The sequence below is a fragment of the [Bacillus] caldolyticus genome (assembly GCF_003595605.1).
Lineage (GTDB): Bacteria > Bacillota > Bacilli > Bacillales > Anoxybacillaceae > Geobacillus > Geobacillus thermoleovorans.
The window spans coordinates 3,251,840-3,308,870 of sequence record NZ_CP025074.1 but is presented as its reverse complement, the minus strand read 5'-3'; the positions used below and the strand labels follow the sequence as shown (position 1 = coordinate 3,308,870).

The window sequence follows — 57,031 nt, the reverse complement described above, 5'->3', positions numbered from 1 at the left end:
GGTTTGACAATGTCTGCCCGATCAAGGAAAGACGCTGCCAAAACAGCGGTTCCGCCTCATGATAGCGCCAGCCGTTCAGATGGCGGGGGAAAAGCGCTGCTTGCTCGGCAAGCCATTCTTCCCCTGCCGCGGTCAACGTGTATGTCCGCTGTTTCGCGGATAAAGCGAGTCGCTGTTCGACAAGCGCCATTGCCGCTTCCTCGAGCGCCGCCATCGTCACATTCTTCCATGTGCCAAACAGCGGCTCAAGCTGAAACCATTTGCTGTCTTGGAGCGTCTGCGCCGATTTTTTTCCCGAAAATAAATGATACACCGCCGCCAGCGTCCGTTCGCCGTTGAAGCGGCGCAAGCAATGGGCGAGCAAAAATAAGGCATAGCCATGCCGCATCCTGCGTTCCTCCCTCGCCTCTATTGTAGCAAAAATCGCCCAACCGGTCGGCAGAAAAAATCGATCGGTTGACAGTTCCGCCATATGATAACAAAACTAAATAAGATGCATATGTGTAAAAATACAAGAGAGCGATGTGTGAGTAAAATATTTGTGGGTGACATTCCGAAATGATCCCCGACGAGGGTTGCGAACTTTTGTTCGCGACGCTCGTCGGGGCCACCAAGCGAAGCGCGGTAGAAAAAGCAAATGTCGTGAAAAAAGGACTCTCTCCCTGCTATGATGGTGATTGTCAACATCAACCGAAAACAGGAGGGAGAGAGTCCATGAAACATCTTACCACAGAATGGCCTTTATTAAAAGAGCTGGAGGAACAATTAGTCAGAACTCTTCAAAAGGTGTTCGCTGTCTTGTTGGCGGCCCTTTTGGAGGAGATTGATCAACAACTGGCGGAAGCGCGGGACAAGCGCCGGTATCAGCTGAAAGACAAACGGCCGACCACGATCCAAACGCTGTTTGGAGAAGTGACGTTTCGACGGAACTACTACTATGATCGGCAGGCGGGGGCGTATACCTTCTTGCTGGATGCCGAACTGGGCTTTGATGGAGCGCAGTCGATCAGCCCTTGCCTCGAGGAAACGGCGGTCGAGTTGGCCGTAGAGTGCTCTTCCTACCGCAAAGCAGCCCGTACGTTGGAGTCGATCGTGGGGTATGCGGTCCTAAGCCACGAGGCGATTCGCCAACTGGTGCTGGAGGCCCCTGTCTCGCTGCACCACCCTGTTTCCCAACGGCACGGCCGAGTGCTATTTGTGGAGGCGGATGGGCTGTTTATTTCCCGCCAGGGGAAAGGGAAACGGGCGAAAGAAGAGAAAATCCTGGCGGTTCACGAGGGATGGAAACGAAACGGTTCGCAGCTCGAGCTCGTGAACCGGCGCCACTACCTCCATGAAGGGGAGGGAGACGTGTGGGAACGGTTTGAAGAGTGGCTGATGAACGAATATGCCTATGACCCGTGCCGGGACCTTTTGATCATCAACGGCGACGCGGCGTCGTGGATCACAGCCTGCCGGGAGTATTTTGGAAAGCGGGCCTGCTTTCAGCTGGATCGATTTCATGTGGCGCGGGAGCTGCGTCAGTGTCTGTCCGGCCATCCGCGTTGGCGGGAGGTGCGGAAGAAGCTGGCGAAACAAGACGAAGAAGGACTTTTGGTCGAGCTGAACAGCGCGGTCGGCACGTTGGAGGACGAAGCGAAAGAGAAGCAGATGGCTGCCATGATCCGCCGGATCGAGTCGATGCCGGGATGCATCCGGGACTATCGGGAGTGGCTGTCGGAGCAAGGGGTGGAGACGACCGGCATGCGTCCGATGGGCCACGCCGAGAGCGTGATGAGCCGGTTTGCGCATCGGGTGAAATCCCGCCGCAGCTGGAAAGACCAAGGGCTTCGGGCGTTTCTGAGGGCGATGGCAGCCCGAATCGACGGGATCGGGTGGAGAAAGGGACGGTGGGAGGAGCAAGAGCCCCAGTCGGCCGTCTCGGCCTCAACAAAGTCCAAGCGGATCGAACAGGCCAAACGGAAGGCCGGACGGTTATGGGCAGATGTGGTGCGTCAGAATCTACCGTGTCTGCAGCGGTCATCCGGGACGCCGATCCATCAAGCGTTGTCGGCGCTCCGGGATGGTGGTTGGGTGTAAAAAAATGGAATACAATATCATCACCTCAAGATGAGGGATGAGAGTCCGAAAGCGCTTACGATATTAATTCCTGAAAATGGTTCGCTAACTAGTGATTGACAACGCCCGTAGTGAACCGAAAAAATGTTCTCCACAAAGTCTTGACTGACTCGAGAGCGATTTTTTTGTTGAAAAGCCGGCCGTACGGTCTTATTATTAAAAGTGAAAAGTTCATTTCCGAGCAGGCAACACGGAGATGGCCCGTCCGTTTCCAATAAACTTGGGGAGGTTCGATTTTTATGCCAAAGTATACGATTGTGGATAAAGAGACTTGCATCGCCTGCGGAGCTTGCGGCGCCGCCGCTCCCGACATTTACGACTACGACGAGGACGGCATTGCCTACGTCACCCTTGATGACAACCAAGGCATCGTCGAAGTGCCGGAGATTTTGATTGACGATATGATGGACGCCTTCGAAGGCTGTCCGACTGAATCGATCAAAGTTGCTGACGAGCCGTTTGACGGCGATCCGAATAAATTCGACTGACATTCCCCCTCTTGCCTTGCCGGCAAGAGGGTTTTTTGATGCAAGCGTGAAAGTGTGAGTAAAATATTTGTGGGTGACATTCCGAAATGATCCCCGACGAGGGTTGCGAACTTTTGTTCGCGACGCTCGTCGGGGCCACCAAGCGAAGCGCGGTAGAAAAAGCAAATGTCGTGAAAAAAGGACTCTCTCCCTGCTATGATGGTGATTGTCAACATCAACCGAAAACAGGAGGGAGAGAGTCCATGAAACATCTTACCACAGAATGGCCTTTATTAAAAGAGCTGGAGGAACAATTAGTCAGAACTCTTCAAAAGGTGTTCGCTGTCTTGTTGGCGGCCCTTTTGGAGGAGATTGATCAACAACTGGCGGAAGCGCGGGACAAGCGCCGGTATCAGCTGAAAGACAAACGGCCGACCACGATCCAAACGCTGTTTGGAGAAGTGACGTTTCGACGGAACTACTACTATGATCGGCAGGCGGGGGCGTATACCTTCTTGCTGGATGCCGAACTGGGCTTTGATGGAGCGCAGTCGATCAGCCCTTGCCTCGAGGAAACGGCGGTCGAGTTGGCCGTAGAGTGCTCTTCCTACCGCAAAGCAGCCCGTACGTTGGAGTCGATCGTGGGGTATGCGGTCCTAAGCCACGAGGCGATTCGCCAACTGGTGCTGGAGGCCCCTGTCTCGCTGCACCACCCTGTTTCCCAACGGCACGGCCGAGTGCTATTTGTGGAGGCGGATGGGCTGTTTATTTCCCGCCAGGGGAAAGGGAAACGGGCGAAAGAAGAGAAAATCCTGGCGGTTCACGAGGGATGGAAACGAAACGGTTCGCAGCTCGAGCTCGTGAACCGGCGCCACTACCTCCATGAAGGGGAGGGAGACGTGTGGGAACGGTTTGAAGAGTGGCTGATGAACGAATATGCCTATGACCCGTGCCGGGACCTTTTGATCATCAACGGCGACGCGGCGTCGTGGATCACAGCCTGCCGGGAGTATTTTGGAAAGCGGGCCTGCTTTCAGCTGGATCGATTTCATGTGGCGCGGGAGCTGCGTCAGTGTCTGTCCGGCCATCCGCGTTGGCGGGAGGTGCGGAAGAAGCTGGCGAAACAAGACGAAGAAGGACTTTTGGTCGAGCTGAACAGCGCGGTCGGCACGTTGGAGGACGAAGCGAAAGAGAAGCAGATGGCTGCCATGATCCGCCGGATCGAGTCGATGCCGGGATGCATCCGGGACTATCGGGAGTGGCTGTCGGAGCAAGGGGTGGAGACGACCGGCATGCGTCCGATGGGCCACGCCGAGAGCGTGATGAGCCGGTTTGCGCATCGGGTGAAATCCCGCCGCAGCTGGAAAGACCAAGGGCTTCGGGCGTTTCTGAGGGCGATGGCAGCCCGAATCGACGGGATCGGGTGGAGAAAGGGACGGTGGGAGGAGCAAGAGCCCCAGTCGGCCGTCTCGGCCTCAACAAAGTCCAAGCGGATCGAACAGGCCAAACGGAAGGCCGGACGGTTATGGGCAGATGTGGTGCGTCAGAATCTACCGTGTCTGCAGCGGTCATCCGGGACGCCGATCCATCAAGCGTTGTCGGCGCTCCGGGATGGTGGTTGGGTGTAAAAAAATGGAATACAATATCATCACCTCAAGATGAGGGATGAGAGTCCGAAAGCGCTTACGATATTAATTCCTGAAAATGGTTCGCTAACTAGTGATTGACAACGCCCGTAGTGAACCGAAAAAATGTTCTCCACAAAGTCTTGACTGACTCAGCGTGAAATCACAAGTGGCGCATCTTGAACGAACGTGCTACAATAAGATTGGCTTGTCCGCCGCGCCTGCTGGGTGGACAAGTTTTCATGTATACATAACCAACAAAGGAGGAACGGGTTATGGCATTCGAAAATAAAATTGTCGAAGCGTTTATCGAAATTCCAACCGGGAGCCAAAACAAATACGAATTCGACAAAGAACGGGGCATTTTCAAGCTCGACCGCGTCCTATATTCACCGATGTTTTATCCGGCTGAATACGGCTATTTGCAAAATACGTTGGCGCTGGATGGCGACCCGCTCGACATTTTGGTCATCACGACAAACCCGACGTTCCCGGGCTGCGTCATCGACACGCGCGTCATCGGCTATTTGAACATGGTCGACAGCGGCGAAGAAGATGCGAAATTGATCGGCGTTCCGGTCGAAGATCCGCGCTTTGACGAAGTGAGATCGATTGAAGACCTCCCGCAGCACAAACTGAAAGAAATCGCCCACTTCTTTGAACGCTACAAAGACTTGCAAGGGAAACGGACGGAAATCGGCACATGGGAGGGGCCGGAAGCAGCCGCCAAATTGATCGACGAATGCATCGCCCGCTACAACGAACAGAAAAACAAGTAATCCGTCCAACATCTCATTTCACCAGACGCCGTTTTTCTATTTCCGAACAATTTTGCCCATGTCGTTTGATATGGGCGCTTTTCTTTTTCAAACCCCGAACATTCCTTCTCAAAAAAACGTTTTCATTGGTATGACTTCTTTTTCCCCCATTGACAGAAACCGCTTTCGCATGTTAAATTATCAGAAATTTAACATCCTTGAAACAGAAAGGGGCACCCACTGTGTTTCGCGTACTCGTTTCCGACGCCATCAGTGAAGAAGGGTTGGCGCCGCTCTGCGCATCGGCGCAGATCGACATCGTGCAAAAGAAAACAACCGAAGCGGAAGAGGAATTGCACACCTTTGACGCTTTGCTCGTGCGCAGCGCCACCAAAGTGACGGAAGAACTATTGGAAAAAATGCCGAACTTAAAAATTATCGGCCGCGCCGGGGTGGGCGTCGACAACATTGATGTCGATGCAGCGACGAAACGCGGCATCGTCGTCATTAACGCGCCAAACGGCAATACGATTTCGGCCGCTGAGCATACCTTTGCCATGATGGCCGCCCTCGTCCGACGCATCCCGCAGGCGCACATTTCCGTCAAATCGAGGGAGTGGAACCGCTCGGCGTTTGTCGGCAACGAGCTGTTTGGCAAAAAATTGGGCATCATCGGCTTCGGCCGCATCGGCTCGGAAGTCGCCAAACGGGCGCGCGCCTTTGGCATGAGCGTGCACGTGTACGACCCATTTTTAACGAAAGAACGCGCTGAAAAACTCGGCGTCTCGATTCACTCGCTTGACGAAGTGCTGGCCGTGGCTGACATCATCACCGTTCATACGCCGCTCACGAAAGAAACGCGCGGGTTGCTTGGCACGGAAAACTTGGCGAAAACGAAAAAGGGCGTCTATTTGATCAACTGCGCCCGCGGCGGCATCATCGACGAACAGGCGCTCATCCCGTTCTTGGAAAGCGGGCATGTCGCCGGCGTCGCCCTCGACGTCTTTGAACAAGAGCCGCCAGGGGATCATCCGCTTTTAGCGTTTGACAATGTGATCGTTACGCCGCATTTAGGGGCGTCGACCGTCGAAGCGCAGCTGAACGTCGCCACCCAAGTCGCGGAAGAGCTGCTCCACTTTTTTGAAGGGCGGCCCGTCACCTCATCGATCAACTTGCCGGCGTTGTCGAAAGACGTCTATGAAAAAATTCAAGCATTCTATCATTTAGGCCGGAAGCTCGGCTTGATTGCATCGCAGTTTATGAACATCCCGGTGCAAGAGCTGTCGGTCACCTACGCCGGCACGGTCGCTGATCTGGAGACGACGTACATCACCCGCAGCCTGCTCGCCGGCTTCCTGCGGCCGCGCGTCGCCTCAACCGTCAACGAGGTGAACGCCGCCATGGTCGCCAAAGAGCGCGGCATCACATACGGCGAAAAATTTTCCGATGAAACGCACGGCTATGCGAACTGCATTTCGCTCACCGTCCATGGCGAAAACAAAACGTTCACCATCAAAGGGACGCACGTGCCGAACTACGGCGACCGCATCGTCCATTTTGACGGCGTCGCCATCGACTTTGCCCCGGAAGGCCATCTCCTGTATATCCAGCACCAAGACCGGCCGGGGATGATCGGCAAAGTCGGGAACGTGCTTGGGGCGCACGATGTCAACATCGCCACCATGCAAGTCGGCCGCCAAGAAGCGGGGGGCAAGGCGATGATGATCTTATCGCTTGACAAACCGGTTGATGATGAGGTATTGCAGGCGTTGGCGCAAATTGATGACATCGAAACGGTGAAGCGGCTCGAAGCGTAACCACCCGCTTCTGCGGGCAGATCATACAAAAAACGCAGGCCTTCCCAGAAAGGAGCCTGCGTTTTTCGTTCGAGCAAGCCCCACAGCAGCCATTCGCATCGTATAGTTCCCTCTTGCGAAAAGGCGATGATCATGACCCAAAAGGTTGTTTTTCCTTAAACCAAACACAATGCATCGTTTCTTCATGATTGTTTTACGCCTACATACTAAGAAAGGGTGTCCCGATCCTTTTGGGACACCCTCGTGTTTTGTCAGTTCCGTTCAGCCGAGCGGCACCGCCTTCCGCTCCCCTTTCGAGAACGTCATCAGCTCGGTGTAGCCGACACTGCGGGCGAGTTCCACCGCCTTGTCAAAATCGGCGCCGACATGCTCAGGCACGTGCGCGTCGGACGACAACACAATCGGAATGCCTTTGTCATAGCACATTTGGAGCAGGCGCGGATCCGGATACAGTTCGCCAACCGGCTTGCGCAGCCCGGCGGTGCTGATTTCGACGCACGTTTTCGAATTGGCGAGCGCTGTTGTCGCCCGATCGTATTGTTCAAGCAAAAATTCCTCATCTTCCGGGACGTATTTAAAAATTTTCACCAAATCGAGGTGGCCGATAATGTCAAACAAATTCGACTCGGCGAGCGTCACGACTTGATCGAAATATTTGCGGTATGTATCGTACAAATCGCGCCGTTCCCACTCGTGGCGATATTCGGCTAAGTCGATGCCGAAATCGTCGACCCAATGGATCGAACCGATGACATAGTCAAACTCGTATGAGCGGATAAAGGCGGCCATTTCCTCGTGTTTGCCCGGCGTATAATCCATTTCGATCGACATTTTCACATCGAGGCCCGCATCCCACGCTTCGTGGAACAGCCGGACATAATCGTCCATATCGTAGCAGCGGCGCGCGTCGACCCACGGGTTGGACAAAATGTTTTTCGTTTGGTAAAAATGGTACGCGTGCTCGGAAATGCCGAAATGCTGGATGCCTTTTTTGACCGCTGCATCCGTGAACTGGCGCAAATAATCAAGCGTCAACGCCCCTCGTTCCAAATGGTTATGATAATCGGTCAACATCGGTGTTTCTCCTCTCCTGCTGTTTTTCTCATTATAACGCATTACCGCAAGAAAGGACAACCGTTTTGCGAATATTCATCCAATCATCCGTTGGCGCCGACAAGAAACAACAGTCCGACGCATACCGCCACACCAGCCACCGCCAAAAGGCGTCTCATCACATCGCCCATTTCCATCCCTCCTTGCCTATGTCGCACCATATATGTCTTATGTCAAAACGAACGCCGATAGAACGGCCTCGCGTCGACATTACCAAAAATGTAACAAAATGATACCGTCTAAAAACCGCTAAGAGCTCACGCTGGCGGCTACGGGCCGGTTGCCAGCAACGCGGCGTTCGGTCCGGCCGGCACGTTGATCGGCTTCCCAAGCGGATACGGGCCAAGAGTCGATAACCCGCTCGATTCGAATGTGACGTCAAGCAACCCAAACTCTTTCGCCGTCAGCAGCACGGCCTCCGCCATGCTCGCCGCTTCTTCCGCGCTTGGTCGAGCGGACAAATGAAGCCGGACCGTAGCATGGCGCGCATCGACATCGACCGAATCAACTTCCACCCCTGGTGGAATGGCCGGCTCAAGCCCGTGGATCGTCGATTTTTTCATCTGCTGCAGCGCCTCAGGAAACGAGCGGGCGCTGCCTAGCGCCGGGATGAGCACCGGATAGCCGAAGGAGGAGGAGCGGTTTTGATAATACATTCGCTTCTGCTCATTGATTTTTGTCGTTTTTAGACGACCCAACACTGGCAAATCGAGCCCCTCCTCCTCCCCAGTGAAAAAGCGGATGCTTCGCCCGCCCATCTGCCGCACTGTTTCCATGACCGCGTCGAAAAAGAGGCGCTGTTCCTCATGGCTGGCGGCAAACACGCGATGGCTCGCTGGAACGCGAACAACCCATACGCGCCCATCGCCTGCCGCCGGGGCCATCTTCACACCGTCGAGCCACGCGGACGCCTCACGCAACGGGGAACGGGCAAGCTCACCGAGCGCCGCGGACAGCCGTTCTTTCGGCGCAAAACGGCCAGGAAGGGGAACAACCACTGGCACCACTTGGCCGATTCGCTCATCGGGCAAGGCAATCACCACTGCATTCGCCGGTTCGCTGGCGGCCATCATCGCTTTTGGGTGAGAGGAAGCGCCATCCGCCTCTAGCGTCTGAACAGGGGATGAGGAAGCCTCGTTTTTGTCCGAACGTGTTGGAACGATAAAATGCGGACCGGCATAAACCGCCAATGCAAGCACGGCCGCCGATGCAACCGCTGGGAGCCAACGCCGCTTCCAGCGCGCCATCCGCTGAGCGCGCACCAGCCGGACATACACTTCTTCTTTCGTGCGCCGGTCTTTGATGACGGGCAACTGTTCAAGGCCATGTTCAATGCATCGCTCATTCCAATTGAGCTTTTTCACACCGCCACCCCTCCTGTTTTGCCTCTTCCTCCATATATTGCTTGAGCGCCTTTAGTGCGCGGTGCTGCGTCGTTTTCACTTTACTTTCCGTCCAGCCGAGCGCTTCCGCCGTTTCCGCGATCGACAGCGACTGGATGAATCGAAGGACGAGCACAAGCCGCTGATCAACCGTGCAGCGCGCCAAACCACGGTACATAAGCTGAATTTCCTCTTTTTGAATCGCCATTTCCTCAGGAATCGGCTCGTCGGCGCCGATTTGTTCCTCGCTCCATTCCGCCGAACCAGCCCATTGGCGTCGGCGTTTTTGCTTGCGAAAAAAATCAATGGCCACATGGCGCGCAATGGACAGCAGCCACGTTTTTTCGCTGCACTGCCCTTTAAATCGTTTGTATGAGCGCAGCACTCTGACGTACACTTCCTGAACCAAATCTTCGGCCTGCTCTCGATTCCGCACCATGTAGAATAAAAAATTAAACAAATCATGATGGTACTTTTCATACAACTGTTCAAAGACGGGGTCCATCGCTTCTCTCCCCCTATCTCCTCCATGGACCACGACAAAAAAATCCCATTATCTTCATGATAACGGGTCCGAGCGAAAAAGGGAATGATTTTTTCACCAAAAGCAGCCGGCTTTTACCACTCGACGTGCAGTGGAAAAAAGAGAGAGCCGGCTTGCTTTTTGATTTCACGTTCGCCATCTGGATCATAACTGACAAGCACCGACGTCGCCGGGCCGCCGGAGGAAAAGAGCGGAAGCGGGCATGCGCAGGCCCGCCCTTGGCGGCCGTTAGCGGCTAACAGCTGTGTCCATTCGTAATAAATACCTTTCGAGCCGATGGGAATCAATTCGTAAATGTATGGTGTGCGGAGAAGCGCGGCAAACAGCGGAAGCGGCGCAACCCATTCCGGATGTGAAAGCACGGCCGAGCCGACGAGAGGACGGCCGATGACGGCAAACTTCGCCTCTTCGGGCGTGATGCCGATTCGTTTCCGTTCGTTGGCCACCGTCCCGATGGCCGTCACTCCAAGCGCCGACTGCACGGTGGGAAAATTCGATTCCGTGCTGCCGGTGATCGGGAGATCGATCCCCAGCTCGCGGCACGTTCTCCTGATACCGCAGCAAAGAGCTTCCCACCGGTCATCAGCGATGAAGTTTTGCAGCACGACGACCCTCGCTTCCGCTCCGACGCTCAACAGCTCCATCAAGGCAACGCGGGCGGAAAAATACGCAACAACATCCACCGAGACGGACACCACATCACCCGGCTTGTCCCCGACCGCCGCCGAACCGTCGGCCGCAACGGCGAGCTCCATGCCGTCGGCAAACGGAAGGAAAAGCACATCACGCATGCGGCGCCTCCACCCCCGCTTTCGCCGCCAACCGGACGACAACCGGCATGACGGCCAAAGCGATCAACACGTTGACCGCCGCGGCTGCCGAAAGCGGCGGAATGACGGCAAAAACAAACGGCCAGCCGAACGAAACGGCAAGCGGCAACGGCGCCAAAAACGCATTGCCGATGAAAAAGACGACAGCGCTGCCGATTTTCCATCCCCGCCGATGCAGCACGGCGAACAGGGCGCCAAGCCCCGCCATTTCAAGAGCGACAAACCAATGAACTGGGCCGAGCGGAAAACCGCCGATCAACGCCGAAACCAAATGCCCAAGCCCAGCGACCGCCGCTCCGGCGCGCGGGCCAAGAACCCCGGCGGCGACAAGCGCCGGTGCGCTGTCCAAAGCGATGCTGCCGACAAACGTCGGCAGCTTGATGAACGATCCGATCGCCGAAAGCGCCAAACAAACGGCCGTCCAAGCCAAGCGGCGGTTCATTGTTTCTCCTCCTTGTCGCGGAACACAATCGCGCTCCGTTCATACTCGATGTCCTTCACCCCTAAACGCGCGTTCACGACCCGGGCAGCGGCGAACAAATAATCGGACAGGCGGTTCATATATTTGAGCACAACATCGTTGATCGGCTCCGCTTTTTGCAAGGAAACGATGCACCGCTCCGCCCGTCTTGCCACCGTACGCGCCATATGGAGCGCCGCAGCCGCCTTGGAGCCGCCCGGCAAAATGAATTTTTGCAATGGCGGCGCTTCTTGCACGTGCGCATCAATGCGCTCTTCTAAAAATGTGACCATCGCCTCGGTCACCTTATACGGAAGCTTGCCGTTGACGATGGCCAGGTCGCCGCCGCAGTCAAACAGCTCGTGCTGGATTTTTTGCAGCTCAGCGCAAAGGTCGCGAAACCGTTCATCGCCGGCCAATAACGCAAGCGCCCATCCGATGAACGAATTCGCCTCGTCAATCGTTCCGTACGCCTCGACGCGCAAATGGTCTTTGTCCACGCGCCCGCCGACTAAACTCGTTTTCCCTTGGTCTCCTGTTCGCGTATACAATTTCACTGTTCCTCTCCCCCTTATTTCAATTGTTCCGCCAGTCCGCACCAAAGCCGGTCGACGCGGCAGCACAAGGAAGCTAGTCGCTGGTAGCACATTCCCACGGCGTCGCGCCAGCGCCGCTCTTGCGGATCAACCGGAACAACGCCTTGCGTCACATCGGTGCCGATCCAAACGACCGTGCGGTTAGGCGCTGCCGCTTCCCACCGCTGCCAAGCGCGGAAATAGGATTCCCACTCGTCTGGGTCCGGACGGGGGCGGATGGCGGCTTCCAACCCGTCAAAGACGACCGTTTTTGCCGTTTCGATGCCATCCGGCGGCCTATACGGCTCCACATAACCGTTATGCCATACAATATGAACTCCATCATTTATTCCATACCGTTCCCTCACCCATTTTCGTTTTCCTTGAAACGCACCACCGATAACGAAATGCACCGCTCTCCCCCTTTCCAACGCTCGATCGTCGATTCCAATGTATATCCGCCGGCAAATGGCACCTCCCATTCCCAAAACGAACGAGCATCGGGCGCATACTGCTCGAGCAGGAGGCGAATCGGGCCGCCATGGGTGATGACAGCCACATGACGGGCGCCCGCCCGCTCAGCGAAAGCAATCGTCTCCGCAAGCGCCTGTTTGATGCGCGCTTGAAAGTCGGCATAACGCTCCCCGCCGGGCGGCGCCGCAGAAAAGGGCGACGCAAGCCATTGGCGGTAGGCGGGCTCCGCTTCCAGCTCAGCAAACGTTTTTCCTTCCCAAGCGCCAAAGTGAAGCTCGCGCCAACGGCTGGTGCACCAATCTGCCCCGCGTCCGCCAAACAGCAAGGCGGCCGTTTCTCGACAGCGGTGAAGGTCGCTTGTAACCATGCAGTCGACCGGATACGGCCGCTCAAGCTGCAAGCGGCACAACCGATTGCGCTCCGCGGCCGCAAGCGGCGCGTCCGTCCAGCCGATATACGCCCGACGTCGGTTTTGTTCCGTCATCCCATGACGGATGAGTGTAAGAGCCAAATGACGCCCCATAGCACCGTCTCTCCTCCTTCGATCAGCGCGCCGAGCACATCACCGGTGATGCCGCCAAACTGTTTTTCCGCCCACGGCTTTGCCGCCGCCGCCAAAACGACAGCCGCTGCAGCCAGCGCCGCCCCTGTTTGCACCGAAATGGCGGTGGATGCACAAAGAAGCGAAAGCAATACAAAAGCGAGTCCAAGCGCCCAAATGGCATCACGCCATGAACTATATTCGCGAAGCGATGCAGCCATTCCTGTCGGCTTTGCCAGCTTGCCGACGGAAAGAAGCCAGGCAGCCCCGGCCCGCGACAACAGCGGAACGGCGGCGAACAGCGCCGGCGGAATGCCTGTCTGGAGCGATTCGTACAGAAACAGCCAACGAAATGACAACAAACAAATAAGCGACAACACCGCAAACGCGCCGACGCGCGGATCGGACATGATCTCTTGCCGCCGCTTGACGTCGCGGTACGAAAAAAACGCGTCGCTCACATCCATAAAGCCGTCAGCGTGCATCCCCCCGGCCATCCAAATGCCGAGCCAAAGAAGAAGAAGCGCCCAAACAAGCGGCGAGCTGAATGAAAACGTGGAAAAGAGTGCATACACTCCGGCCGAAAGCGCCCCGATCAGCGCCCCCGCAAGCGGCATACAGCGCACGAGCCAGCGGACATGGGCGGCGTTCCATGCGATCGAGCGCCGAATCGGGATCGTGGTAAACAGCTGCAGCGCCAACAACCATCCGTTCCATGCTTGCTTCATCCCGGCCACCGCCCTTTTTTCACGCGGAGAAGGCCGCATTCAACGACCGCGGCGGCCGCCGCTTCCGCGACCAACTGTTGGTGAAGCAAGCCAAGCGTTTTCATGTAGCGAAATGTGCCAGGATCATCCGGAACACCCCCGGCAAACAGCTCGTTCGATACAATCACGACCGCACGGCAGGCATCCGCCCACGCCCGCACTTCATCGAGCATGCGACAAGCAACAGCTTGAGCGGTTGCGTCTGTTTTCCAATTTTCACCAAAGAACAGCTCGTGGGCGAGCCATGTGGTCAAGCAATCAAGCAGAACAACATCATCAGGGTGCAAGGAAGCGGCAATCTCCTGAGAAGAGAACGGGGCTTCCCACACTGTCCAATGCGCGGCCTGCGCCGCACGCCGCTCTTGATGACGGCGGATGCGCTCCGTCATTTCTTCATCCATTGCCTGCGCGGTGGCGATATAGTGAAGCCGACCGCCGCGAGAAAGCCGGATGGCGCATATTTCCGCCGCTTCACTTTTTCCGCTGCGCGCGGCGCCGCTGACAAACACCATCATCCGCTCCACCTCGCAAGCGCTTCAAGAAGCCGATCGTTTTCCACCTGCGTTTTGACCGCAAGCCGCACGTAACGTCCGTCCAGTCCAGGAAAATTCATTGTATGCCGCGGGACGATTCCTTGCTGCAATAAATAGAAAAACAAATCCTCTGTCCGTCCGGAGAGCGGACGCAGCAAGTAAAAATTGACGACCGACGGCGAGACGGCATACCGGCCGGCCGGCAGCGACCGAAACACGCGCTCCCGCTCGGCGGCGATCCGTTCTTTCGTCCACTTGACAAACGATTCCATCGCCATGAAACGAAGCGCCAATTGTTGGGCGATGCAGTTTGTGCTCCATGGCGGCTGATGCGTTTTCAGCGAAGCGATCACCGCCTCGTCGGCAGCGACATAACCAAGGCGCACGCCGGCCAGATGATGAATTTTCGTCAACGATCGAAGCACAATGAGGCGCGGATAGCGATCCAGCCAACGCATGGCTGTAAATCCGCCGCGCCAAAACGGATAGAACGCCTCATCCACCACGATATACGTCCCCGCTTGGTCCGCTGCAGCGACGAGCGAGCGGAGATCACGCTCCGGCATCACGGTTCCGGTCGGATTGTTCGGATGACAGAAAAAAACCGCGTCGCATTCCGCCGCCCATGCCGCCGCTTGGTCAATGTCGTACGAAAAACCGCGGCTTTCCTCTGCCAGCAAAGACTTGACTTCGCATCCGTAAGCAAGGCAGGCGCGCCGATACTCGGAAAACGTCGGCTCCAAGATGCCGACGCGCCGGCCGGCAAGCAGCGCGGCCAACAAATAAATCGCCTCCGCTGCCCCGTTCGTCACCAGCACTTGTCCGGGTCGAATCTGCTCCTGCTTGGCAACGAGCTCCCTGAGCGCCTTCGCTTCCGAATCCGGATACTCACCGGCCCAGCGAATCCATTCCTCGCCGTTCGGCCAAGCCGACGGCGGCAGGCGATATGGGTTCGTATTGACGCTGAAATCAATGTATTCGTCTGGAGGGGCCAATCCGCATTGCTCATACAACGCGAGCGGATTCGCCCCATGCGCCGGCCAACGCAACGATCATCCCCCCGATCCATAGCAGCAATAACGTAAAGGCGAGCACCGTTCTGATCATGATGCCGACCGCCTGGCGAATATGAACCGAGCGCAGCAGAACATCGGGATCGCCGAGTGTCGGCCGCTCAGAGACGACGCCGCCATATGTATTCGTCCCGCCCAGCTGCACCCCAAGCAATCCAGCCATCGCCGCCTCGAGCCAGCCGCTGTTCGGGCTTGGGTGGCGGCGGGCATCGCGAAACAAGATCGACAGCGCCAAACGAAGGCGGCGGCCGCCGCAAACCAACACCATCACGAGCGCCGTCAGCCGCGCCGGAATGTAGTTGAGCGCATCGTCCAGCCGGGCGGCCGCCCAGCCAAATTCGCGATACGTTTCATTTTTATAGCCGAGCATCGAATCGCACGTGTTCACTGCCCGGTACAGCATGGCAAGCGGCGCGCCGCCCAAGGCCGCGTAAAAGAGCGGAGCCGTGATGCCGTCGCTCGTATTTTCCGCCACCGTTTCGACGCAGGCGCGGGTGATGCCGGCCTCATCGAGCCGCTCGGTGTCGCGGCCAACGATCATCGACAGCGCCCGCCGCGCCTCGGGAAGATCGCCCGCTTCAAGCGGCCGGCGCACATCCTCAGCCGCTTCAGCGAGGCTTTTGGTCGCAATGGTGGTGAAAATGAGCGCCGCCTCGATCGCCACCCCCACGTATACGGACAGCGCGTAGCCCACATAAACGACCAACGCCGATACCCCGTAAACAGCGGCCAACACGACCGCCACGGCCGCCGCCCCTTTCGCCCGCCGCTTTGTTCCTTGATTCCAGCGGCGGTCAAGCCACGCAATCAGCGTTCCCATCCCGCGCACAGGGTGCGGCAGCCAGCGCGGGTCGCCAAGCAGCGCATCCAACAGCAAAGCCAACGTCATTGCCAGCAAATGCGTCATCGCCGCCCCCTCCGCCGCTTGTAGCGGTCAAGCGCCTCGATCGTCGCTTCATACACGAGCCGACCGATCGCGCGCCCGAGTTCCGTCGCCGTTCCGGCATAGGCAAACGTCCGCCCGGTTTGCGTCGCCGCCACGGCGAGCGAATCGGTCGACGTGCCGGTGGCAAGCGTCCCTGTTTCCAGGTCGCAAACCGAACAGTCGGCGAGCGCTTTTACCTTCGCTTCCGTCGCTGTCATCATCGCCTGGACAAACGCCGCTTCCGTCAGCACTCCGTCAATGACAATCACCATATTGATCGTTCCCGGCCTTGCCGCAAGCGGCTTATGCTGCCACGCCCGAGCGGCATCAACCGCATTGCCGACGCCAGCGGTCGTCATGATTGCAACCGAAAACGCTTCCCCTTCTTTCTGAAGCCAAACGGCATCATGGACGTCAACCGCCGTCATCATGCCGATCGTTCGTTCCGGCGAAAACCCGTGCTGCTCCAAATAGCGGCGCATGTCTCCTTCCGCATCGCCGCAATCGTAATCCAACCCGACTTGGCGGTTGACAAAATGGGTCGCCCATTGAAACCCAGCGCCGATCAATGCCGAGGACAGGACGCGAAGCGGCTGGCAGGAGGCCAGAACAGCGGCGTCATCAAGAAAGGACAAACGCAGCCCGCCGGCCGACGATTCTTCTTGTTTCCCTTTCGGCACAAACGAAAACATCGGCTTTGCCGCCGCCGGATGAGCCAGACGCACAATCGGCGCGGCAAACACTTCCTCAAGCAGCGCCGGCGTCATCACATCTGTCGGCGTTCCAAGCGCCGCTGTTTTTCCTTCTTTTAACACAAGCACCCGGTCGCAATATAAGCTAGCGACGTTCATATCGTGAAAGACGGCGACGACCGTCAAATCGCGGGAGCGGGCAGCTTCCGCGAGCCGGTCCAAAAGCCGGACTTGGCCGCTCACATCCATATGGTTCGTCGGCTCATCCAGCAAGAGCAGCTGCGGCTTTTGGGCAAGCGCCCGCGCCAAATAGGCGCGCTGCCGCTCGCCGCCGCTTAGCCGCTCAAGCGGCTCATCGATTTTGTCAGCCAAGCCGACCGCACGAAGCGCTTCTTGAACCGCCGCTTCATCCTCTTTCGTCCACGTCGGAAACAAGCCGCGCTGATGGGCGTAGCGGCCGAGCGCCACCGTTTCTCTCACCGTATAGCCGGGCGCCGCCTCCGCCGTCTGCGGCAGGACAGCGGCAAACCGCGCCCATTGCTTCGCAGACAGCGCCAAAAGCGGCTGGCCATGAATCTTGATCTCACCGCTGGCAAGCGGAAGCTCTTTGCAAATGAGTTTCAGCAGCGTCGTTTTTCCGCTGCCGTTCGGCCCGACGATGCCAAACAGCTCCCCTTTTTCCACGGAAAACGTCACACGATCAAGCACTTGCTTTGGTCCATACCGATGCGATACGGCCCGCACCTCAAGCATCATCATCCCATCTTTCGCTTCATTTTTCGGAAAAACAAGACGGCAAATAGCGGGGCGCCGATCAGCGCGGTGATGACGCCGATCGGCAGTTCGCGCGGTTCAATGATCGTCCGCGCCGCCACATCGGCAAGCACAAGAAACGCACCGCCATACAAGAGAGACAGCGGCAGCAGCACCCGATAGTTTGGCCCGCACACAAGCCGAACCATATGCGGAACAACGAGCCCAACAAAACCGATCGTCCCGGACACCGACACCGCCGCGCCGGTGAGCAGCGCCGCCGCCGTCAAAATGATGACTTTTCGGCGCGTAACATCAACGCCGACATGAAGCGCCGCCGCCTCGCCAAAAGCAAACGCGTTCAACTCGCGGCCGTTGGCGAGAAGCACCGCCGCGCCGATGAGAAAAAACGGCAACAAAAGCCCGCTGTATTTCCAGCCGCGCATCGCGACGCTTCCCATCAGCCATGAGATGATTTGCCGCAATTCTTCCCCGGTCAAAGCGATCATCAGTGAAATGAAGGCGCTGAAAAACGCGCCGAAGATAATGCCGGCTAAAATGATCGTCTCAACCGACAGCTGCGGCTCAACCGCGCGAGTGAACGCCAAAACGGCGACAAGCGTCGCCATGCCGCATAAAATGCTCACGATCGGCAGCGTGAACGTGCCAAAGAGCGGCCATTGCCAGCCGAGAAAGATGACGAGCACCGCCCCGACCGAGGCGCCGGACGAGACGCCGAGCGTGTACGGATCGGCGAGCGCATTTTTCAGCAACCCTTGGAACGCCGCGCCAGCCAGCGCCAATGACGCCCCGACCAAAAAAGCGAGCACGACGCGCGGCAAGCGGATCGCCATCACGATCGGCACCCAATCGGCCGGAATGTCAGACGGAAGCGGCATACCAAACCATTCGGACGCAAGAATGCGAACAATAGAAGAAAAGGGAATCGACAGCGATCCTGTCGATATCCCTACGAGCAACGATAACATGGCCGCCGTGACGGCCAATATATACATCCACGTTTTACTTGAACACATCCGGGTAAACGGCTTTGGCAAGTTCCTCGACCCCTTCGACAAGACGCGGACCCGGGCGGCTTACTAAGTCGGTGTTGACGTCATACACCCGCTTGTTTTTCACCGCCGGCACGTCTTTCCAAGCAGCGCGCGCAAACACTTGCTTCGCTCCGCCGTATGTCGTGATGATCACATCCGGCTTATAGGCCACTGCTTTTTCTTCCGTCACCATCGGCCAGCCTTCCAAGCTGCCGGCGACGTTTTTCGCTGAAATCACTTGAAGCATCTCATCCATAAACGTCCCTTTGCCGGCCGTATACAGCTGCGGCGGCGGCGACACTTCAATCCAGACGTTCGCTTGTTTGTCCGCCGGGATTTGTTTCGCTTTTTCTTGAATTTGCGCAAGCTTCTCTTTCATCTCATCAATCACTTGCTTCGCTTTGTCCGACGCCCCGGTCGCTTTGCCGATCAATTCGATGGACGCATACACATCGTCGAACGACTTCGCGTCATTCACGACAAGCACGGTGATGCCGGCGTCTTTCAATTGCTTGAGGCCATCGCGCGAGTTATGGGCGCTTGACGCGTGGGCCAAGACAAGATCCGGTTTGAGCGAAATGATTTTCTCGACGTTGAATTCCATGCCGCCGATTTTCGTTTTCGTTTTGACGTCTTCCGGGTAATTGTCAAAATCGCTGACGCCGACGATCTTATCGCCCAACCCCAACGCATAGGCGATTTCCGTATTGCTTGGGATGAGCGAGACGATCTTTTTCGGTTCCGCTTTGATCGTGACATCCTCGCCAAGCCCGTCTTTCACCGTCACCAGAAACGCCGCTTGTTCCGTTTTCGGTTCTTCTTTTTTCGCTGGCTGGGCGTTGCTATTGGCTCCACCGCTGCAGCCGACCAGCACGGCGGCCAGAAGGAAGAACACCGCCACCACCGCCGGCCATGTCCAACGTTTCATCCGTCATTCCCCCTTCAGTGATGTATGTACAATAAAAAACGCCCATTCCGCCTAAATCTGGGAATGAGCGCGAAACAGACCGCCAATGGGCACAACAATGCCCTATGCGACTGTTTCCGCGTCTCACCCCCCGAAGATTCGGAAACTGCGGCAAGCAAGGCAGGTCTACTGGCTCATGCTTCATCCTACTCTGAAGCCTTCCCGTACGGAAAACAGCGCAAGCCATCCGTCCGTACAGTGGCGATTTCATTTCGTCCGCATTGACAGTTGCGGGGACAGCTCCGGATTCCCACCGGATTCCCTATTAAGCCTTTTCGGCGCCTTGCTGCGAGTTGATTTAGTTATCGGATATGGACATTTTTATATTAAAGCAAGGCCTGGCATTTGACAACTGTGAATTTACAGTGGGCTGGCGGCAGGCGGTCATCGATCACTTTTGCGGTCAGGCAGCTCGGCTCCAGTGTCCGTGTTTTGTACGGAACGCCGCATGCGCCGTTGCATCGAGCTCCGCGATGTCAAATGCCGCCATGTTGCCTATTCATCGATTCCCACAAACCTCATCTTTTGAGTTTCTTCCGGCTGCGGAGAAACGTTCCTTTTCCATATGTCGCTAAAAAAATTAGGAAAGACGCCCCACCTCTGGCACGGCGTCTTTCCCCGATACAACCTTCATCTCGTCACTGTTGAATATATTTGTCAAACACAAACCCGAAATCCTTCACCGTATAGTTCTTTTTCGCTTCCGTCAGCCAGCAAAAAGCGTATTCATTCACGGCCTGAAAATCCGCCGACACATTGACGCCGTCGCCGCGCATGTTGGCAAACACCTTGACCGCCAGTTCCAAACTCCGCTCAGCATAGTGGAATTTCATTTCGTTTTCATGGCAAATCTCCGCGATCGCCAGCAGCGATTTATACAAATCTTTCAATTCCTCAATATGCTTTTTATGCACATCAATCGAATAGCAGTGCGACCCGATTTTAAATTTGATTTCCGCGTCCAAGTCGACCGTCCCGGCTGTTTCGAGCGACACGTCGGAAATCGGATGCTTATAGTAATCGTAGCGGCGCAGCGTCCGTTTTTTGCTCGCAGCGCTCGTGCCGTCCAGATGAATGAGCGCGCGGTTGGTGAAGCAATACTCATCCGATTTCGATTTGATAAGAAAATAGATTTTTTCTCCATCCTCGTGCATCACATAATCATCGGCATCTACTTTGTCATAGTCTTTCGGTTGAATAACCGAGCCGATGTCGCTTAGCCCAAGCACATCGGCGGCGACTTTTCCAAACATGCTCATGTTCCCCCGGCTCCTTCCATGTTTTATCGGCGCCCGCCTATTGCGGATGAACGGTGTTTTGCCTTAACAAGGCGCCGTACTCTCATTCGTAATACGTCGCGATCGAAAAAATGTTTCATCGTCGGCAAAAAACGAAAGACCCAACGCCTTTTATGACGGCGTCAGGCCTTACAAGCAACTACAGTTCCCCGCTTAGACGGGAGTCTTTGTTCGTGAGTCGCAAAAAGACCAGATAAACGAGTCCAATCGCGATCCAAATCAATCCTAGCTTTTTGCTGAGCGGGTCCAGATTCATCCATACATAGCCGATGATAACAAAACCGATGAGCGGAAACAAGAGATGATTAATATAATCGTTACTCTTTTGTTTGCGCAAGAAATAGTTCATCACCGACACATGCAAAAAGAGGAAAGCCGTCAGGGCGCCAAAGTTGACAAGCGAAGCGAGTTTATCAATTTGTGAGGCGAACACCGTCGTGACAATGAGCGAAATCACAGCGACAAGCAATGTGCTGACGTATGGCGTTTGAAATTTCGGATGCACTTTAGCCAGCACACTGGGCAGTTTACGGTCGCGACCCATGCTGTACAAAATGCGGGAGATGGCTGCTTGGGCGACGAGCGCGTTCGCGATCCCCCACGAAAGCGCGGTGGCGACGATCGTTGTCCATTTCAGCCATGGTCCGCCTGCCAGCTCCGCAATCTGATAAAACGCCACGTCCGCGTTTTTAAACGTCGTATAATCAGGCCAAATGAGAGCGGCGACCCATGTTTGCACGATGAAAAGCGCACCGACAACGAGCAAAGCGAAAATGATCGCTTTGCCGATCGATGATTTCCCGTCCCTTGTTTCCTCAGCCAGCGTCGACACCGCATCAAAACCAAGGAAGCTCAAGACGGCCACCGACACCGCCCCCATCACCGTCTCCGCGCTGAAATGATTAGGATCGTACAGCGGTTTGAACGTAAACTGCGCTCCATTGACACCTTTTATAATCGCAATAATTCCTGTGATCACAAACACTGCAAGGACGATGAGCTCTAAAACAACAATCACTTTGTTCGCTTTGGCCGTCATCTCGATCCCGAGAATATTAATGACCGTATTCATGGCAATAAACAGAACGAGCCACACGGAAATCGGCACTTGCGGCACAATATCGGCTAAGGCAGCAGCGCTGACCAAATAGAGAAGAGCCGGAACGAAAATGTAATCAAGCAAAATGACCCAGCCTGCCATAAAACCGACATATTCATTCATTCCCCGCTGGGCGTAGGAATACACGGAACCAGCGATTGGAAACGCCTCGGCCATTCTGGCGTAGCTCAAGGCGGTGAAAATCATCCCCACCATTCCGATTAAGTATGCTAAGGCGACCATCCCTTTTGACCCTTGCGCTACATACCCGTAAATGCCGAAAGGAGCGATCGGCACCATGAACACCATTCCGTAAATCAACAAATCAACAAATGTGAGCGACCGTTTTAATTCCTGTTTATAACCAAGCGACTCGACCGATGTGTTCGTTTCAAGTTGCGCCATCGCCGTTCCCTCCTCAATCCTCAAACAGGCGGATGCCATACGCTTCAAGCACAAATCGCGGTACAAAGAAACGCGCCGTGACGAGCGGGTCAACGACTTGGCTGATTTGTGTCTGACCGGCAGCGCTAAGCACCATCGTCAAATGGTTCAGCGTCAACGGAGTGTGCGGCAACAGCAAATTAACCATTTCCTCAACCGACTGTTTGACCGCCTCATCCAACGTTTTGGCCGAGACGATCGTCGCAATGCCATCATCGTTTTGCAACAGTGGATGGTTAAGCGAATATCCTTTCATCACCCGGACGGTGACCGTCACTTCCCCCGAAATTTCGATACCAGACACGCCGATTTCGCCGTCCCCCATCGCCGCATGCAAATCGCCTAATGCGAACAACGCCCCTTTGACAAAAACCGGGAAGTAAACGGTTGCCCCTGTTGTAATGAGCTTTGTATCCATATTGCCGCCATGCGGCCCGGGCGTTCCGCACGACACATCCTCACCGCTCGGCGCTACCCCGATGACGCCAATCATTGGATTTAATGGAATAGAAAGATGCTCGTCAAATACGGCCCGGTTTTCTTCTACTGGAATCATTTTTGCCTCAAACTGCGGAATCCGGTCGCCAAGCACCCCGAGCCCTGGGCCGACAGCCATGACCCCCTGTCCTTTGAGGCGAATCTGTTCAATTTTTACCGCTAAAATGTCACCGGGTTCCGCCCCTTCAATATAGATCGGTCCGGTCGCCGGATTGATATGATTCCAATCGATCGAGTCAAACGGCGTTTCGCTTGAAGTAATTTGATTTTGGAAACAGTCGTACGTTTCGATGACAAACGTTTCCCCTGACTGGACTGTTCGAACCGGTTGGTGGTTTTTGCTAAATGAATAAATGGCCGTTGTGCATGGAACAAATGACATGTCCGCTTTCCTCCCTTTCGTTTTTGTCTCATTATAACAGGGAGCAAACAAACTGTTTTGCATTTTTTTGATTCATTTTTGTTACTTCTTTATTTTTTGAATTAATCGATAAATCTGAGTAAACAAGAAACCGCCAATCCCATTCCATGCTATGGCCTCCAGCACATTATGGCGCATTCCCCATCGCCAGGCGATAGCAAACAAACATACCCATCCGATCATGCCTATAACCCCCATCGGTTTCTCTCCTGTCCGTAAAGCAGCCAACCCAAAACACGAGGAGGCAAGCAAGGCGGTCGAAAACATGACCATCCGCATCGGAAGAAGAGGAGCAATAAAAAAGAGGGCTAGTACAAGCAAAAAAGAGATGACATATGTCCATGAGAGATGCCTGCTCCACCTGTGCCAAAAAATTTGCACAACGGAATGCAAGGAAAGGGATAAGCTGAGTGACAACGCCGCCAGCAAGGCAATAGTAAGCGGCCAAGCAATCAAGACAGAAGAATGAAGCAGCCACCGTTTCAGTATGGCGGCAGTCGAAGCGGCCGCCGCATACGGGACGCATAAGGCTGCAACGGCCAACGGAAGCGGAGCAAGGCAAAACGCGGCCATAGAAAACGTCAGCGCAACGCGTTCTTTTTTCAATATTGATGCAATATCCCATACATACTCGTCGGCCAACCATTGCCCGGCAGCCGCCGCCAGCACAGCCCAAAACAACACGAACAACGAAACCATGTTCACATCGAGGGAAGCTGGGACAGTTCGTACAATCATCTCATATTGCCGCGCCACACCGCCCGTTAGATAATAGGCAAACGGAACCATTCCCATCACTATATAAACAATGTATAGCAGAACCGTTCCGATTTTCCGCATCCCCAACCAACCGGCGAGCACGGTAAACACGTACACATAGACGAACCAAATGAATAAAAAAGTCGGAGAAAAACGAAAGAGTTGCTGCAACAAATAGGCACATAACACGACAACGGTAAGCAGCCGGCCGATCGAAAGAAGGCGAACAAAAAACCGAAAGAAAAACAAAGCCCGCGCCGTAAAACAGCAGTCCGGCCAGCGATCCCCTTCCTTTGTTAGGGAACGATAGCGCACGGCCGCTGCTGAACGCCAAAGCACAAAAACGGCGGCCCATACCGCCATAGCCGTCACCACCCCCGCCGCCACTCCGCCATGAATAAAAGCATAGCATCCAAACAACAGCAGCTCCCCGGATGCAAAACGCAGTAACAGAGCATTGACCCCCTTGCTTAATCCAAGCGCCTCCGCTCCGATAAAACTGCGGCGACCAATATGCGGCACAGCAGCAAGCAGCAGTACGCATGCCATGAATAAAAGCATATACCAGTCCATTATCCATTGGTCTCCTTATACTTCGTAGGCGGGATGCCGACATATTTTCGAAACAAATGACTGAAATGATGTTGACTAGAAAATCCTGTCTCCTCAGCAATGCGTGCCATGGACCAATCCGGCTTTTTGGTCAACAGCTCTTTCGCCTTTTCAATCCGATATCGATTGACGTAATCCTTAAAATGGATGCCGATCTCCTCAACAAACAGCCTGCTCAAATAGGCTGGATGTACATGCACGGCAGCGGCTACCTCGGTTAAGCTGATTTTTTGCGCATAATGACAGTGCACATATTCGAGCGCCGCGCGGATGAGCGGGGACGAGACGAGCGCTTCCGGATGCTTTTGTTCAAATTTCGACAGCGCTTGATCAAACTCGCTCTCGATGAGCGGCTTCACCAAGTAGTCGAGCACTTCAAGCTGAATCGCCCGTTTGGCATAAGCAAAATCTTGGTAGGCTGTGATAATGATCAAGGCTAGATCGGGCTGTTTTTGTTTGAGCTCATAGGCCAAATCCAACCCGGACTGTCCAGGAAGGTGGATATCGATCAGCGCCAGCCGGAAGCGATGGGATGCGGCCAACCGTTTCGCCTCTGCGGCATCCTCCGCCGGCCATACTTCCCAATGCGGATATTTCCGCTTCACCAAATACGTGAGTTGTTCCAATTCTAAATATTCATCATCGACAATCAACACCTTCATCGTTTATCCCTCATCCCCTGGAACATACGGCCAAACGACAAGCGCCTCTGTCCACCCGCGCTCATCTTTTTGCAACACGAGCTGAGTTGGCAAATCAAACAAAAGAGCAAACCGCTTGCGCAAATTATCCAAGCCGACACCTCCATTCGCGATGGATAACTCCTTCCCTTCATTGCCATTATCGCAGACGCGCAAATATACCCAGTTGCCTTGGCGTCGAAAATCGATCGCCAAACATTTTTCACCCGCTTTTTTCTCAAGGCCATGTTTGAATGCGTTTTCCACCAGCGTTTGCAACGTATAAGAAGGAATGAGCGCACGCTCTCCATCCGGATCCATTTGCACCGACACCGACAGCCGTGAACCGAAGCGAAGTTGCTGCACCGCTAGATAGTTGCTTGTATGCGCCCATTCTTGTTTGAACGGAATAAGCGGCTGTTTCGTCTCATAGCTATCACGCAAAAACAGCGCAAAATGCTCCATTCCCCGAATCATTTCTTCATTTTTTCCTAAGCGCGCCAAGGATAAGAAAGCGTTCAACGCATTGAAAAAGAAATGCGGTCGGATTTGTTGATGGAGCTGCATATACTTGCTTTCTTGAAGTTCTTTTTCCAATCGAAGGCGCGCATGTTCCAACTGCCAATAATCCACTTCTTTTTCTGCTACCCCCAACAGCGCCAACACTGTCAACGATACAAGCGGCAACAATACGCTGAAAATGAGAATGAGATGAAATAATGGCTCGGCAATCATCATATTCTCCCCGCCACTCGCAATGCTTTCCCATTTGTTTTTTCATTTTATCACAAATTTGTTCTTTCATTTGATCACAAAATAAATAGAGGCGGCGGTACAAGGCAAATGTTTCCCACATCCGCAAACTTATTTTTCCATCATCTTGGCTCCCATCCTATCCTCTCCCGGCAAAAAAACGCCCCAAAAGCGAATGCTTTTGGGACCGACTGATCATATTCCACTTTATCTCAACGGCGATCTTGCCATGCGAATATACGTATGGCGTCTGCCGCGAATGGCGATCGAATACGCCATAATATTCTCTGGAACAGCGATGCCATGATAGCCAGCGTCGCCGATATGATGTAGATCCGCCCCAGCCATTTTGCTTGCAAGCGCGATTTGACGAATCGTACTCTCGTCAGCTCCTTCTTGGCTTGTGCCGATCGTCAGCATCGCAAGCGCCCCATGTTCATGCGCCACCTGAACAAGCTTCTCTGTCTTGTCTAATGTCACCCCCGGCACCGTTCCAGGAGCCGGCATCAAAACGACATCCGCACCAGCGTGAATGAAACGCACCACCACTTCTTCCGATACGATCCCGCTTCCCGCTTCATCGGCAACGCCTGCCGCGTGCATTTTCCCAGCCATCACGAGAGCATCCTCGCCTAAAATGGACCGCGCCGTTTCGATGGCTTTCACAATCTCATCATTCGTCACGCCTGTTTTCGGGTTTCCTGTTAGGCAAACAAAATCAAATCCTAGCTGTTTTGCTTGTTGCAGCGACTCGGCCGTTGCCATTCTCCCTTTTGGCAGCGTCGCAAGCTCCTCAAGCTGTTTTGCATTTGGGTCAACCGGCTCCAAATTGACGCCAACCGGGCGCCCTGTCAACTGCTTTAACCGTTCCACCATTTGATTCGGTTCGTTCGTGTCCAACCCGTTCACAACCGGCCGGAACACATCGAACCAATTCAACAACAGCAAATCCGCCCCAAACGCCGTGGCCAGTTCAGCGTTGGTGACCGCCGGATACAGCGGCGCGAATTCCCCGACGACTTCCGCGACGATCACCCTGCCTTCTGACGCTTGAATCGATTGTTTTAACTGTTTTCCTGTCATCCGACGAAAATCGGAGGCGTTGCAATCCAACAGCCGCTTCACCGGAGCTCCCCCTTTCTGGCGTCCCTTAAAAGAACGGCTTCGTTGTTCCTTATTTTCTCATAGCGTTGGCCAGAAATTCGACATCCGTGCCAACGACCACTTGCAAATCCGTTTGGTTGAGGCGAAGCACGCCTTTCGCTCCCAAACGTTTCAATTCTGCTTCGTTGACTTTTGACATGTCTTTCACTTTTAGGCGCAAGCGTGTGACACAATTGTCAATTTGCGCGAGATTATCTTTTCCTCCTAACGCCTCGATATATTTTGCAGCAAGGTCCTCGTATTTGACGCCCAACTGCGCCGCACCGCTGTCGGCAAACTCTCCCTCTACCTCATCTTCACGCCCCGGCGTTTTCAAATCGAGCTTCGTAATGAGGAAATAGAAGACGACGAAATAGACGACAGCATATACAAGACCTTGAACAATCAACAAATACGGTTTTTTCGCAATGCCGTAGTTTAAGAAAAAGTCAATCGCCCCGGCCGAGAACGTAAACCCGTGGTGGATGTCAAGCATTGTCGCCACTGCGAGCGACAAGCCGGTCAACACGGCATGGACAACGTAGAGCAATGGCGATAAAAACATGAATAGAAACTCAATTGGCTCCGTAATCCCGGTTAAAAACGACGTCAACGCCACGCCAAGGAGCGCGCCGGCGACCGCTTTGCGACGCTCTTTTTTCGCCGCCGCGATCATCGCCAGCGCTGCCGCGGGCAGGCCAAACATCATGATCGGGAAGAAGCCGGCCATAAAAATGCCCGCATCCGGGTCGCCGGCGAAAAAGCGGCTTAAATCGCCCGTTTTTCCGTTATACTCGCCAAACACAAACCAGACGAAGCTGTTTAACACATGGTGCAATCCGACTGGAATGAGCAACCGGTTGAGGAACCCGAAAATGCCGACGCCAACCGCCCCGGCACCAACGATCCAATGGCCGACCGCGTTGATGCCATCTTGAATCGGCGGCCATACATAGCCAAAAATCAAGGCAAGCACGAGCATGACAAGCGATGTCACGATCGGCACAAACCGCCGTCCGCCGAAGAAGCCTAGCCAGTCGGGCAACTTGATATCATGGTAACGGTTGTATAAAAGCCCGGCGATCACTCCGGAGATGATGCCGCCTAATACGGACATATTGATGTCTTTATCAATCGCGGCGGCCCCTTTTGTCAAGACAAAGTAGCCGATCGCCCCAGCAAGCGCCGCCGCGCCGTTGCCGTCTTTCGAAAAACCGATGGCCACGCCGATGGCGAAAATGAGCGCTAAATTGGAAAACACTGCATCGCCTGCGGCTGCGATAAACGGAATATTCAATAAATCAGGCTGACCGAGCCGAAGCAACAATCCTGCCGCCGGCAAAACGGCAATCGGCAGCATTAATGCTTTTCCAAGCCGCTGTAAAAAGCCTAACATCATGATCCTCCCCTTTTCATCTCAATCATAAATTTGTACCGGTCGCCGCGGTACACCGATTTGACGACTTCAAGCGGCCGACCGTCGACAAGGTGCGTGCGGCGCTCAAGCAATAGCACCGGAGCCCCTTCTTTCATCTTCAGATGCTCCGCCTCCACCTTGCGGGCGACAGATGCTTCCAATGTTTGAACAGCGGAGCCGATGATCATCCCTTTTTCTTTTTCGATAAATTCATAGACGGAACCGCTTACAACATCACGCGTCAGTCCGGGGACGAGATTGACCGGAATGTACAGCGTCTCCAACGCCATCGGCAAGCCGTCGGCCAACCGAAGGCGGCGGACTTCGTAAAGGTCATCGCCTTCCGTGACGCCAAGCCCTTCAGCGAGTTTCTCGGAAGCTGGAACCATCTCAAAGCTGAGGACGATCGTGCCGGGCTCCATGCCGCGCGCCCGCATATCTTCGGAAAAGCTCGTCAGCCCTTTCAGCGGCTGCTCGATTTTTTGGGCGGCGACAAATGTTCCTTTCCCGCGCCGGCGGATGAGATAGCCATCGTTCACTAAATTGTTGACCGCCTGCCGAACGGTCATCCGGCTGATGTCATACATTTCCGCCAACTCGCGCTCAGACGGGATCATTTCGCCCGGCTGCCACTCCCCTTTTTCGATCTTTTCTTTCATATATTGCTCGAGCTGATAGTAAATCGGAATCGGCGACTGTTTATCGATCACGGCGCATCCACCCGCCGCTTTTCCTTTGGGATGAGCGAGAGCGCCTCGCAGTCGGCGATGATCGTCACGTCCGGATGAAGGTGAAGCGCTGAAGCCGGCAAGTCCGGTGTGACAACGCCTTCGAGAAGCCGGGCCATGGCGTCCGCTTTTTCCTCCCCTGACGCCAACAGCACGATGCGGCGGCTGCGCAAAATGGTCGCAATTCCCATCGTAATGGCATAGCGCGGCACGTCATCAAGCGATGGAAAAAAGCGGGCGTTCGCTTCCCGTGTCAGCTCGGTCAGCTCGACGACGTGGGTGGCTGTCGAAAACGGCGTTCCTGGCTCGTTAAAGCCGATATGGCCGTTGCGGCCGATGCCCAAGAGCTGCAAATCGATGCCGCCCAATTCATCGATGAGCCGCTCGTAACGGCGGCATTCTTCGTCAAGATCAGCGGCCAAGCCATCCGGCACATGCGTCTGATGAAGCGGGATGTCCAATTGGGCAAACAAATGCTGATTCATATAATAGCGATAGCTGTTCGGATGATCCGGGCCAAGGCCTACGTATTCATCCAAATTGACCGTGCGCACGAGCCGATACGATGTCCCATGCTGCCGATGATCGGCGGCCAATTCGCGGTACACACCGAGCACGGTCGAGCCGGTCGCCAAGCCGAGAACGGCGTTCGGCTTTTCCTTGACTTGTTTGATGATGATGTCCGCCGCCTGACGGCTCATCTCTGCGTAGTCAGCAACTTTCAAAAGCTTCATGGCCATCGCTCTCCACTCCTTTCATCCGGCTTGCGATAGGCAAGGGCGCCGCGGCAAAACGTCATCATGACTTCATATCGTTCATTCAAAACGACGACATCGGCGTCTTTGCCGGGCCGCAAGCTGCCTTTCCGATCAAGCAAGCCAAGCTGTTTCGCCGGATTCCAGCTCGCCATGCGGATCACCTCTTCAAGCGTGCAGCCAGTATAATCGAGCACACGGCGGATGGCCTCGCCAAGCTTGAGCACGCTTCCCGCCAGCGTGCCGTCGGCAAGCCGCGCCTCTTGGCCCCGAACAGTCACCTCTTGGCCGCCAAGTTCATACCGCCCATCACCTAGACATTTCGCCCGCATGGCATCGGTGATTAATATGAGCCCATCGCTTCCTTTATTCCGGTAAGCGAAGCGGACCATCGGCGGCGCAACGTGCAACCCGTCGGCGATCAGCTCGCACATCACTTCTTCAAACATAAGCGCAGCACCGGCGACACCCGGTTCACGGTGATGGATGCCGCGCATCCCATTGAACAGGTGGGTCGCATGCGTCACCCCTGCATGGACCGCCGCTTTTACTTCGTCGTAAACGGCATCGGAATGGCCGATCGAAGCGATCACACCCGTCTGTTTCAAGTAGGCGGCAAGTTCCAGCCCCCCGTTCCGCTCTGGGGCAAGCGTGACAAGGCGGATATGGCCGCCCGCCGCCTTTTGCCAGTGCTGGAACAGTGAGATGTCCGGATCGGCGAGATGGCGCGGGTGCTGCGCTCCGGCGCGCTTCGGCGACAAAAACGGTCCTTCCAGATGAACACCGAGCACTTCGGCCGCTCCCGGCCTGTTCGCCTCCGCCATATAGCGAGCGACGTTGCGAAGCGCGGCTTCGATTTGTTCGCTTGGCGCTGTCATCGTCGTCGCCAAAAAGCTCGTCGTCCCTTCCGCCGGCAAGGCGTTGGCCATCTTGTAAAGCGCCTCCGGGGTCGCATCCATGACATCCGCCCCAGCCGCCCCATGAATATGGACGTCGATGAATCCCGGCACGATGGAAAACCGTGAGGAAAGCTCGATCACTTCCGCCCCTGCATCAGTTGGGCATGACGACATCGGCCCGATCGCGGCCACTTTTTCCCCTTCGATCAGCACATACCCTTGTTCAATGTTTCCTGTTTCTGCATACACCTCGGCATTTTTCAATATCCACCGCTTCATCGCGATTCCCCACTTTCTGCCTCTCATTATAACATTATATATTCTAGTTGTCTATACCACTAAAACAAATCCGTCAACCAGCTCGCTTCAGTATGAAAGAAGCAGGGAAGCCGTGGCTTCCCCGCTCTTCCAAACGGCGCTACGCTCCTTTCGGTCCGCGGGCCGGCAAATAAAACGAAAACGTCGTTCCTTCGTTCAGTTTGCTGTGAACGGTAATGAGCCCTTTATGCGCTTCGACGATGTTTTTGGCGATGGCAAGGCCTAACCCGGTGCCGGAACGGCCGCGCGTGCGCGCTTTATCGGCTTTGTAAAACCGTTCAAACACAAACGGCAAATCCTCTTCGGGAATGCCGGAACCAGAGTCTTGGACATGGATCGTCACGCCGTCGCCGCTTGGTTCGATGATGAGGCGAACTGTGCCGCCCGATTCCGTATGGCGGATGGCGTTGTCAATTAAGTTCGTCAGCACCTGTTCGATCCGATCCGGGTCGAGAGCGATTTCGATGTCCCGATCGGGAAACTCGGCTGTCAGCTCAATCTGCTTTTCTTTCGCCAGCCCGTAAAACTTGCGGATCACCCGCTCGATGTAAGGAACAAGCTTGACTTGTTCGTACTCTAGCTCGATATGGCCAGCTTCCATGCGCGCCAAGTCAAGCAGATCGTTAACAAGGCGGCCCATGCGCAGCGACTCGTCATAAATGACTTTCGCCATCTCTTTCTTCTCTTTTTCGCTCGCCGCGATATCGTCGATGATCGCCTCGCTGTAGCCTTGGAGCATGGCAATCGGCGTGCGCAATTCGTGCGAAACGTTGGCGATAAAGTCTTTGCGCAGCTTGTCAAGCCGCCGCTCTTCGGTCATGTCGCGCAAAACAGCCACCGCGCCGCGCACCATCGTTTTGCCGTACAGCGGCGTCATTAAAATAACCCACGTCCGCCCCTGCAGCGTCACTTCGGTCGATTGCTCCTTCTCCTCGCGAACGACGCGGGCAAACAGCTCTTTCACTTGCGGCGGCAACGGCGCCATCGCTTCCGCGTCGTTCCCTTGCTCAAAATACCACGCCTGCAAAAACCGCTCAGCCGGCGGGTTCGTAATCAAAATTTCCCCGTCGCGGTTAAACGTAATGACGCCATCGGCCATGCTGCTTAAAATGCTGGCGAGCTGTTCTTTTTCCTGGTTTAAGGCGTTGATGTTAAACTGCAGACGCCGTCCCATTTGGTTGAACGCCATCGCCAGCCCACCGATCTCATCGTTCGTTAAAATCGGCACTTTCATATCGAAATGGCCCCGCGCCATTTCGAACGCGGCTTGCCGCATTTTCCGGAGCGGAGCGGTGATGCGCGTCGACAAGAAAAAGGCAAAAAACGTCGTCATGACAATGGCGATAAACGCGGCGAGAAAAATTAACTCTTTCGTCCGCTCCGTCGCGTCGGCGATCGCCTCGAGCGACTGATAGATAAACACAGCTCCTCGGCTGCCATCCGGCATCGACATCGGCACGCCGACAATGATCATATCACGGGGCAGCTTTTCTTTTGGATGCCGCTCCGGCATATACAAACGCTTTTTCACCGTTTTCCCATCTGTCAGCACACGCCGCAAGTCCCGATCTTGGCGAATCGACGACAGCGGCATATTGTCCAACCCAGCATCGCCAGGCGAATACCAATAGTGCGACTCATCGGCGACGATGACGGCTTTCGTTCGATTGTCCACAAGCGTCCAAGCGATCGAGCGGGCAAGCTGCTCGTCGCGGTAATCGTGCATCACCTCGGCCACTTTTGTCGCCAGGCGGGTCAAGTCGTTTTCCGCTTCCTGCACATAATAATCTTCCAAAAATTTAATAAGCAAAATGCTTAAAATAAACAGCACGCACGAAACGAGCAACAAAATCGTAAACCATAGCTTGCCGACGACGCTGCGAAACAGCCACATTAGTCGCTCACTGCCTCAAACTTGTAGCCGACGCCCCAGACGGTGACGATCATTTTTCCCGCCTGCGGCGACGCTTTATTCAACTTTTCGCGCAACCGTTTAATGTGGGTGTCGACCGTGCGCAAGTCGCCGAAAAACTCGTAATGCCATACTTCTTTGAGCAGCTGTTCGCGGTCGAACACTTTGTCGGGCGAGCGGGCCAGAAAGAGAAGCAGCTCATATTCTTTCGGCGTTAAGCTGACTTCCTTGCCGTCGACCGTCACCCGGTGGGCATCGTTGTCAATCGTCAAATGCGGAAACACAAGCACGTCTTTCGCCGTCGTCTCCACCGGCGCGTAGGCGGCGTTCGCCGCGCGGCGCAACAGCGCTTTTACGCGCAGCACGACTTCGCGCGGACTGAACGGCTTGACGATGTAATCATCCGTGCCGACTTCAAACCCTTGCACGCGGTTGGATTCTTCGCCTTTTGCCGTCAACATCATAATCGGCGTCGTTTTTTGCGCGCGGATTTCTTTGCACACCTCAATTCCATCTTTGCCCGGCAGCATCAGATCGAGCAAAATGACATCATAATCATTCGTCAACGCCTTCTCCAACGCTTCATTGCCGTCACCGGCCTCATCGATCACATAGTTTTCCCGCTCCAAATACATTTTCAAGAGCCGCCGGATGCGCTCTTCATCGTCAACCACTAAAATACGGACGGTTTTTTCTTGTTTTTCCAATGCTTTGCACCCTCCCATCATCAATGGAAACACTCCCTATTTTCTAGTTTACCGAAAAACCGGATGCTCGCCAACAGAGCATCCGGTTGTTTTCCATTATGTTCCGGCGTACGAGTGCAATCCCGCAATGACGAGGTTGACCGCCACTAAGTTAAACATAATAATGGCAAAGCCGATGACGGCGAGCCATGCCGACTTTTCACCATGCCAGCCTTTTGACAAACGAAGGTGCAAAAAGGCAGCGTAAAACAGCCAAGTGATAAGCGCCCATACTTCTTTCGGGTCCCAGCCCCAAAAACGCGTCCAGGCGATTTGCGCCCAAATCATCGCGAAAATGAGCGCCCCGAGCGTAAACACCGGAAAGCCGATCGCCACCGCCCGATAGCTGATCTCATCGGTCAAATCCAAGTTAACGTTCTTCACGAGCGGCTTGAGCGCGGCGGCAACGCGCTTGCGCAAGAGAAGCCGAAGCATGATGTACAGCGCCGTTCCGGCTATGAGCGACCAGATGACCGTATTGAGCTTTCTTGCATTGATGATCGCCGGCATCTCAACAAGCGGCTCCATGCGGCCGGCGCTTTCTTTCATAAGCTCCCCTTTGTGCGGCCCAACGAGCGCCGGCATATCGTAGATGACCTCAACCGTCTGCTTGTTTTTGTCCACCCACGTGAACTTCGCTTCATACCCAGAAAGACCGAACGCTGTCGAAACGATGACAAAGCCGAGCGTGGTAATTAAGCAAAACATGACCACTTCGAGCCAAAACGTCCGTTTCGACGGCTTCGATTGATCGACGACGCGAATCAAATAGATGAGCCCAGCGACAAAGCTGATGGCCAAAATCGCTTCACCAGCCGCCGCCGTCGTCACATGGATGTGCAGCCAATCGCTTTGCAAGGCGGGAATGAGCGGCGAAATTTCCCGCGGAAACATGCTTGCGTAAGCAATCACAAGCAACGCGACCGGCAGCGCAAACAAGCCGAGCACACTCAGCCGGTAAATGAAATAAATAATAATGAAAGCAGCAACCAGCATCATGCCGAAAAAGGTCGTAAACTCGAACAAGTTGCTCACGGGCGCGTGCCCGGCGGCGATCCAGCGCGTCACAAAATAGCCGACTTGGGCGAGAAAGCCGATGATCGTCACGGAGATGCCAAGCTGCGACCAACGATCCTTCTCTTGCCGTTCTTTTCGCTTGTCGCGAATGGCTCCGCCAAAAAAGAACGTGCCGATTAAATATAGAACGAACGCGATATATAGCAACGTGCTGCTAAGCTGTACCATGTCCATGGACTTGTCCCCCTTGTCCGGCTTTTTTGTCGTTTTCGAGCTGATCAGCCGGCATCATGACGCCGGTGCCGTCAAGCAAACGGCGCAGCTCGTTTTTCAAGCCGAACCAGTTTTTATTCGTGTGCGCGGCAATCCATAGCTCACCGTTTACCCGCTGCACCCAAATGCGGCGGTGGTTCCAATACATCCCTTGGATGAGCCCGATCATGAAAATCGCGCCGCCTACCCCTAAAATCCAAAGCGTAAAGTCGCGGCGGACGGTCAAACCGGAGACATTGCGGGTTTGAAGCCCCGCGAACGCCATTTTGTATTTGTTGTTGCCAAACGGTTCGATCGTCTGCTGGATGGCGACAAAGCTTACTTCCCCTTTCGGACGGTCCGGCGCGTACATTTTGAACACGAACGCCGGATTGTTCGGCACGCGCGACTTCGTTGACGGATTGCCGTCTTCATCAAACTCAAAATCAGGAAAATAGCTTAATAGCTCAACGCGATACCCATGTCCGAGATTGTACGACTCTTTCGGATCATACAAGTCGACCGTCACCGTGCCGAACGTTTCCCCCGACTGCTTGTCCGCCAACTGAAATGACATCGCTTTCGGCTCATTCAAGCGGAAATCGACTTGGTAGAGCGCATAATGGTCGAACTCCAGCGGCTCGTTGACGCGAATCGGATACTCCTTCACTTTTTCAAGCTTCGGCTTGGCGCCGGGGATCACAGGACCGACACGCTTATACAACACGACGTTTGTTTGATAGTTTTTGGCGATCATCCCGTTGCCGACGCGGTCGATGGCAGCGTTGAACACTTCGTTGTCTTTGCCTTTCTCATATGTTTCAAAAATAAATTTTTCACTCTTTAAAAAGTAGCGGCCGTTCGTCCCAGGAATTTCTTTCGTCTCCCCTTCCGGAATCCACATCACCCGATCGATGTACATGCCGGGAACGGAACGAAGCATCGCCCCGATCAAGAAAATGATGAGGCCGATATGATTGACGTACGGCCCCCAGCGGGAAAACCGCCCTTTTTCAGCGAGCAAATGCCCGTCTTCCTCGCGGACATGGTAGCGCCGCGCAGCCAGCCGTTCTTTCAACACAGCCATCGTCTTGTCGAGATCGCTCACATGCGAGACGCCAAACAACCGCTGCCGCTCTAAAAAGCGCGGATGGCGCTTCACCCCTTGCCGCTTCAAGGCGCGGTAAAGCGGAACGACCCGATCCAAGCTGCAAATGACAAGCGAAACGCCGATTAAGGCGATGAGCAAAATGTACCACCATGAGCCGTACAAGTTGTTAAAGCCGAGCTCATAATACAGCTTCCCTGCCCAGCCGTACTGCTGCTTATAATACTCCGCCGGATCGACGTTCGGCGGAATATACATTTGCTGAGGGAAAATCGTGCCGATCGCCGAAGCGATGAGCGTGATGACGATGAGCGCCACCCCGACTTTGACCGACGAGAAAAACGCCCAAATTTGGTCGATCATCGTTTTTTTGTACGTTTGCGATCGGCGCGCGCTTCCTTCGTAGCGCATGTCCAAAATCAGTTTTTCTCCCAAATCGGCAAGCGGCTTGCCGCACGACTCACAAAACGCCGTGCCGTGCGGATTGACATGGCCGCATTCGCATTTGACGTGTTCCATGGCGCAAAACTCCTTACGGTTTGATGCTTTCTAGATGCCGTTCGATGTCTTCTTTCGTCATCGTTCCGGTAATGATTTGTTTTACTTCGCCGTTTTTGTCAATCAAAAACGTTGTCGGCAGCGGCCCGACGTTATAGGCGTTCAATACTTGATCTTGACGGTCGATCACAATCGGAAATGTCAGGCCGAACCGTTCCGCGAACCTTTCAACGCTCAACTTCGGTTCACCGACATTGACAGCCAAAATTTCAACCCCTTGTTTTTTGTAAATCGGGTACAGCTCGTTCATATACGGCATCTCCCGCTCGCACGGCTTGCACCACGTTCCCCAAAAGTTCAAAAAAACGCCTTTGCCGCGATAGTCTGAAAGACGATGTTCATGCCCTTTCAAATCGGTCAGCACAAAATCAGGCGCCGTCGAACCAACAGCGACAGCCGTTTTCTCCGTGAAAAAATTCGTGTAAATCGTATAGCCGATCGCCGCGAGCAACACGAGCAAAATCGCTGTCCTCATCACTAAGCGCTGTTGTTTTTTCATCGTTCAAACCCCTTTACGTTTCTCCTCCCCCACAGCCAACGGTAGAGGGGAGGCAAGCGGTTCACAATCTCCCATTTTCCATTATAGCAAAGTCCCTCGCTCGTTTATGCGCAAGGATATGAACGTTATGTGACAATCTTCGTCATTTTCTTCCCCCGGATTGGGCAAGGACGCGCAGCAACTTCACCTCATGCGGCGTCAGCTCGCGGTATTCGCCGGGGCGCAGCCCTTTCAAATCGAGAAACGCGTACCGCTCCCGCTTCAGCTTCAGCACCTCGCAGCCGATCGCCTCAAACATGCGGCGCACTTGCCGGTTTCGTCCTTCGTGGATACGGATTTCCACAATGGCTGTCCCCTTCTTCCGGTCGGCGGAGAGCAGCTTCACTTTGGCTGGCGCCGTCATGCCATCTTCCAACTGCACTCCTTGTTCGAGCCGTTTCAGCTGCTCGTGCGTTGGAATGCCTTTCACTTTGGCAATGTACACTTTTTCAATTTCATACCGCGGGTGCATAAGCAGGTTGGCAAAGTCGCCGTCATTCGTCAACAAAAGCAGTCCAGACGTATCGTAGTCAAGCCGCCCGATCGGATAAATGCGTTTGTCCAGATCTTTGAAAAAATCGGTCACCACTTTGCGGCCTCTGTCATCTTTGACGCTGGAAATCACCCCGCGCGGCTTGTACAGCAAATAATACACCGGCTCTTCGCGCTCGATCGGGATGCCGTCGACTTCGACATCATCGCGCGGCCCGACCTTGACGCCAAGCTCCTTGACGACGCGGCCGTTCACTTTCACCCGCCCTTGCAAAATGAGTTCTTCCGCCTTGCGCCTTGACGCGATGCCGGCGCGGGCGATCACTTTTTGCAACCGTTCCATTCTCTCTCACCTCTTTCATCATCTTACCCTTTCCGTCTAACAGATACAAGTGCGGCACTTTTATTTTTCACCTTTCCCGTCCCCTTTGCAAACAAAAAACCCGCCGGACGGCGGGAACGAAAAAAGGCGCCGCTAGCGCCCGAATACAAACAAAACGATGAAAACAGAAACAATAAAGCTGAGAATGTCGGCCAAAATGCCGACTTTTAACGCATCGCCCATTTTTTTGACGCCGACGGCGCCAAAATAGACGGTGAGCACGTAAAGCGTCGTCTCCGTACTGCCTTGGATCGTAGAAGCAAGGCGCCCGATGAACGAATCCGGGCCGTAAGTAGCGATCAAATCGGTCGTCATGCCGAGCGCCGCCGTGCCGGAAAGCGTGCGGAGAGCCGCAAGCGGAACGACTTCGGCCGGCAGTCCAATGGCATCAGCCAGCGGTTTGATCACTTCCATCATGGCATCAAGCGCCCCTGAGGCTCGGAAAATGGCGACCGACACCAACATGCCGACCAAATACGGGATGAGCGAAAACGCGATCTCGATCCCTTCCTTGCCGCCTTCCACAAACGCTTCGTACGTCGGCACTTTCTTTGCTGTACCGTAAAGCAAAATAAAAGCAATGAGCGCAGGGATCAGCCAAACAGAAAGAAGTTGGACGATGGCCATTATGGCTTCCTGCCTTTCCGCATCCGTTTCCAATAATAGTACCGGTCAATCAATACCGCCCCAATCGTCGAAATCGTCGAAGCGACGATCGTCGTCCCAATGATCTCGCTCGGCGCCGCTGAACCGTACGTCATGCGGATCGAGATGACGGTCGCCGGAATGAGCGTAATGCCTGATGTGTTCATGGCCAAAAATGTCACCATCGACCGGCTAGCCTCGTCGCGGCCGCCGTTGAGCTTTTTTAGCTGCTCCATCGCCTTTATGCCCATCGGCGTCGCCGCATTGCCAAGGCCGAACATGTTGGCGACCATATTCGAGACGATATAGCCGAGCGCGGGATGGCCGGGCGGCACCTCTGGAAACAAGCGGCGTACGAGCGGCATAAACAGGCGCGCCGCTTTGTCAAGCAAGCCGGCGCGTTCAGCGATCGCCATCAGCCCGAGCCAAAACACTAAAATGCTGACCATGCCGATGCTGATCGTCACCGCTTCTTTGGCGCTTTCAAACACCGCTTTGTTCACTTCGTCCATCGTGCCGTTGGCCGCCGCAAAGACGATGCCAATGACCGCCATCATCACCCAAATGAGGTTAACCATCGCTTCTCACACCTAAAAAGCGAAATACTTGCCATAAAAACCCTCGGCCGCTTCCTTCCTTTCCCGGTTCATACAGCAGCGGCACCGAATCAACCGCCTTTTGATGCAAATAAAGCACCGCCTTTCCGACCTCTGTCGGCGCCCGTTCTGGGTATTTTTCCCATTCCTTGCGCGGCTTCAGCAAATACACTTTCACCCGCAGCCCGCTCTCCTCTTTATCGGTCACCGGATATCGCAAATCGCGGACCGCCTGCAGCCGCCCGCGGTAAAACGGATCAGAAATTTTGTCGACCACCCGCTCGCTGCTCACTTTGGCGATGTGATAATGAGAAAATCCATATTCGTACATAGCGATATGGTCATTCCAATCGTCCGGTGCATCCAACGTCACGGCGATCAAATCGATGCCGCCTTTGGATGCCGTCGTCACGAGCGTGCGATGGGCCCGTTTCGTATAGCCGGTTTTGCCGCCGGTGCAATATTCGTAAAGACTTGTCAACAACTTGTTTTTATTTCGCCACACACGCGCGCCGTCTTCGCCGGGCGGAGCGGGGGCGCGGTACACCTTCGTCCCCGAGATGCGCCGAAACTCTTTGTTTTTCATCGCATATTGCATGAGCAGCGCCATATCGTACGCGGTTGAGTAGTGGTTTTCCGCGTCATCCAACCCGTGCGGATTGGCAAACTCGGTATCACGCATCCCGATTTCAGCCGCTTTTTGGTTCATTAAAAAAACAAATCCTTCGACGCTGCCGCCGACATGTTCAGCGATGGCCACCGCCGCGTCGTTGCCGGAACGAAGCATCAGCCCATATACCAAATCGCGCAGTTTGATTTTCTCCCCTTGGCGCAAGTAAATTGACGACCCTTCGGTCCGGACAGCGCGGGCGCTGACCGTCACCGTGTCGTCCATCTTCCCCGATTCAATCGCCAAAATGGCGGTCATAATTTTCGTAATGCTGGCGATGCGCCGTTTTGTATAGGCATCCTTGGCAAACAAAACCCGCCCGGAATGCTGCTCTATCAAAATCGCGCTTTTTGCGCTCACCCCATCCATAGCGCGCATCCGCTCTGGAACAAATGCCATAATCCCCGCAGCGAGTGCAAGAATGAGCGCAATGAGCCGCTTCTGCTTATTCATCTCATATCGGCGAGGATCCCCCTCCTTTAAGGAGCGGGGAGGAATCGCCTGTTCCTCCTTTCCGATTAGGCTGAACGGGCCGCAGCCGAAGAAACGTCGCGGCGGAAACAGGCTGAACCCCAAAGCCGCGTTTTGTACAAGTGTATGCCTCGATGGGACAAATATGATGAAAAAATGCTGTTGCAAGGGGAGACAGCCTGAACGATCCGCTCCGGCGCTTGCGCTGGGCGCGTTGATGACATTTTCCCTGCAAAGAGAAAGCCGCTCCTTGAAACGGCGGACAGGTGTCCTGATGGATCGCAGCGCCTGCTCTCCCAAAAAAACGGGCAGGGGGTTCCCCCCCGCCCGTTTAAAACGGCTGCCAACGAAGCTTCTGCGCCTCATGAAAGCGTTCTTCAACGTTGCGCCAGTTGACGACGTTCCACCAATGTTCGATGTACGCCGCCCGATCATTTTTGTATTGCAAATAGTAGGCATGCTCCCACACATCAAGCACGAGAAGCGGGATCACATCCCATTGCGCCATGAGCTGGTGTTTTTCCGCCTGCAAAATTTCCAGACGGTGCGCTCGCGGCGCCCAAACGAGCAGCGCCCAGCCGACCCCTTCGGCGCTTTTCGCCGCTTCGGTGAAATGACGGCGAAAGGCGGTAAAACTGCCAAAATCGCGCTCGATTTGCGCCCGCAGCTCCCCGCGCGGCTCGCCGCCGCCCTCTGGATGCATGTTGTACCAAAAGATTGTATGCAAATAATGCCCGGAGCCGTGGAACGCCGCTTCCCGCTCCCAATGTTTCAACAGATCAAAATTGTTCGTCCGGCGCGCCTCGGCCATCATCCGCTCCGCCTGATTAAGACCGTCGACATAGCTTTGATGATGCTTCGTATGGTGAAGGCGCATGATTTCTTCGGAAATATGCGGCTCGAGCGCATCATAACGGTACGGCAGCGGCGGCAAGACATGACGGCCGGGCGCTACTTGTTGACGCGGCTCACCGCCGTCGTCCGCATCCACCCAGCGTCGCTTTCCATCGGTCACGTTGTCCACTTGATCCGGCTCGCCGTCAGCTGCATCAGTCGGCGAGTCGGAGAGCTCCGCCATAAAAGCCGGCTCTTTTGCGTCCTCAACCCGCTCTGCCGTCCCGCTGGTGTCAAGCCATCCGTCTTCGTTCTCTTTGTTTTCACTCTCCAGTTCAGGCGACACCGATTCCCCTTCGACTTGTTCTTGCGTCGCCTCTTCTTCCCGATCGGCAGCTGACGAATCAGCCAGGCGGACGGCCCGAGTGTATACGTCATCGACAAGACGCTGGAGCTCGTAAATCGCTTCTTCGGTCCATTCATCGCCGTGTCCATCGATGTACGCCAACAAAGACGAAAGCCCAACATCCTCAGCCATCCTGCGTGTAGACAGCGCCTGTTCAACTTGTCTTCCCCACGCAGCCGCTTCCATGACATACTGGCGAAGCGCACCGACATACACGTCATCGGCAAGGCGCTGAAGCTCGCGGACGGCCTCTTCCGTCCACTCGCCGTCATGCTCGGCAATAAACTCGAGCAGCGACGAAGCGCCATCCGTGCTTGCCCCACGCAAAGCGAGCGTCTCCTTGACTTGATTTCCCCATTCGTTCACCCTAGCCGCATATTGGGCGAACAACACCTGATCGTCCATTTGGTAAAAACCTCCTCCTGTTTTGTTCGCCATATCGTATGCTGTCATGGGGAAATCGTTCTTGTCCGCATTCACCCAAATTCCCGGCCGCTCATACATAGAGGAGCGAGGGCAGTCATCATAGGAAAAGACAGCAAGGAAGAACAGAATCGCCGTGATGCTTCCCTGCAGCGGGTCTGCAAATGAGCCATAGATAAACCGCTCAAAAAAATCGGGCTGACCCAAAACATATTCGCGTTTTGGGTCAGCCCCCCCTTTTTTCTGAAAAAGGCAGGCTGCTTTGGCAAACCGCCGGCTGCACCAAACGGTTTCCTTGTCCAGACGCACAGAAAACGCGGCGCCAACCGCATTTTCTCGTTACGCCGACCGTTCAGGCAAGCGGCACTCGCCGGTTTCCGCCCATTCGCTGACAAGCGCCTGCAGCGTTTTGGCGTCTACCTCAGCAAAATAACGGCGCAATTCCTCTTCATCATGAATGTAGACGCGCTTTCGCTTCCGATACGCCGGATTTTTCCATAAACAGACAAGAGCAATGATGTCGCGCAAATGAATGTCGCGCCCGTTAGCCGTAAACAGTGGATCGCTTTCATACGGCAGCCAATCAAGCAGCGCCGCCTCAAAATGGCGCAAATACAACACAGACAGCGTCCGCTCTTCGCCCCCGTCGCGGTACGTGACTTCCGAGCGGTTGAAATAGTCTTCAAACGTGTTCGATTGCGACTTTTGCAGCTCTTCACCGTACAGGCGGCAAACGTTCATGAGCGCTCTCCTTCCCGATCAGCCATTTTTCTTTAGTTTACCATATTCCGGCTGCCCATCGCTCAAATTTTCTGCTAATTTTTCGAAAAATAAATCCGCTTCCCGCTCGGATTCGCCATCGTCCGCCCATTCCGGCAGCGGCGGCAGCTCCTCGAGCGTTTTTAGCCCGAAATAATCGAGAAATTCCGGGGTTGTCCCGTACAAAATCGGCCGCCCGGTTCCTTCGGCTCGTCCAACCTCTTTAATGAGCGCCCGTGCCATCAGCGTCTGCAATGGCTTGTCGCTTTTTACGCCGCGAATTTCCTCAATCTCCGCACGCGTAATCGGCTGGCGGTATGCGATAATGGCGAGCGTCTCAAGCGCCGCCTGCGACAGCGGCGATGCTCCCGGCGCTTCGACCAACTTCTTTAAATAGGGGGCGTGTTCTTTTTTTGTCGCCAACAAAAACACGCCGCCAAGTTCGACAAGCTGGATGCCGCGCTCTTCCCGTCGGCAGTCTTGTTGAAGCTCCTCGATCACCGCTTTCGCCTCTAGCTCGCTGACTTCCAACACAGCGGCGATTTGCGAAAGTGACAGCCCTTCATCGCCGGCAGCAAACAACAACGCTTCCACGATCGCCTTTGCCGAATTTGGCGCACCGGCGCCCTTTTTTTCTCTTTCGTTTTGTTCCATCGCCCTTCTGCCACGCCAAACTCGTTGGCGCCCCTCCTCCTTTCCTCCTGTTTTCGTCGTTTCCCAAGTCTTCTCACCCCAATGTGAGTCAGCTCTCCGCCTTATCATGGCATGGGCAAACAACAAAAGAAAAGCGGCCCGCCGCAGCGAACCGCCGCGGCCAAACCGCACCGCCTCAACCGGCTGGTTTCACCGCAAGAAACAAATCGCTGAAATTCCGTTCTTGCTCAACGATGATTTCGTCTTGCTTCATCAACTCTAAAATGGCCAAAAACGTCACGACGATATACGAACGATCGTAGGACGGAAACAGCTCGTAAAAGTTTTTCCGCCCGTTCGCCTGCTTTAGTTCATGCAAAATTTCCGCCATGCGCTGTTCGACGGAAATATCTTGGCGGGAGATTTTCGCCCGCATCGGTTTTTGCAGTTTTTTGCGGCGCAACAGCTTCGACAAGGCGCCAAGCATATCGTATACGTTCACATCCAGCGGCGCCGCCTTTTTCTCATCCGCGTATGCGCTTAAGTCGCTCGGCGGCTTTGTAAACAAAAGCGCCCGCTCCTCTTCGCGCCGCTTCAGTTCGCGCGCCGCCTCTTTAAACTTTTTATATTCAAGCAGCCGCTGCGCCAGCTCCTCGCGCGGGTCCCCGTCATCGCCCCACTCGATGTCGCCGTCGACAGCTTCCTCATTGGAGGGCGGCAACAGCATTTTGCTTTTGATCGCAAGCAAGGTGGCCGCCATCACTAAATATTCGCTGGCGATATCCAACTCAAGCTCCTGCATGGCGTGAATGTACGCCATATACTGCTCCGTAATTTGCGCGACCGGAATATCGTAAATATCGATTTCATAGCGGTTGATCAAATGCAAAAGCAGATCAAGCGGCCCTTCAAACGCTTCGATTTTGACGTTGTACGGCAATTGCACATCCATCCCACCATTTTTTCCAGAACCACCGCCCGGTAGGCTCGTCTCCAGCTGCAGTACATTTATTGTATCATAACGAAGCGGCGAAGCGAACGGAAAACAGTCTCTTTTTTGCGCCGCAGGCCGCCGAAGTCGTATAATCGAAGAAGAGCCGTCCGCCTTCACATGGCGCGGCCCACTTTTGAAAGGAACGATGGCCGATGTATCCAAAAGCGTATATCGAGTATTTGGTCCATTTCCATAGCGACCGCGATTATTTTGAATGCCACGAAATTTTGGAGGAACATTGGAAACAAGACGGTCGAAACAAAGGTTGGCTTGTGCTCATTCAAACGGCGGTCGCTTTTTACCATTACCGGCGCGGCAACGTCTCGGGAGCGCTGCGCCTCATTCGACGGGCGCGGGCGCTGCTTGACGAAGCGCAAGAGATGATCCGGCGGCTCGGCCTCGATGACGAGGCGCTCGCCCGCTTGCTCGACGAGACGGCTGGGCGGATCACCCGCGGCGAACCGTACGAAAGCGTCGAACTGCCGATTCGCGACCGTTCCCTTTATGAGCAATGCCAGGCCGCCTGCGCCCACCGGCAGCTCGTTTGGGGGCAAGCCAGCGACCTAGCCAACCTTGATCTTGTGGATAAACACCGGCGCCGCGACCGCTCGGACGTCGTCGCCGCACGCGAACAAAAAAAACGGGCCAAAGCGGAAGGAGTTGGCTTCCCTCCCCCTCCGCCGCCCGCCTGAGCGCGGAGCCGCGCTAGTTTCGTTATTCGTTGCACGCATGGCATTTATCGAAAAACGAGGCGGTCCACTCGTTGGCGCACAATCGGCAGCCCGGGTACACCTCTTTCAATGCCTTGACCATCTGTTTTCCGATCCCTTGGTGGCGGTGTGACGGATTGACGCTGATGTGCTGGATTTCCACAACATCAGGAGCGCGCAACAGGACGCCGATAATGCCGACGATGTCATCCCCTTCTTTCCATAAAAACAGCTGCCAATCGTTGTTTGTTTCATACTGTTTCATCGTCTGCTGCAGCCGTTTCAGGTCTTTTTCCGTCGGCATAAACGACAACAGTCCCATGGCGATTTTCTCATAGTTTTTTCGGTAACGGATTAACATAAAAATCCCTCATTATCGACAAACGCTTTTCCGAAATGGAAAAGTTTTTGTCATTTTCTCTATACGTATTATAAACATTCTCACCGATATTGTGAACCATTTCATGCCTTTTTACGCAAATTACGCAAGCGTCCGCAAGACGTTCGCCATTTCGATCGCCGACACCGCCGCTTCCCATCCTTTATTGCCCGCTTTCGTGCCGGCCCGCTCGATCGCCTGTTCAATGGTGTCCGTCGTCAACACGCCGAAAATGACCGGAACACCGCTTGCAAGCGCCGCGTGGGAGACGCCTTTGGCCGCCTCGCTGCAGACGTAGTCAAAATGGCTCGTTGCCCCACGGATGACGGCGCCAAGCGTAATGACAGCGTCAAACTGCTTCGATTCCGCCATTTTTTTCGCCACAAGCGGGATTTCAAACGCACCCGGCACCCAGGCGACAGTGATGTCGCTGTCGCTCACGCCATGGCGCGTCAAGCCGTCGATCGCCCCAGATAAAAGCTTGCCCGTGATGAATTCGTTAAAACGAGAGACGACGATGCCGATTTTCAATCCGGTGCCGACTAAGTTTCCTTCAATGATGCGCATGTTCGTTGCTCCTCCCATCATTAAAAATGAAGCATATGTCCTAATTTTTCATGTTTCGTGCGCAAATATTTTTCATTTTCCTTTTTCGCTGGCATCTGAATGGGCACCCGTTCAACGACTTCGAGTCCATGCCCTTTTAAGCCGGCGATTTTGCGCGGGTTGTTCGTGAGCAGGCGCATTTTCGTCACGCCAAGATCTTTCAAAATTTGCGCCCCGATGCCATAATCGCGCAAATCGGCGGGGAAGCCGAGCTTTTCGTTCGCCTCGACGGTGTCATAACCTTGCTCCTGCAGCTTGTAAGCGCGCAACTTGTTCATAAGGCCGATGCCGCGCCCTTCTTGGCGCATGTAAAGCAACACCCCGCGCCCTTCCGCCTCGATTTGCCTGAGCGCCGCATGCAGCTGCGGACCGCAGTCGCACCGGTACGAGCCAAACACATCGCCAGTTAAGCATTCGGAATGGACGCGCACCAAGATCGGCTCATCCGGGATGATCTCTCCTTTGACAAGCGCCACATGCTCTTTTCCGTCGAGCACGTTTGTGTAGCCGATGGCGCGAAATTCGCCGAATTCGGTCGGCAGCCAAACGTCCACCTCCCGTTTCACGAGCTTTTCCCGCTGGCTCCGATAGGCGATCAAATCTTTGATCGTGATCATTTTCAATCCGAACTGGTCGGCGATTTGCCGCAAATCAGGAACGCGAGCCATCGTCCCGTCCTCTTTAATGATTTCGCAAATGACGCCGGCCGGCTTCGCGCCGCACAAACGGGCCAAATCAACCGCCGCTTCTGTATGGCCGGCGCGCCGCAAGACGCCTCCCTTTTTCGCAATCAACGGAAAAACGTGGCCAGGACGTTTAAAATCGCTCGCTTTCACATTCGGATCAAGCAGCGCCTGAATCGTCGCCGCCCGCTCGTAGGCGCTGATTCCCGTCGTTGTCGTTTTGTAGTCGACACTCACCGTAAACGCTGTGCCATGCGCGTCCGTGTTATGAGTGACCATCGGCTCAAGCTCGAGCCGCTCCGCCAATTCCTCCGTAATCGGCACGCAGACGAGCCCGCGGCCATGAGTGATCATAAAGTTAATGACATCCGGAGTAGCTTTTTCGGCCAGCACGACAAAATCGCCTTCATTTTCGCGGTCTTCGTCATCGCAAACGATGATCACTTCTCCGTTTTTCAGCGCCGAAAGCGCTGCTTCAATCGTGTCAAACATCAAGCTTGCCCCCTTTTCCACTATTTATAGCCGTGCTGCTCCAAAAATTCGACCGTCAATTTGGAGGTCGGCGTCGCTTTCGCGGTGAGGAAAGCGGCGACGTACTTGCCGATCATGTCGCACTCGATATTGACGAGATCGCCCGGCCGCTTTTCGCCTAAAATCGTCGCCTCACGCGTATGCGGAATGAGTGAAACGATGAACGTGCGCTCGCTCAGACCGAAAATCGTCAAGCTCGTCCCATCGACTGCGACCGATCCTTTCTCAATCATATAGGCGCGCAGCGAGGCCGGCACTTCGATTTCATAGTAGACGGCGTTCGCTTTCGGCCACTGCCGGATGATGCGCCCGACGCCGTCCACATGCCCGGTGACGAAATGGCCGCCAAACCGTCCTCCAGCCGCCATTGCCCGCTCCAAATTCACCTTCGATCCCGGCTTTAATGTCTTTAGCGCCGTCGCTTTCACCGTCTCCGGCATGACATCGACCGTAAACTGCCGTTCGGTGAACGATGTGACGGTCAAGCAGACGCCGTTGACGGCGATGCTGTCGCCAAGCCGCACATCTTCGAGCACCCGCTTGGCGCCAATCGTCATCACGATGGCATCGCCGGTTTGCTTCATTTGTTCGATCGTGCCGATCTCTTCAATAATGCCAGTGAACACAACGATTCCTCCTTCCGTTTCGGCGCGGCGACGATTTTGATGTCCGGGCCGATCGTCTCGATGCGGCGGATGTCAAGCTCCACCGCTTCAGCAAGCCGGGCGAAGCCAAGGCCGCCGACCGGCGTCGGCGCCCCGCGGCCGCCGATCAGCTTCGGAGCGATATAGGCGATGACCTCATTGACTGCTCCCGCGCGGAGGAAGCTGTCATGAACGCGCGAGCCGCCTTCGACAAACAGCGACATGACTCCCTGCTCCCCAAGCAGACGGAGCACATCGCGGACATCGATCTGGGCCGTCGGCATTGAAAATACACGCACCCCAAGGCGCTCATACGCCGCTGCTTGTTCCCGACTGACGCCGCCGGTGATGATCCACGTTTCTGCTTCCTTGTCAGCGACGACATGGGCGTCAAGCGGTGTACGCAATTTTGTATCTAAAATGATGCGCAGCGGGTTTTTCCGCTTTTCCCCAAAGCGGACGGTAAGCTTCGGGTTGTCGGTCAAAACGGTGTTGACGCCGACCAAAATGGCGTCATGCTGCGCACGAAGGCGATGGACATCCTCACGCGCCGCGCTTGATGTAATCCATTTGCTTTCCCCCGTCGCCGTCGCGATTTTGCCATCGAGGCTGCATGCGAACTTCAACGTGACAAACGGCGTTTTTGCGGCGATATAGTGGAAAAACATCCGATTTAATTCGTCCGCTTCGTCTTTTAATACGCCAACATCAACGTCAATGCCCGCTTGGCGCAGCTTGGCAATCCCTTTTCCCGCGACAAGCGGATTCGGGTCGGTCGTGGCAACGACGACGCGACGGACGCCCGCCTGGATGAGCAAATCGGCACATGGCGGCGTTTTTCCATAATGGCTGCACGGCTCAAGCGTCACGTACACCGTCGCACCGCGCGCCTTCTCGCCAGCCATGCGGATCGCATAGACTTCAGCGTGCGGCTCACCCGCTTTCAAATGGGCGCCAAGCCCAACGACCGTCCCACCGTTGACAACGACCGCGCCAACTGCAGGATTGGGAGACGTTTGCCCGACCCCAGCTTTGGCCACATCGAGAGCGAGCCGCATATAATGTTCATCGTTATGCACCGCACTCCCTCCTTCAATAAAAACGAAACCCCCGGGATGTCCCCGGGGGCTCATTGATGAGAGAATGACCAATGATGCGCAAACAAACACACGTTCGCTAAGCAGGCTATACCGGCCGGTCGGAAACAAAAGATACTACCATGCCTAGTCGGCCGACAGACGCTGCCCATGGGTCTGAACCGGCCGAAAACAGCCGTGCGCATATTGGCATCCTTCTCCCATCCAGACTATACTGTCGGCTCCGGAATCGCACCGGATCCTGCCTTTCGGCTCGCGGGCTGAGGGGCGGAAAGCCCCATCACCGCCGGTCGGGAATTTCACCCTGCCCCGAAGGATGCATCACTATATCGTTATGTTCATTATACCACACGAAACGCCCTGCATCATCATTCCGCAACCCAAATCCAATACGCCGCTCCCCACAACAGGCTGGCCGCAAGCAAAAAGAAAAACAGGCGCCAGTTGTTTCGAACAGTCCGATCATCCTCGCTCATGCGCTGTTTACGGTTCGTCAAATACTTTCACTTCCTTCATCACGTCGCCGTTTTTCATCGTCCTCACGACGTCCATGCCCGATGTCACTTGGCCAAAGACGGTGTGCACCCCATCCAAGTGCGGCTGCGGCTCGTGGACGATAAAGAACTGGCAGCTGCCGGTGTCGCGGCCGCGGTGCGCCATGGACATCGCGCCGGTGACATGTCGGTGTGGATTGTTGTCCGTCTCGCACGGGATCGTATAGCCGGCATCGCCCGTTCCGTTGCCGCGTGGACATCCTCCTTGGCTGACAAATCCAGGGATGACGCGGTGGAACGTCAACCCGTTATAAAAGCCTTCGTTTGCGAGCTTCTCAAAATTGGCCACCGTCACCGGCGCCTCGTTTGGGAACAGTTCAAACTTGATTTTCCCGCCGTTTTCCATTAGAATATATCCTTTTTTCGCCACAAGCATCCAGCTCCTTTTCGACATCGAAACTGCTTTTATCATACCATGATTGCCAAGTGAAACAAAAGAAAAAATGTCTTTTCAAATTCGCACGCCGCCTGACCGCGTCGCTTTTTGCCGATAGCCAAGCAGGCGAGCGTACGGTATAATGATAATGCATTTTCGTAAACAGGAGGCGAGCTATGTGAAACGAACGATCGCTTCATCGCTGCTTTGGGCGGTGCTCTTGGCATCTCCGGGCATCGCAGCGGCCGATGCCGCGCCGGGCGATGTCATTGTGACGCTCGGGGAAAACTTAACGAATGAACAAAAGCAAAAAGTGCTCGACGAAATGAAGGCGCCGGACGGGGCGCAAACGATCACCGTCTCAAACGTTGAGGAGCATAAATATTTGGACGGACTCATTCCGAAAGCGCAAATCGGCACGCGCGCCATCTCGTCGTCGATGATCACGATAAAAGAGCCCGGCTCGGGGCTTCATGTCGAAACGCACAACATCACATGGGTGACGAAAGAGATGTATACAAACGCCTTGATCACCGCAGGGGTGAAAGATGCCGATATTTACATCACCGCCCCGTTTCCGGTTTCCGGCACCGCAGCGCTGACGGGGCTGATGAAGGCGTATGAAATTTCCTCGGACCAAGCCATCCCTGATGATGTCAAAAAAGTGGCGAACGAGGAAATGGTGCAGACGGCGAAGCTCGCCGATTCGATCGGCGCGGACAAAGCGGTCGCCCTGCTGGCGAAAATCAAACAAGAAATCGCCAACAACCCACCGCAGACGGACGCTGATTTGCGCGCCCTTATTGAAAAAATCGCCAACGACCTTGGCATTACGCTGAGCGAGAATGAAATCAACAACCTGATTTCCCTTTTCCATAAAATGCAAAACGCCCATATTAATTGGGATCAAGTGAACGATCAGCTGAGCAAGGCGAAAGAACAGCTATCGGCGTTTTTGCAGTCAGAAGAAGGGAAAACGTTCATTCAAAACCTTATCGACATCTTCAAAGAAATTTGGAACGCGATCAAATCAGCATTTTCCTCAAATCAACAATGAAAGAAGGCGCCCAAAAAAAGCAGCGGGCGCCTTTTCTTTGTGAAGGCCGTTCTCTTTCCAACCGGCGGCCTTCACTTTTTCACTTTCGTTTTCAAAGGCAAATCATATTGGATCAAATCTTCATATGTCTCCCGTTTCACAACGAGCTGGGCGTCGCCGTTTTCAACGAACACAACGGCTGGGCGCGGCAGACGGTTGTAATTGTTCGCCATGGAATAGCCGTAAGCGCCGGTGCAAAAAACGGCCAAATAATCGCCCGGCTTCGCTTCCGGCAGGGCGATGTCCCAAATGAGCATGTCGCCTGACTCGCAACACTTCCCGGCGATCGATACGACTTCCGTCGGCTCGCCGAACACCCGGTTGGCGAGCGCGGCTTCGTATTTCGCTCCGTAAAGCGCCGGGCGGATGTTGTCGCTCATGCCGCCGTCAACGGCAATATAGGTGCGGACGTTGGGCACCTCTTTGCGCGAACCGATCGTATAAATCGTCGTTCCCGCATCACCCACGAGCGACCGCCCCGGCTCGATCCAAATTTCCGGCAACGGCAAGCGGCAAGCTTCGGCCTGCCTTTTCACCTCTTCCACGATGCAGTCGACGTACGCTGTCACCGGAATCGGGTCGTCTTCCTCCGTATAGCGGATGCCAAAGCCGCCGCCAAGATTGACAACCGCTGGGACAAATCCGTGCTCCTTGTTCCACTCCGCCAGCTTGGCAAACACTTTTTGCGCCGCGAGCACAAACCCAGCTGTTTCAAAAATTTGCGAGCCGATATGGCAATGAACGCCGAGCAGCTGAAACGCGGCCGATGCCATAACACGGCGAAACGCCTCGTCCGCCTGACCGTTGTTTAAGTCAAAGCCGAACTTTGAATCTTCTTGCCCGGTTAAAATGTAATCGTGCGTATGCGCCTCGACCCCCGGCGTCACGCGGAGCAAAACCGGCACCGTCCAACCGCATGACGCCGCCAGCTCTTCGATCAGCTCGAGTTCGTAAAAGTTGTCGGCAACGATGCAGCCGATGCCGTGTTCAAGCGCCATCGCCAATTCGTCCCGGCTTTTGTTGTTGCCATGAAAATGGATGCGCTCAGGCGGAAAACCGGCCGCAAGCGCCGTATACAGCTCACCGCCTGAGACGACGTCAAGCGACAATCCCTCCTCAGCGGCCAGCTGCACGATGGCGACGGCGGAAAACGCCTTGCTCGCATACGCGACTTGCGCCCGCACGCCGTGACGCTGGAACGCTTCTTTAAACGCGCGCGCCCGAGCGCGGATCAACGCAACGTCATAAATATAAAGCGGCGTGCCATACGTTTTGGCCAACTCGACCACATCGACGCCGCCGATTTCCAAATGCCCTTGTTCATTCACGCGGCTTGTCCCGTGAAGAAACATCGCAAACCCCTCATTCCTCTATCGAAATCGCATGGCAAAAGCAAAAAAGACAGTTTGCAAAATCGGCAACTGCCTTTACAAAATGGAAAACCGCAGAGCGCCATCGGCTCTGCCTTGAAACGGAAGGCCGCACACCCCGCGCTGGGCCATGCCCATTCCGTCCGTGCAAACGTGCGAAGCACTGAGGCAAGCACCATCAGTGCAAGCAATTAAATATAACTTATCATAATTATAAAAAAGTTGCAATAGCGCTAAAACGAAAAAAGCGGCCGCCAATAGGTGGAGACGGCCGCTTCCAAATGGATCGTTCGCGTCATGACGGCTGTTTTTGCCGGTCTTGCGGGTGAACGATGCTCGGGCGCACTCTCGCTCCGGCAACCGAACGGCGGACGACAATTTGCATAAATGCCGCTGGATCGAACGGGATGAACGGCCATAAGTACGGCGTATTAAGCGAGCGGATGCTGGCGAGCCAAAGCAAATAAACGGTCGTGCCAATGACGAGCCCGGGCACTTTAAACAAGGCGACAAGAATGACCAATGCCAATCGAGAAATCTTATTCGCCACGCTCAACTCATAGCTTGGCGTCGCAAATGAACCGATCGCCGCCACCGAAATGTACAAGATCACTTCCGGCACAAACAGCCCGACATCGATGGCGATTTGTCCGATCAAGACGGCGGCAATCAAACCCATCGCGGTTGATAGCGGCGTCGGGGTATGAATGGCTGCCATCCGCAAAAACTCAATCCCAAAATCAGCGAGCAAAATTTGCACAATGATCGGGATGTTCGTTTGTTTGTTCGGCCCAATAAACGCCCACGATTCGGGCAGCAACGACGGTTCAAGGACGAACAGCACCCACAGCGGCAGCAAAAACAACGACGTCAAAATGCCTAAAAACCGCACCCAGCGCACAAACGTCCCGACCCCTGGCGACTGCCGGTATTCCTCGGCATGCTGGACGTGGTGGAAAAATGTTGTCGGCGTGATGATGACGCTTGGCGATGTATCAACCATAATGAGCACGTGCCCTTCAAGCAGGTGCGTCGCTGCTACATCCGGCCTCTCGGTATAACGGACGAGCGGGTACGGGTTGTATCCTTGCTTGACTAAAAACTCTTCGACTGTTTTGTCGCCCATCGTCAGTCCATCGACGTTGATTTGCTGCAACTCTTTCTTGACGAGTTCAACAAGCCCCGGGTCAGCGACGTCTTTAATATAGGCGATGCATACGTCCGTTTTTGACCGCTCGCCGACTTGCAAAATTTCAAAGCGCAGCCGCTCGTCGCGGATGCGGCGGCGGGTGAGCGCCGTGTTGACAATGATGTTCTCGACGTAGCCGTCGCGGGCGCCGCGCACAACTTTTTCCGTATCCGGCTCTTGCGGCTGCCGACCCGGATAGCTGCGGACGTCGACAGCAAATCCGGTCGATTCGCCTTCAATCAAGACGATGATCAAGCCCGACAGCAGCTTGTCAACCGCTTCGTCGAGGCTCGTCACCGGACTGACTTGCTGATGAACGAGTCGATTTTCGATGATCTGCCACGCTTGGGACGCCTGGCGTTCATCATCGTTGACGCGCACAATTTGTTTTAACAATTCGATAATGTATTGCGTGTCGCATAAACCGTTGCAGTAGTAAATATGTACTTCCCGGTTTAGGACATAGATTTTCCGCACGCCTAAATCAAAGCTTGTCCCGACGCCGATCCGCTGTTGCAAAAACTTCGCGTTGTCAACGAGCCGCTTCGCGATCGGCGCTTTCGGTTTCTTTTCTTTTTCCGGCATGGCCACCACTCCTTTCGAGAATCAACTCGACCGCCTTGCGCGTAATCGGCGCTCCGTATTTCGCATGGTCTCGATATCCCATTTTGCCGATGTCGCCGATGCCGACGATGAGCGGAATGTTCAGCCGGTCAAGGCAGTAGACGGTATCGCCATTGATCCGCCCGATCTCGAGGTCCCGGACGCCTTCTTTATCGACCCCATATTCGGTCATCACGCCGTCACGGTCGATGCTCACATGCACTTTTGTCCATTCATGCTGGTGCGTATTGGAGGCAACCGCCAGCGCCCCGAGCACTTGGATTTGCTCATGCGTCGCCACATAGCGAAGCGCCTGCTCTCCGGTCCCCTCCCCGAGGGCGCCGCAATCGTCAAACATGACAAACACTGGATCGTGCGGCGTTTGCAAAATGAGTTCGACCAACTGTTCACCGCTCAGTTTCGTCGGATTGCCTTGCGAGCGAGAAATGCAACGGCCGCCGATCTCGGCGGCAACCCGCTCAATCGCCCGGCAGGCGAACTCGTCCCCATCCGTTACTAAAATGACTCGTCGTTTTTCCATCATCTCTACCCTTTCGGTTTGCAAGTGAGCGCCGCGGCAAAAGAGCCAGCCACGATAAAAGCGAACAAGGCGCCGGCAAATCGGAACACCGCTGCTCCGGTTTCGACAAATCCCTCCGGCCGCGGTTCTGCCATGGCCCCTTTCGCCAACCAATACCCAAATCCGCATAGCGGCATCGTCGCCCCGGCGCCAGCCCAAGCGACGAATGGATCATAGACGCCGCCAAAGCCAAGGAGTACGCCAAAGACGACAAGCGAACCGGCGACGCCAGCCGGCGTCCATTTGCCGCGGTCGATGATGAGCTGAACGATGGCGCACAGCAGCCCGCCGGCGAGAAAGGCACGGACGTATTCCATATCACATTCCCTCCTGATCGTTCCCAAATAAAAGACGTCCTACGGCGGCAAATCCGGCTCCTGTCCAGCCGCTTCGATGACGACGCCGTGAGCGATCGCTGGGATCGACTGTTTTTGCTGCACCATCGTTTGACTCAAGAGCGCCCCGGTAGCGACGACAAACAGGCGTCGAAACGTTCCGCGGGCGAGCTCTTGAAGCAAATACCCGTACGTGACGACCGCCGAGCAGGCGCAGCCGCTGCCGCCGGCGAACACCTTTTGATCTGGCCGGTAAATCATCAGCCCGCAATCGTTGTAAACGTCGGTCACATCGTAGCCTGATTCAGCAAGCAACTCGCGGACGATGACGCTGCCGACGCGCGACAAGTCGCCGGTGACAATCAAATCGTAATCGCCCGGCGAGACGCCTAAGTCACGGAAATGCTGCTCGATCGTATCGGCCGCCGCCGGGGCCATCGCCGCCCCCATGTCGAGTGGGTTTTTCAGCCCGGCGTCAACGACTTTGCCGATCGTCGCCGCCCGGACGCGCCAACGTCCCGGCGCGCGGCCAACGAGCGCGGCGCCGGCGCCCGTGACGGTGAACGTCGCCGTTTTCGGCTTTTGCACCCCCAGTTCAGTCGGGTAGCGAAACTGCCGTTCGGCCGTCGCGTTATGACTGCTTGTCGCCGCAAGCGCCCGATCAGCCAATCCACCAGCGACAAACGCAGCGGCTGCCGCCAACGTTTGCATCGAGGTCGAACAGGCGCCGAACAAGCATAAAAACGGAATCGGCAGCTCGCGGGCGACATAGTTCGATGTCGCATTTTGGTTTAACAAATCACCGGCCAAAAATAGATCGACTTCTTCGGCAGAGACGCCCGCCTTTTGCAAGCAGCAGTCCACCGCCTCCCGCATCAGCCTCCGCTCGGCCAGCTCCCACGTCGCTTCGCCGCAATATAAGTCGCGATGACAAACATCAAAATAACTTCCGAGCGGCCCGTCGGCTTCAAGCGGCCCGACTGCGGCAGCGGCCGCTTGGATGTAAACACCATCGTCAAACACCCATGTCTGCTTTCCGACACGTTTCATGGCCAATCCCTCTTTTCGTCACGGCCAAACAAGGCCAAGCACATAGGCGGCAATCAGACCATAAATGACCGCTGCCCCACCGGCTTTCAACATCTGCCCGGCCACCCCGGCCGTCCATCCTTCGCTGCGATGTTCGATGGCAGCGCTCGCGATCGCATTGGCCAGCCCTGTAATGAGCATCGTCGCCCCCGCACCGGCAAATTGGCTGAAATCATCATATTTCCCGACGGCCGTCAGCACAATCGCCAATCCGGCCATCACCATAGACGCCCACAGATGAGCCTCGAGCGGCGAAGCGGCAAACGTGCCGCCATACCAATCAACGAGCCATTGCGCCAACGCACAAAGCGCCCCGCCGACAAGAAACGCTTTTACCGCATTGGCGGCGTATGGGGGAGAAGGCTGAAACGCCTTCACCTCGCGGACATAATCGGACTTTAATCCCACGTTTCCTTCCCCCTTTGTCAGCGAAAGTGATCGACAAAATAAAGCCAATGAA

The 57,031-nt window shown here is 55.0% G+C and carries 61 protein-coding genes and 2 riboswitches (2 of these 63 cut by a window edge); of the genes, 7 read left to right on the top strand and 54 right to left on the bottom strand.

What is annotated here, in order from left to right:
* Positions 1 to 388 carry the beginning of a YpbB family protein gene (locus tag CWI35_RS17215; RefSeq protein WP_119877954.1) on the bottom strand. Its footprint begins 659 nt before the window's first position, so only the first 388 of its 1,047 coding nucleotides appear in the window; its start codon is at positions 386 to 388; its stop codon lies off the left edge, out of view.
* Positions 389 to 714: 326 nt separating this feature from the next.
* Here CWI35_RS17215 and CWI35_RS17210 point away from each other — a divergent pair, with 326 nt between their 5' ends.
* The 5 genes from CWI35_RS17210 (at position 715) to serA (ending at position 6,785) form a co-directional block, all read left to right on the top strand.
* A complete protein-coding gene (locus CWI35_RS17210) occupies positions 715 to 2,079 on the top strand; it encodes an ISLre2 family transposase (RefSeq protein WP_119877350.1) in 1,365 nt (454 codons plus the stop codon).
* 278 nt (positions 2,080 to 2,357) lie between these two features.
* The gene (locus CWI35_RS17205) at positions 2,358 to 2,606 is read left to right on the top strand and encodes a ferredoxin (protein WP_011231729.1); all 249 of its coding nucleotides are present in this window, start codon (positions 2,358 to 2,360) and stop codon (positions 2,604 to 2,606) included.
* Positions 2,607 to 2,848: 242 nt separating this feature from the next.
* Positions 2,849 to 4,213 (top strand): ISLre2 family transposase, encoded by a 1,365-nt coding sequence (locus tag CWI35_RS17200; RefSeq protein WP_119877350.1) that lies wholly within the window; start codon positions 2,849 to 2,851, stop codon positions 4,211 to 4,213.
* 272 nt (positions 4,214 to 4,485) lie between these two features.
* Positions 4,486 to 4,989 (top strand): inorganic diphosphatase, encoded by a 504-nt coding sequence (locus tag CWI35_RS17195; protein WP_011231730.1) that lies wholly within the window; start codon positions 4,486 to 4,488, stop codon positions 4,987 to 4,989.
* A gap of 221 nt (positions 4,990 to 5,210) precedes the next feature.
* Complete coding sequence (serA, locus tag CWI35_RS17190; protein WP_012820732.1) at positions 5,211 to 6,785, top strand: phosphoglycerate dehydrogenase; 1,575 nt, start codon at positions 5,211 to 5,213, stop codon at positions 6,783 to 6,785.
* Between the two features lie 261 nt (positions 6,786 to 7,046).
* Here the strand turns inward: serA and CWI35_RS17185 are convergent, their stop codons facing one another.
* The 39 genes from CWI35_RS17185 to CWI35_RS16995 form a co-directional block, all read right to left on the bottom strand.
* A complete protein-coding gene (locus CWI35_RS17185; protein ID WP_011231732.1) occupies positions 7,047 to 7,859 on the bottom strand; it encodes a histidinol-phosphatase in 813 nt (270 codons plus the stop codon).
* Between the two features lie 308 nt (positions 7,860 to 8,167).
* The gene (locus CWI35_RS17180; protein ID WP_011231736.1) at positions 8,168 to 9,262 is read right to left on the bottom strand and encodes a GerMN domain-containing protein; all 1,095 of its coding nucleotides are present in this window, start codon (positions 9,260 to 9,262) and stop codon (positions 8,168 to 8,170) included.
* Entirely contained in the window at positions 9,240 to 9,785 is a 546-nt protein-coding gene (gene sigX, locus CWI35_RS17175; protein WP_011231737.1) for an RNA polymerase sigma factor SigX, read from the bottom strand. Before sigX ends, CWI35_RS17180 begins: the two co-directional genes overlap by 23 nt.
* A gap of 113 nt (positions 9,786 to 9,898) precedes the next feature.
* On the bottom strand, positions 9,899 to 10,615 hold the full coding sequence (locus CWI35_RS17170; RefSeq protein ID WP_014196222.1) for an AIR synthase family protein: 717 nt from the start codon (positions 10,613 to 10,615) through the stop codon (positions 9,899 to 9,901).
* On the bottom strand, positions 10,608 to 11,096 hold the full coding sequence (locus CWI35_RS17165) for an ECF transporter S component (RefSeq protein ID WP_011231739.1): 489 nt from the start codon (positions 11,094 to 11,096) through the stop codon (positions 10,608 to 10,610). Before CWI35_RS17165 ends, CWI35_RS17170 begins: the two co-directional genes overlap by 8 nt.
* Entirely contained in the window at positions 11,093 to 11,671 is a 579-nt protein-coding gene (locus tag CWI35_RS17160; RefSeq protein ID WP_011231740.1) for a cob(I)yrinic acid a,c-diamide adenosyltransferase, read from the bottom strand. Before CWI35_RS17160 ends, CWI35_RS17165 begins: the two co-directional genes overlap by 4 nt.
* 14 nt (positions 11,672 to 11,685) lie before the next feature.
* Positions 11,686 to 12,102, bottom strand: coding sequence for a bifunctional adenosylcobinamide kinase/adenosylcobinamide-phosphate guanylyltransferase (locus CWI35_RS17155; RefSeq protein ID WP_011231741.1), 417 nt, complete (start codon positions 12,100 to 12,102; stop codon positions 11,686 to 11,688).
* Positions 12,054 to 12,686, bottom strand: a complete 633-nt coding sequence (locus tag CWI35_RS17150) for a histidine phosphatase family protein (protein WP_014196225.1) — start codon at positions 12,684 to 12,686, stop codon at positions 12,054 to 12,056. Before CWI35_RS17150 ends, CWI35_RS17155 begins: the two co-directional genes overlap by 49 nt.
* A complete protein-coding gene (locus CWI35_RS17145) occupies positions 12,644 to 13,432 on the bottom strand; it encodes an adenosylcobinamide-GDP ribazoletransferase (protein WP_011231743.1) in 789 nt (262 codons plus the stop codon). The genes CWI35_RS17150 and CWI35_RS17145 overlap by 43 nt, the downstream gene beginning before the upstream one ends.
* A complete protein-coding gene (locus tag CWI35_RS17140) occupies positions 13,429 to 13,986 on the bottom strand; it encodes a bifunctional adenosylcobinamide kinase/adenosylcobinamide-phosphate guanylyltransferase (RefSeq protein ID WP_011231744.1) in 558 nt (185 codons plus the stop codon). Before CWI35_RS17140 ends, CWI35_RS17145 begins: the two co-directional genes overlap by 4 nt.
* Positions 13,983 to 15,053, bottom strand: coding sequence for a threonine-phosphate decarboxylase CobD (gene cobD / locus CWI35_RS17135; protein WP_011231745.1), 1,071 nt, complete (start codon positions 15,051 to 15,053; stop codon positions 13,983 to 13,985). The genes CWI35_RS17140 and cobD overlap by 4 nt, the downstream gene beginning before the upstream one ends.
* A complete protein-coding gene (gene cbiB / locus CWI35_RS17130) occupies positions 15,010 to 15,984 on the bottom strand; it encodes an adenosylcobinamide-phosphate synthase CbiB (protein ID WP_081130566.1) in 975 nt (324 codons plus the stop codon). The genes cobD and cbiB overlap by 44 nt, the downstream gene beginning before the upstream one ends.
* Positions 15,981 to 17,453 (bottom strand): adenosylcobinamide amidohydrolase, encoded by a 1,473-nt coding sequence (locus CWI35_RS17125; protein WP_011231747.1) that lies wholly within the window; start codon positions 17,451 to 17,453, stop codon positions 15,981 to 15,983. The genes cbiB and CWI35_RS17125 overlap by 4 nt, the downstream gene beginning before the upstream one ends.
* Complete coding sequence (locus CWI35_RS17120) at positions 17,450 to 18,505, bottom strand: FecCD family ABC transporter permease (protein WP_011231748.1); 1,056 nt, start codon at positions 18,503 to 18,505, stop codon at positions 17,450 to 17,452. The genes CWI35_RS17125 and CWI35_RS17120 overlap by 4 nt, the downstream gene beginning before the upstream one ends.
* Positions 18,471 to 19,430 carry an ABC transporter substrate-binding protein gene (locus tag CWI35_RS17115; RefSeq protein ID WP_119877953.1) on the bottom strand — a complete coding sequence of 320 codons (960 nt, stop codon included), beginning with the start codon at positions 19,428 to 19,430 and terminating at the stop codon, positions 18,471 to 18,473. Before CWI35_RS17115 ends, CWI35_RS17120 begins: the two co-directional genes overlap by 35 nt.
* A gap of 141 nt (positions 19,431 to 19,571) precedes the next feature.
* Positions 19,572 to 19,770, bottom strand: a riboswitch (cobalamin riboswitch).
* 337 nt (positions 19,771 to 20,107) lie between these two features.
* The gene (locus tag CWI35_RS17110) at positions 20,108 to 20,722 is read right to left on the bottom strand and encodes a PH domain-containing protein (protein WP_020278285.1); all 615 of its coding nucleotides are present in this window, start codon (positions 20,720 to 20,722) and stop codon (positions 20,108 to 20,110) included.
* Positions 20,723 to 20,906: 184 nt separating this feature from the next.
* A complete protein-coding gene (locus tag CWI35_RS17105) occupies positions 20,907 to 22,271 on the bottom strand; it encodes an APC family permease (protein ID WP_011231751.1) in 1,365 nt (454 codons plus the stop codon).
* A 13-nt stretch (positions 22,272 to 22,284) separates the two neighbouring features.
* Positions 22,285 to 23,190 carry an acetamidase/formamidase family protein gene (locus CWI35_RS17100; RefSeq protein WP_011231752.1) on the bottom strand — a complete coding sequence of 302 codons (906 nt, stop codon included), beginning with the start codon at positions 23,188 to 23,190 and terminating at the stop codon, positions 22,285 to 22,287.
* Between the two features lie 81 nt (positions 23,191 to 23,271).
* A complete protein-coding gene (locus CWI35_RS17095) occupies positions 23,272 to 24,561 on the bottom strand; it encodes a hypothetical protein (RefSeq protein ID WP_011231753.1) in 1,290 nt (429 codons plus the stop codon).
* Entirely contained in the window at positions 24,561 to 25,262 is a 702-nt protein-coding gene (locus CWI35_RS17090) for a response regulator transcription factor (protein ID WP_011231754.1), read from the bottom strand. The genes CWI35_RS17095 and CWI35_RS17090 overlap by 1 nt, the downstream gene beginning before the upstream one ends.
* Before the next feature lie 3 nt (positions 25,263 to 25,265).
* Complete coding sequence (locus tag CWI35_RS17085; protein WP_012820711.1) at positions 25,266 to 26,015, bottom strand: sensor histidine kinase; 750 nt, start codon at positions 26,013 to 26,015, stop codon at positions 25,266 to 25,268.
* A 225-nt stretch (positions 26,016 to 26,240) separates the two neighbouring features.
* Positions 26,241 to 27,158: a DUF7916 family protein gene (locus CWI35_RS17080; protein ID WP_014196233.1), complete on the bottom strand. Its 918-nt coding sequence runs from the start codon at positions 27,156 to 27,158 to the stop codon at positions 26,241 to 26,243.
* A gap of 49 nt (positions 27,159 to 27,207) precedes the next feature.
* On the bottom strand, positions 27,208 to 28,572 hold the full coding sequence (nagE, locus tag CWI35_RS17075) for an N-acetylglucosamine-specific PTS transporter subunit IIBC (RefSeq protein WP_021322078.1): 1,365 nt from the start codon (positions 28,570 to 28,572) through the stop codon (positions 27,208 to 27,210).
* Positions 28,572 to 29,303, bottom strand: a complete 732-nt coding sequence (locus CWI35_RS17070; protein ID WP_011231757.1) for a GntR family transcriptional regulator — start codon at positions 29,301 to 29,303, stop codon at positions 28,572 to 28,574. Before CWI35_RS17070 ends, nagE begins: the two co-directional genes overlap by 1 nt.
* Positions 29,300 to 30,061 (bottom strand): glucosamine-6-phosphate deaminase, encoded by a 762-nt coding sequence (gene nagB, locus CWI35_RS17065; RefSeq protein WP_119877952.1) that lies wholly within the window; start codon positions 30,059 to 30,061, stop codon positions 29,300 to 29,302. The genes CWI35_RS17070 and nagB overlap by 4 nt, the downstream gene beginning before the upstream one ends.
* Entirely contained in the window at positions 30,052 to 31,254 is a 1,203-nt protein-coding gene (gene nagA / locus CWI35_RS17060; protein ID WP_020278279.1) for an N-acetylglucosamine-6-phosphate deacetylase, read from the bottom strand. Before nagA ends, nagB begins: the two co-directional genes overlap by 10 nt.
* Before the next feature lie 139 nt (positions 31,255 to 31,393).
* Complete coding sequence (locus tag CWI35_RS17055; RefSeq protein ID WP_119877951.1) at positions 31,394 to 33,187, bottom strand: ATP-binding protein; 1,794 nt, start codon at positions 33,185 to 33,187, stop codon at positions 31,394 to 31,396.
* A complete protein-coding gene (locus CWI35_RS17050) occupies positions 33,187 to 33,933 on the bottom strand; it encodes a response regulator transcription factor (protein WP_014196239.1) in 747 nt (248 codons plus the stop codon). Before CWI35_RS17050 ends, CWI35_RS17055 begins: the two co-directional genes overlap by 1 nt.
* Positions 33,934 to 34,008: 75 nt before the next feature.
* On the bottom strand, positions 34,009 to 35,196 hold the full coding sequence (gene ccsB / locus CWI35_RS17045; RefSeq protein ID WP_011231762.1) for a c-type cytochrome biogenesis protein CcsB: 1,188 nt from the start codon (positions 35,194 to 35,196) through the stop codon (positions 34,009 to 34,011).
* Entirely contained in the window at positions 35,183 to 36,847 is a 1,665-nt protein-coding gene (locus CWI35_RS17040) for a cytochrome c biogenesis ResB family protein (protein ID WP_014196240.1), read from the bottom strand. The genes ccsB and CWI35_RS17040 overlap by 14 nt, the downstream gene beginning before the upstream one ends.
* Positions 36,848 to 36,860: 13 nt before the next feature.
* Complete coding sequence (resA, locus tag CWI35_RS17035; protein ID WP_119877950.1) at positions 36,861 to 37,385, bottom strand: thiol-disulfide oxidoreductase ResA; 525 nt, start codon at positions 37,383 to 37,385, stop codon at positions 36,861 to 36,863.
* A gap of 142 nt (positions 37,386 to 37,527) precedes the next feature.
* A complete protein-coding gene (locus tag CWI35_RS17030) occupies positions 37,528 to 38,259 on the bottom strand; it encodes a pseudouridine synthase (protein ID WP_011231765.1) in 732 nt (243 codons plus the stop codon).
* A gap of 132 nt (positions 38,260 to 38,391) precedes the next feature.
* A complete protein-coding gene (locus CWI35_RS17025; protein ID WP_011231766.1) occupies positions 38,392 to 38,925 on the bottom strand; it encodes a spore maturation protein in 534 nt (177 codons plus the stop codon).
* Positions 38,925 to 39,521, bottom strand: a complete 597-nt coding sequence (locus CWI35_RS17020; protein ID WP_011231767.1) for a nucleoside recognition domain-containing protein — start codon at positions 39,519 to 39,521, stop codon at positions 38,925 to 38,927. Before CWI35_RS17020 ends, CWI35_RS17025 begins: the two co-directional genes overlap by 1 nt.
* The gene (locus CWI35_RS17015) at positions 39,514 to 40,662 is read right to left on the bottom strand and encodes a D-alanyl-D-alanine carboxypeptidase family protein (protein WP_014196241.1); all 1,149 of its coding nucleotides are present in this window, start codon (positions 40,660 to 40,662) and stop codon (positions 39,514 to 39,516) included. Before CWI35_RS17015 ends, CWI35_RS17020 begins: the two co-directional genes overlap by 8 nt.
* Before the next feature lie 349 nt (positions 40,663 to 41,011).
* Positions 41,012 to 42,325 carry a superoxide dismutase gene (locus CWI35_RS17010; protein ID WP_119878027.1) on the bottom strand — a complete coding sequence of 438 codons (1,314 nt, stop codon included), beginning with the start codon at positions 42,323 to 42,325 and terminating at the stop codon, positions 41,012 to 41,014.
* 357 nt (positions 42,326 to 42,682) lie between these two features.
* Positions 42,683 to 43,084 carry a hypothetical protein gene (locus CWI35_RS17005; protein ID WP_011231771.1) on the bottom strand — a complete coding sequence of 134 codons (402 nt, stop codon included), beginning with the start codon at positions 43,082 to 43,084 and terminating at the stop codon, positions 42,683 to 42,685.
* Positions 43,085 to 43,102: 18 nt separating this feature from the next.
* Positions 43,103 to 43,756 carry an SMC-Scp complex subunit ScpB gene (gene scpB, locus CWI35_RS17000; RefSeq protein ID WP_011231772.1) on the bottom strand — a complete coding sequence of 218 codons (654 nt, stop codon included), beginning with the start codon at positions 43,754 to 43,756 and terminating at the stop codon, positions 43,103 to 43,105.
* A 175-nt stretch (positions 43,757 to 43,931) separates the two neighbouring features.
* Entirely contained in the window at positions 43,932 to 44,687 is a 756-nt protein-coding gene (locus CWI35_RS16995; protein WP_020278275.1) for a segregation/condensation protein A, read from the bottom strand.
* A gap of 194 nt (positions 44,688 to 44,881) precedes the next feature.
* Between CWI35_RS16995 and CWI35_RS16990 the strand changes: the two genes are divergently transcribed.
* Positions 44,882 to 45,421, top strand: coding sequence for a DUF309 domain-containing protein (locus CWI35_RS16990; RefSeq protein ID WP_011231774.1), 540 nt, complete (start codon positions 44,882 to 44,884; stop codon positions 45,419 to 45,421).
* A 22-nt stretch (positions 45,422 to 45,443) separates the two neighbouring features.
* Here the strand turns inward: CWI35_RS16990 and CWI35_RS16985 are convergent, their stop codons facing one another.
* From CWI35_RS16985 to CWI35_RS16960, 7 genes are all read right to left on the bottom strand, one after another.
* On the bottom strand, positions 45,444 to 45,800 hold the full coding sequence (locus CWI35_RS16985; protein WP_011231775.1) for a GNAT family N-acetyltransferase: 357 nt from the start codon (positions 45,798 to 45,800) through the stop codon (positions 45,444 to 45,446).
* A 120-nt stretch (positions 45,801 to 45,920) separates the two neighbouring features.
* Positions 45,921 to 46,385: a 6,7-dimethyl-8-ribityllumazine synthase gene (gene ribH, locus CWI35_RS16980; protein ID WP_011231776.1), complete on the bottom strand. Its 465-nt coding sequence runs from the start codon at positions 46,383 to 46,385 to the stop codon at positions 45,921 to 45,923.
* Positions 46,386 to 46,405: 20 nt separating this feature from the next.
* Entirely contained in the window at positions 46,406 to 47,599 is a 1,194-nt protein-coding gene (locus tag CWI35_RS16975) for a bifunctional 3,4-dihydroxy-2-butanone-4-phosphate synthase/GTP cyclohydrolase II (RefSeq protein WP_014196246.1), read from the bottom strand.
* Between the two features lie 20 nt (positions 47,600 to 47,619).
* Positions 47,620 to 48,264: a riboflavin synthase gene (gene ribE, locus CWI35_RS16970; RefSeq protein ID WP_033025772.1), complete on the bottom strand. Its 645-nt coding sequence runs from the start codon at positions 48,262 to 48,264 to the stop codon at positions 47,620 to 47,622.
* A complete protein-coding gene (gene ribD, locus CWI35_RS16965) occupies positions 48,219 to 49,361 on the bottom strand; it encodes a bifunctional diaminohydroxyphosphoribosylaminopyrimidine deaminase/5-amino-6-(5-phosphoribosylamino)uracil reductase RibD (RefSeq protein ID WP_013144840.1) in 1,143 nt (380 codons plus the stop codon). The genes ribE and ribD overlap by 46 nt, the downstream gene beginning before the upstream one ends.
* 206 nt (positions 49,362 to 49,567) lie before the next feature.
* Positions 49,568 to 49,700: riboswitch (FMN riboswitch) on the bottom strand.
* 47 nt (positions 49,701 to 49,747) lie between these two features.
* Positions 49,748 to 49,876: a hypothetical protein gene (locus CWI35_RS18725; protein ID WP_014196248.1), complete on the bottom strand. Its 129-nt coding sequence runs from the start codon at positions 49,874 to 49,876 to the stop codon at positions 49,748 to 49,750.
* Positions 49,863 to 50,303 carry a peptidylprolyl isomerase gene (locus CWI35_RS16960; RefSeq protein WP_031206211.1) on the bottom strand — a complete coding sequence of 147 codons (441 nt, stop codon included), beginning with the start codon at positions 50,301 to 50,303 and terminating at the stop codon, positions 49,863 to 49,865. The genes CWI35_RS18725 and CWI35_RS16960 overlap by 14 nt, the downstream gene beginning before the upstream one ends.
* Positions 50,304 to 50,487: 184 nt before the next feature.
* Between CWI35_RS16960 and CWI35_RS16955 the strand changes: the two genes are divergently transcribed.
* On the top strand, positions 50,488 to 51,366 hold the full coding sequence (locus CWI35_RS16955; RefSeq protein WP_011231781.1) for a DUF1002 domain-containing protein: 879 nt from the start codon (positions 50,488 to 50,490) through the stop codon (positions 51,364 to 51,366).
* Positions 51,367 to 51,437: 71 nt separating this feature from the next.
* On the opposite strand, the gene lysA is transcribed toward CWI35_RS16955, so the two are convergent.
* The 7 genes from lysA to CWI35_RS16920 form a co-directional block, all read right to left on the bottom strand.
* The gene (lysA, locus tag CWI35_RS16950) at positions 51,438 to 52,757 is read right to left on the bottom strand and encodes a diaminopimelate decarboxylase (protein ID WP_119877949.1); all 1,320 of its coding nucleotides are present in this window, start codon (positions 52,755 to 52,757) and stop codon (positions 51,438 to 51,440) included.
* Between the two features lie 313 nt (positions 52,758 to 53,070).
* On the bottom strand, positions 53,071 to 54,549 hold the full coding sequence (locus CWI35_RS16945) for a spore germination protein (RefSeq protein ID WP_011231783.1): 1,479 nt from the start codon (positions 54,547 to 54,549) through the stop codon (positions 53,071 to 53,073).
* On the bottom strand, positions 54,497 to 55,108 hold the full coding sequence (locus CWI35_RS16940) for a stage V sporulation protein SpoVABEA (protein WP_119877948.1): 612 nt from the start codon (positions 55,106 to 55,108) through the stop codon (positions 54,497 to 54,499). The genes CWI35_RS16945 and CWI35_RS16940 overlap by 53 nt, the downstream gene beginning before the upstream one ends.
* Before the next feature lie 5 nt (positions 55,109 to 55,113).
* Positions 55,114 to 55,464 carry a SpoVA/SpoVAEb family sporulation membrane protein gene (locus CWI35_RS16935; protein WP_012820684.1) on the bottom strand — a complete coding sequence of 117 codons (351 nt, stop codon included), beginning with the start codon at positions 55,462 to 55,464 and terminating at the stop codon, positions 55,114 to 55,116.
* Between the two features lie 39 nt (positions 55,465 to 55,503).
* Complete coding sequence (spoVAD, locus tag CWI35_RS16930; protein ID WP_011231786.1) at positions 55,504 to 56,532, bottom strand: stage V sporulation protein AD; 1,029 nt, start codon at positions 56,530 to 56,532, stop codon at positions 55,504 to 55,506.
* An 18-nt stretch (positions 56,533 to 56,550) separates the two neighbouring features.
* A complete protein-coding gene (locus tag CWI35_RS16925) occupies positions 56,551 to 56,979 on the bottom strand; it encodes a SpoVA/SpoVAEb family sporulation membrane protein (RefSeq protein WP_011231787.1) in 429 nt (142 codons plus the stop codon).
* Positions 56,980 to 56,996: 17 nt separating this feature from the next.
* Positions 56,997 to 57,031: the 3' portion of a stage V sporulation protein AB gene (locus CWI35_RS16920; protein WP_011231788.1), read on the bottom strand. It continues 397 nt past the right edge of the window; the window shows 35 of its 432 coding nt (coding positions 398-432); its start codon lies off the right edge, out of view — the gene reads right to left on this strand; it ends in the stop codon at positions 56,997 to 56,999.

Coding starts and splice junctions, on each gene's coding strand:
- CWI35_RS16935 (WP_012820684.1), bottom strand. CDS start 55,464: ATGGAATACGTCCGTGCCTTTCTCGCCGGCGGGCTGCTGTGCGCCATC.
- ccsB (WP_011231762.1), bottom strand. CDS start 35,196: ATGGTACAGCTTAGCAGCACGTTGCTATATATCGCGTTCGTTCTATAT.
- CWI35_RS16985 (WP_011231775.1), bottom strand. CDS start 45,800: ATGTTAATCCGTTACCGAAAAAACTATGAGAAAATCGCCATGGGACTG.
- CWI35_RS17150 (WP_014196225.1), bottom strand. CDS start 12,686: ATGGGGCGTCATTTGGCTCTTACACTCATCCGTCATGGGATGACGGAA.
- CWI35_RS17055 (WP_119877951.1), bottom strand. CDS start 33,187: ATGTGGCTGTTTCGCAGCGTCGTCGGCAAGCTATGGTTTACGATTTTG.
- CWI35_RS17020 (WP_011231767.1), bottom strand. CDS start 39,521: ATGGTTAACCTCATTTGGGTGATGATGGCGGTCATTGGCATCGTCTTT.
- CWI35_RS17040 (WP_014196240.1), bottom strand. CDS start 36,847: ATGGAACACGTCAAATGCGAATGCGGCCATGTCAATCCGCACGGCACG.
- CWI35_RS17165 (WP_011231739.1), bottom strand. CDS start 11,096: ATGAACCGCCGCTTGGCTTGGACGGCCGTTTGTTTGGCGCTTTCGGCG.
- ribH (WP_011231776.1), bottom strand. CDS start 46,385: ATGCGCATCATTGAAGGAAACTTAGTCGGCACCGGATTGAAAATCGGC.
- CWI35_RS17050 (WP_014196239.1), bottom strand. CDS start 33,933: ATGATGGGAGGGTGCAAAGCATTGGAAAAACAAGAAAAAACCGTCCGT.
- CWI35_RS17185 (WP_011231732.1), bottom strand. CDS start 7,859: ATGTTGACCGATTATCATAACCATTTGGAACGAGGGGCGTTGACGCTT.
- CWI35_RS17105 (WP_011231751.1), bottom strand. CDS start 22,271: ATGGCGCAACTTGAAACGAACACATCGGTCGAGTCGCTTGGTTATAAA.
- sigX (WP_011231737.1), bottom strand. CDS start 9,785: ATGGACCCCGTCTTTGAACAGTTGTATGAAAAGTACCATCATGATTTG.
- nagE (WP_021322078.1), bottom strand. CDS start 28,572: ATGTTAGGCTTTTTACAGCGGCTTGGAAAAGCATTAATGCTGCCGATT.
- resA (WP_119877950.1), bottom strand. CDS start 37,385: ATGAAAAAACAACAGCGCTTAGTGATGAGGACAGCGATTTTGCTCGTG.
- spoVAD (WP_011231786.1), bottom strand. CDS start 56,532: ATGAAACGTGTCGGAAAGCAGACATGGGTGTTTGACGATGGTGTTTAC.
- CWI35_RS17085 (WP_012820711.1), bottom strand. CDS start 26,015: ATGATTGCCGAGCCATTATTTCATCTCATTCTCATTTTCAGCGTATTG.
- CWI35_RS17015 (WP_014196241.1), bottom strand. CDS start 40,662: ATGAATAAGCAGAAGCGGCTCATTGCGCTCATTCTTGCACTCGCTGCG.
- CWI35_RS17200 (WP_119877350.1), top strand. CDS start 2,849: ATGAAACATCTTACCACAGAATGGCCTTTATTAAAAGAGCTGGAGGAA.
- CWI35_RS17205 (WP_011231729.1), top strand. CDS start 2,358: ATGCCAAAGTATACGATTGTGGATAAAGAGACTTGCATCGCCTGCGGA.
- CWI35_RS17125 (WP_011231747.1), bottom strand. CDS start 17,453: ATGATGATGCTTGAGGTGCGGGCCGTATCGCATCGGTATGGACCAAAG.
- lysA (WP_119877949.1), bottom strand. CDS start 52,757: ATGTTTCTTCACGGGACAAGCCGCGTGAATGAACAAGGGCATTTGGAA.
- CWI35_RS17115 (WP_119877953.1), bottom strand. CDS start 19,430: ATGAAACGTTGGACATGGCCGGCGGTGGTGGCGGTGTTCTTCCTTCTG.
- CWI35_RS17090 (WP_011231754.1), bottom strand. CDS start 25,262: ATGAAGGTGTTGATTGTCGATGATGAATATTTAGAATTGGAACAACTC.
- CWI35_RS17145 (WP_011231743.1), bottom strand. CDS start 13,432: ATGAAGCAAGCATGGAACGGATGGTTGTTGGCGCTGCAGCTGTTTACC.
- nagB (WP_119877952.1), bottom strand. CDS start 30,061: ATGGCCATGAAGCTTTTGAAAGTTGCTGACTACGCAGAGATGAGCCGT.
- CWI35_RS17110 (WP_020278285.1), bottom strand. CDS start 20,722: ATGTTTGGAAAAGTCGCCGCCGATGTGCTTGGGCTAAGCGACATCGGC.
- CWI35_RS16995 (WP_020278275.1), bottom strand. CDS start 44,687: ATGGATGTGCAATTGCCGTACAACGTCAAAATCGAAGCGTTTGAAGGG.
- CWI35_RS17170 (WP_014196222.1), bottom strand. CDS start 10,615: ATGCGTGATGTGCTTTTCCTTCCGTTTGCCGACGGCATGGAGCTCGCC.
- cbiB (WP_081130566.1), bottom strand. CDS start 15,984: ATGACGCATTTGCTGGCAATGACGTTGGCTTTGCTGTTGGATGCGCTG.
- CWI35_RS16945 (WP_011231783.1), bottom strand. CDS start 54,549: ATGCCGGAAAAAGAAAAGAAACCGAAAGCGCCGATCGCGAAGCGGCTC.
- CWI35_RS17210 (WP_119877350.1), top strand. CDS start 715: ATGAAACATCTTACCACAGAATGGCCTTTATTAAAAGAGCTGGAGGAA.
- CWI35_RS17030 (WP_011231765.1), bottom strand. CDS start 38,259: ATGGAACGGTTGCAAAAAGTGATCGCCCGCGCCGGCATCGCGTCAAGG.
- CWI35_RS17140 (WP_011231744.1), bottom strand. CDS start 13,986: ATGATGGTGTTTGTCAGCGGCGCCGCGCGCAGCGGAAAAAGTGAAGCG.
- CWI35_RS17195 (WP_011231730.1), top strand. CDS start 4,486: ATGGCATTCGAAAATAAAATTGTCGAAGCGTTTATCGAAATTCCAACC.
- CWI35_RS16975 (WP_014196246.1), bottom strand. CDS start 47,599: ATGTTTGACACGATTGAAGCAGCGCTTTCGGCGCTGAAAAACGGAGAA.
- CWI35_RS16990 (WP_011231774.1), top strand. CDS start 44,882: ATGTATCCAAAAGCGTATATCGAGTATTTGGTCCATTTCCATAGCGAC.
- CWI35_RS17005 (WP_011231771.1), bottom strand. CDS start 43,084: ATGAACGTTTGCCGCCTGTACGGTGAAGAGCTGCAAAAGTCGCAATCG.
- CWI35_RS17025 (WP_011231766.1), bottom strand. CDS start 38,925: ATGGCCATCGTCCAACTTCTTTCTGTTTGGCTGATCCCTGCGCTCATT.
- scpB (WP_011231772.1), bottom strand. CDS start 43,756: ATGGAACAAAACGAAAGAGAAAAAAAGGGCGCCGGTGCGCCAAATTCG.
- CWI35_RS17100 (WP_011231752.1), bottom strand. CDS start 23,190: ATGTCATTTGTTCCATGCACAACGGCCATTTATTCATTTAGCAAAAAC.
- nagA (WP_020278279.1), bottom strand. CDS start 31,254: ATGAAGCGGTGGATATTGAAAAATGCCGAGGTGTATGCAGAAACAGGA.
- CWI35_RS17095 (WP_011231753.1), bottom strand. CDS start 24,561: ATGGACTGGTATATGCTTTTATTCATGGCATGCGTACTGCTGCTTGCT.
- CWI35_RS16940 (WP_119877948.1), bottom strand. CDS start 55,108: ATGGAAAAACGACGAGTCATTTTAGTAACGGATGGGGACGAGTTCGCC.
- CWI35_RS17010 (WP_119878027.1), bottom strand. CDS start 42,325: ATGGACGATCAGGTGTTGTTCGCCCAATATGCGGCTAGGGTGAACGAA.